Origin of the sequence: Candidatus Sodalis endolongispinus (genome assembly GCF_018777395.1) — a bacterium.
GTDB lineage: Bacteria > Pseudomonadota > Gammaproteobacteria > Enterobacterales > Enterobacteriaceae > Sodalis_B > Sodalis_B endolongispinus.
In genome coordinates this window covers 345,424-403,094 of sequence record NZ_JAFJYC010000001.1, presented here as the reverse complement: position 1 = coordinate 403,094, position 57,671 = coordinate 345,424, and the positions used below count along the sequence as shown (strand labels likewise).

Sequence of the window (57,671 nt, the reverse complement as noted above, 5' to 3'; positions counted from 1 at the left end):
TTGTGCGATTTCACTCAGGCAGGTCATTTATTAGATACCTAACTAAAAATACCATGTGTTACGCCCCCTGCCTATCCCCGCGACGCGGAAAAACGAAGTTTGTCTCACGCGCGCACCGCCGGTCTGGATGGAACCTCGTGCCTGCGCGCCTTGGCTATACTGAATGGGGGACCCCTTTGGCGTATTGCGCCTTTGACTGGCGCGGTCGGCGCGAGGCATTTTACGCCAAAGGCACCGGTGTTCTCCGCTTATCATCCGCCGGGTGCCAATGAAAAAGCGGTTTTTTTGCGTCGGGCCTTGCAAGCATTGGGTAAATTACCATTGATATAGGCACTATGGCAGCGAAGTATTGTGAGATGCAACCATGAGTCAATCCCCACTGGACCTGGAGGAGCAGCACCGTCTTGCCATTTTGGAAGAATATGGCGTTCATTCCGCTTTGGCGGAAACCAGCCTGGACCGCATCATCCATCTCACGGCCAATATCTTCAATGTGCCGATAGTGCTGATTTCACTCCTTGAGGCGGACCGGCAGCTCTTTGCCGCCAGCCTTGGCGTGAGCGTCTGCGAAACGGGACGCGAGCTTTCCTTTTGCGCCCATGCCATTCGCCAGCAGGACATCATGGTGATCCCGGACGCCAGGCTGGACGCACGCTTCGCCGATAATCCGCTGGTGACGGGCGATCCACATGTCCGCTTCTATGCCGGCATGCCGCTGCGCAGCCAAACCGGCTACGCGCTGGGCACATTATGCATTATTGACCGTACGCCGAGCGTTGAGTTGAGCGCCAGCGATCGCCGCAACTTGCGCGACCTGGCGGCGCTGGTCATGGATAAGCTGGAAATGCGCCGTCTGGAACTAGCGCGCGGCGAGTAATAACCGTTTTGAGAATATCGCCCGCACCTCGCCGGACGCCATTATCTGTGTCGATCATCATAGCCACATCACCTTTTGGAATAACGCCGCCGTCAGATTATTCGGTTACTCGCGCAGCCAAATTCTTGGTCATCCTCTCTCCTTGCTGCTGCCGGAGGCGGTGGTGTCCAGCATGACGCAGCTGGCCGCGCGTCAGGAAGCGCTGGCCGAAGGCGTCACGCTGGAACTCTCGGTGCGCACCGCAGGCGAGAGCCTGATCCCGGTGGAGCTTTCGGTTTCGCTCTGGATGGAGGGCGATGATGTCAGCTTCGGCGCCATTCTGCGCGACATTACCGAACGGCGGCAAAACGAAGAGCGGATGTTCCGCCTGGCGCACATGGACTATCTGACCGGTCTGGCGAACCGGACACAACTGAGCTTCAGCCTGGAGCAGGCGCTGCGGGATGAGAAGGCCGCCATCATTATGCTGGTGGATTTGGATGGTTTTAAGGATGTGAATGATAGCCTGGGCCACGATGGCGGTGATGCGCTGTTGGTGGATGTGGCGCTAAGACTTCAGGCGGCGGTGCGTTCGGGGGATACCGTGGCGCGCATGGGCGGCGATGAGTTTGCGCTGTCGTTGCCGGGGCTGGATGACGCCCGCCAGGCCGGCGAGATAGCCGATCAGATTATCGATGACATCTCGCGCATCACAACCGTGGACGGGCAACGGGTGACCATCAGCGCCAGTATTGGCATCGTCCTGTTTCCCCTGCATGGCGCGACAATGCAGGAATTGCTGACCAGCGCCGATCTGGCGCTGTATCAGGCCAAAGCCGAAGGTCGGCACTGCCGGCGGTTCTTTACCCCCGCCCTGCGCGAGCTATCCCAGGCCAGACGCTCCCATCAGTCGCAAATGGCGCGCGCTTTCCAGCAGGAAGAGTTCGAGCTTTATTACCGGCCGCAGGTGCGGCTGGCCGACAACGCGATTATTGGCGCGGAGGCGCTGCTGCGCTGGCACCATCCAGAAAAAGGGTTGCTCGGCCCGGCGGCGTTTCTGCCGGCGCTGTACGCCGGCCCTTGGGCCGAAAGGGTAGGGGAATGGGTCATCCGCACCGCCTGTCGCCAGGCCGCCGACTGGCGCCGCCAGGGGGCAAAAAATTTTCGTGTCGGCGTAAACTTGTTCAACGTGCAATTTCGCACCGGCGCCCTGGCGCATCAGATCCGCGGCATTTTGGCGGCAACCGGTTTGGATGCCGAAGCGCTGGAGCTAGAAATTACCGAGAACATTATCCTGCGCTACGACGAAAATATGCTGCGGCCTTTGAAAGAATTGCGTAATGAGGGCGTCGGTATCGCCTTCGACGATTACGGTACCGGTTACGCGTCGCTGAGCATGCTGAAAGATTATCCGGTGACGCGGCTAAAAATAGATCAAACGTTCGTCCGCGCCAGATGCCGCCATTCTCTACCTCGGCAGCAGTTTTAAATTGGGCGTTATCGCCGAGGGTGTGGAGACGATGGCGCAGGCGGAGATGCTGCGCAAAGGCTGCCGGGAAGCCCAAGGCTTTTTGTTTGGCCAGCCGGTTTCGGCATAGGATTTTGGCGCGCTATTGAGGACAGGCGTGCGGAGCTAGTCCCGCGTTGCGGTTGTTGCATTATGCTATAGTTTGGTTAATAACCTATTTAGGAAAACGACAGCATGATGCCAGCTTTACTCTGCGGCGAGGGATGTGTTGGTTTTTGTCATTGCGTTTCGCCGGGCCGGTCTCCCCTTAACCCCTCTGGCATGCTGCACCTTATCGCCGGGCGGTCATCATGAGCCGCAGCGAAAATTCTGTCGGCGACGCCGCTTTACGGCGGACGGCGGCGGGGCGACGTCGGCTATCGCGCCCTCTGGGCTGCCGCGCGCTACACCGTTTGCTGCTTTCCTTTGGCCGGCGGGGCGCGAATTCTCCGTCCCATCCCTCGTTGGCGCCGGCGCCGGAGCAGACCGCCGACACCCAGCTGGGACAATTGCTGACGCCGCGCAACGCCGGTCATCCCGGGCAAAGCGGCCTCCTTTCGCTGCAAGACGCCGAGGGCGCCTTTGTTGCCCGTCTGCTGCTGGCCGCAACCGCCGAGCGTACCCTTGATGTGCAATATTACATCTGGAACGGCGACATCACCGGCACCTTGCTGATGCATGCGCTCTATCAGGCGGCGGAGCGCGGGGTGCGCGTACGGCTATTGCTTGACGACAACGGTACCGCAGGAATGGATGGCATTCTGGCCGCCTACGATGCCCATCCCCGCATCGAAATCCGGCTGTTCAATCCTTTCGTGGTGCGGCGGCCGAAATTGCTGGGGTATCTAACCCATTTCCGCCGCGCCAACCGCCGGATGCACAACAAATCCATGACCGCCGATAATCAGGCCACTATCGTCGGCGGCCGCAATATCGGCGATGAATATTTTGGCGCGACCAGCGGCATCCATTTCACGGATATGGACGTCCTGGCGGTCGGCGCGGTGGTGCCTGACGTTTCGCGCGACTTCGACCGTTATTGGTCCTGCGCCTCGGCGGTGGCGCTGGACCGGGTATTACCCAGCGGCAGTATGAAGGCGCTGCAGTTTGAGGTGGAGCGGGCGCCCCTTGCTGCCCAGGCGCCCCAGGCGCGCCGTTATCTGGCGGGTCTGGCGAACTGCGAGATTTTCAAGGCATTGGCCGACGACACGCTGTCAATGCGCTGGAGCACGGTGACAATGGTGAGCGACGATCCCGATAAAGGACGGCGAGAGCTGGCCTCGCAAGAACTGATGATTTATCGGTTGAAACAGGTGATGAGCAACCCGGCGCGTCGGCTCGATTTGGTGTCGCCCTATTTTGTTCCCACCGGCGCCGGCGTGAGCTTGTTTGCGGCGATGGTGCGTCAGGGGGTGCAAGTGCGGGTATTGACCAACGCGCTGGAGGCCACCGATGTCGCGGCAGTGCACGCGGTTTACGCCCGACGCCGGCGAGCGCTGCTCAAAGCCGGCGTGGTGTTGTATGAAATGCGCCGGCAGCATGACGACGTGCGGCGGCGCAACGCCGTCCCGTTCGGCAGCTCCGGTTCCAGTTTGCATGCCAAAACCTTTGCCGTCGACGATCGTCAGGTCTTCGTCGGCTCCTTTAATTTTGACCCACGCTCGGCGCGACTGAATACGGAAATGGGGTTTGTCATTAATGACGCCGTGCTGGCGCAGGCTGTCGACCGTGCTTTCGATGAAGAGGTGCCGGACAGCGACTATGCGGTGACGCTTGATGATACGGGACGGCTTTGCTGGCTTGAGCAGAAAGACGGGCAGGAGATACGCCACTATCACGAGCCGGGTACCGGCTGGTTTAAGCGTCTGGGTATCGCTCTGGTGTCCCGGCTGCCCATCGAATGGCTGCTTTAACGCGTTAAGGCGCGCTCGTTTCACCAACCGCTCGGTCGCGCGCGACGGACATAGGCGGCGTGGTGTCAACACCCTCACCGCCGGCCGGTGGCGGGCGCAAACAATGCCTCTGCCCGTCAGCCGATGGCGGGCAAAAGCAATACCCGCCAACGGCACCCTGGCAGACGGGGTGATGTTTCGTTCCGATAAGCGGCGTTGCCGCAACGGCACCTCTGACGACTGCCGACTGCCGGTGGCGGTCCGCATTCTGGACCGTCTGGCTGCTATGCTGCGAAACGCGTCATGGCCTTGCCTGCCAGCGCCAGTCCCTGACTTCAGGCAAATCGTCGCCGTGGGTGCGCACATAGTGATAGTGCTCATCAAGCTTGCGGCGAAACAGCCCGAGCGCCGCTGCCGTGTGCTGCAGTCCCGGCACCCGCTCAATGGCCTCTATTGCTAAATGGAAACGGTCCACCTTATTGAGCACCGTCATATCGAACGGGGTAGTGGTGGTCCCTTCCTCCATAAACCCGCGCACGTGGAAATTGGCATGATTTTGGCGTTTATAAGTCAGGCGCTGGATCAAATAGGGGTAGCCGTGATAGGCGAAGACCACCGGACGATCCGGCGTGAATATTTCATCGAAAAAGGCGTCGGTGTGGCCGTGGGGATGCTGCTGTTTTGCCTGTAGACCGAGTAAATCGACCACGTTGACGACGCGGATGATAAGGTCGGGCAGATGTTGGCGCAGCAAATCGACCGCCGCCAGGGTTTCCATGGTCGGCACATCGCCGGCACAGGCCATGACCACATCAGGTCCTTTAGCGCCGCTTTCATTACCGGCCCACGCCCAGATTCCCATGCCGGCTTTACAGTGGGCTGTGGCCTCTTCCAGCGAAAGCCATTGCGGCGCCGGCTGTTTGTCCGCGACGATGACATTGATACGGTCGAAGGTATTCAGGCAGTGATCGCCGACCCACAGCAGGGTATTAGCGTCCGGCGGTAGGTAGATGCGCACGATATCCGCCTTTTTATTGGCGACCAGATCGACGAATCCCGGATCCTGATGGCTGTAACCGTTATGATCCTGGCGCCAGACGTGAGAGGACAGCAGGTAGTTCAGCGACGACACCGGCTTGCGCCAGGGCAAGGCGCGTGACACCTTCAGCCATTTGGCGTGTTGATTGAACATGGAATCGACGATATGGATGAACGCTTCATAACAGGTAAACAAGCCATGCCGGCCGGTGAGTAAGTAGCCTTCAAGCCAGCCCTGGCAAAGATGCTCGCTGAGCACCTCCATCACCCGGCCGTCTTGCGACAGCGATTCATCATAGGACTCGATGTTCTCCATCCATACCCGATCGGTGGCCTCAAAGACGCTGCTTAAGCGGTTCGAGGCGGTTTCGTCCGGGCCGAACAGGCGGAAGTGGCGGCGTTCAGCGTTAAGCGTGAAGATATCGCGCAGATAGTCGCCAAACACGGCGGTGGATTGGACCTGTGCTTCCCCGCGTTGCAGGATCGTGACCTGATAATCGGCGATAGGCGGCAGCAGTAATTCCCGGCGCAGCAGACCGCCGTTGGCGTGCGGATTGGCGCCCATCCGTCGTGTCCCCTTGGGGGCCAACTGTTGCAGCTCAGGCCGCAGCCGGCCGGCGCTGTCGAATAACGTTTCGGGTTGATAACTTTGCAGCCACTGCGCCAGGATTTGCCGATGGCCGGCATCTTCGCGGCAGCCGGCGACCGGCACATGATGGGCTCGCCAGAAACCTTCGGTTTTTTTACCGTCCACGGTTTTCGGTCCGGTCCAACCCTTGGGGCTGCGCAGCAGAATGAGCGGCCATTGGGGAACCCCCTTCGGCGCATCGCCCTGGCGGGCGGTCTGTTGGATTTCGCCAATAATATCAAACGCCTGATCCAGCGCGGCAGCCATTTTTTCATGCATCGCCATCGGTTCATCCCCGGCGACCACAATGGGCCGATAGCCGTAACCGCTAAACATGCGGTTGAGATCGTCGTCGCTACAGCGCGCCAAGATGGTGGGATTGGCGATTTTGTACCCGTTAAGGTGCAAGATCGGTAACACCGCGCCATCGCGGGCTGGATTAATGAATTTGTTACCGTGCCAGCTGGCGGCCAGCGGGCCGGTTTCCGCCTCGCCGTCGCCGATAACGCAGGCGGCAATCAGACTCGGGTTGTCAAACACCGCGCCATAGGCGTGCACCAGCGAATAACCCAGCTCTCCCCCTTCGTTAATGGATCCCGGCGTTTCCGCCGCCGCATGGCTCGGGATCCCGCCTGGAAAGGAGAATTGACGGAACAGCAGACGCATACCCTCTTCATTTTGCGCCACCGTCGGATAAATCTCGCTGTAAGTCCCTTCCAGCCAGGTGTTGGCCACCATGCCAGGCCCGCCGTGACCGGGGCCGCAAATGTAAATCACATTGGAATCGCGCGCGCGGATAATGCGGTTCAAGTGGACGTAGATAAAGTTCAATTCCGGGGTCGTGCCCCAGTGGCCCAGCAGGCGGGGCTTGATATGTTCGGGTACCAGCGTCTGGCGCAAAAGCGGGTTGTCCAGCAAATAAATTTGCCCGACCGAGAGATAGTTGGCCGCCGACCAGTAGCGGTGCATTAGCTGAAGTTCTTCGGGCGAAACAGCGGTCGCGGGCCGCGTAGCAGGGGTGTCCATCTGAGCTATACCTCCAAAGGCTGGCTATGTGGAACGCCTACCCCAATTCTAGACCGGCTTGCCCGGCCTTGCCGCCTTGGCAGGCCAGGGAACTGTTGGTGAATGTTACCGACCGCGCGGCAACGCAAGGCGCCGCAGCCGCAGGCCGTTGGCCACCACCAGCAAGCTGGTGCCCACATCGGCGAAAACCGCCATCCACATGGTGCCCGCGCCTGCCAACGTCAGTAGCAAAAACAGCGCCTTGATGCCCAACGCCAGCGCAATATTTTGTATCAGAATGCGGTGGGTGGCGCGCGACAGCCGGATAAACTGCGCAACCTTGCGCAAATCGTCATCCATCAGGGCGACATCCGCGGTTTCAATAGCGGTGTCGCTGCCCAACGCGCCCATGGCGAAACTGATATCCGCCCGGGCCAGCGCCGGCGCATCATTGATGCCATCGCCCACCATACCTACCGTGCCCTGGCCTGCCAGCTGGTTTATCTTTCGCAGTTTGTCTTCCGGCAACTGGTCGCCATAGGCTTCATCGATTCCCGCCTGCGCCGCAATAGCCCTGGCGGTTGGCGTGTTGTCGCCGCTGAGCATCAACGTGTTGACGCCGGCCTGGTGCAATTGTGCGATGGCCGCGCGGCTATGGGACTTCAGTGTGTCCGCCACCGCAAACAGCGCCTGCACTTTTCCCTCGCCCATCAGCATTACCAGGGTTTTGCCTTGCTGTTCTAGCGCGGCGGCCCGTGAGGCGAGGACGTCGGTTGACAGCCCCAGTTCATCCGCCAGCCGCCGGTTGCCGAGATACCACTGGCCCTCCGCCATCACGCCCGTGATACCGCGGCCGGGCAGGGCGGTGAAATTGGTTACAGTGACGGGAGCGTTGCCTTCCCGTTCAGCCGCCTGGGTAATGGCCTGCGAGACTGGATGATCGGAGCGAGAAGCCAGCCCGGCCGCAAGTTGATAGAGCGCCTCGGCATCACGTGCGCCGAAGGTGTGGCGATCGGTCAGGACGGGTTTCCCGTGCGTCAAGGTACCGGTTTTATCGAGCGCCAGCCAGCGCAGGCTCCGCCCTTTTTCCAGATAAATGCCGCCTTTAATTAAAATACCCTGCCGCGCCGCAGCGGCCAGACCGCTGACGATAGTCACCGGCGTGGAAATGACCAGCGCGCACGGACAGGCGATCACCAGCATCACCAGCGCTTTGTAGATCCACTCATACCAACCGCCGCCCAGCAACAACCGCGGTAAAAGCGCTACCAGCACCGCGAGAACCAGGACCAAAGGGGTATAAATACGCGCGAAGCGGTCAACAAAACGCTGGGTCGGCGCGCGATTCCCCTGCGCTTCGTTGACGGCGTGGATGATACGGGCCAGGGTGGTGTCGCCGGTGGCGGCGGTGACCCGGTAGCTAAATGAACCGGCTTGATTGAGCGTGCCGGCAAAGACCGTATCCCCCGGCCGTTTTTCCACCGGCAGGCTTTCACCGGTGATAGACGTCTGATCTACGGTAGAATTGCCTTGCTCAACCGTGCCGTCAAGGGCGACGCGTTCACCGGGTTTGACCCGCAACAGGCCTCCGACCGGCACCGTACCGACCTCTACCTCTTGCCAACTGCCGTCGGCCTGTTGCAGGCTGGCGGTCGCCGGCACGCTTTGCAGTAAACCGCCGATGGCGTTGCGGGCGCGATCGAGGGAACGGGCTTCTATCAGTTCGGCGAGGTTAAACAAGACCATCACCATCGCCGCCTCCGGCCATTGCCCGAGCAACAGCGCGCCGGTGACGGCGATGCTCATCAGCGCATTAATATTCATTGTCCCCTGCCGCAGGGCCAGCCAGCCTTTTTTGTAGGTCGTCAGGCCACAGGCGACCACCGCCAGCAATGCCAGTACGGCGCTGATTCCGTCCGGCCACGACAACCAGTGGCTGATTTCCGAGGCAAAGGCGGCGATAGCGGCCAGCACCAGCGGCCAGCGGCGTTGACGCGGCACCGCGTCGTCGGCGAGCGGCTCGTCGGCCGCCGCGATCTGCGGGGTAAAACCCAGCGACCGTATCGCTGCAAGGATGCGGTCAAGGCTGTCCGGGCGATGGACCACCGTCAGCACACGTTGCATAAGATTGAATTCCATCGCCGTTACCGCGGGCAGAGACGCGAGTTTTTTGCGGATCATCCCTTCTTCGGTGGGGCAGTCCATCTGCATGATACGGATAGGCGTGCGTACACCGCCGTCCACTTCCCGCGCCGCCGCGAGTGGTTCCGGTCGCGGCTCGCTTCGCGTGGTGCCGGCACCCTGCGCGCGCGCGCCGCAGCAGGCGTCGCCGGCGGTTTGGACGCCGTCCGCGTTCGTGGTGTTCGTGGCACCGGCGGCCAGGGGGCGTGCCGTGGTAATTTTCGCGGCGCGGCGGGGCAATTTCTCGTTGCCGTTCATGGTGGCAGTCTCCCGATGGCTTGTCGTTAGTTGTCAATTCAACACCCTGAAGCTACTATAGGGTCAAGAGGGTAGTGAGGAGATCGGAATGAAAATCGGCGAATTGGCCCGTCAGGCCGCCTGCCCGGTGGAGACGGTGCGTTATTATGAGCGGGAGCAACTGCTGCCGGCGGCACTACGCGACCTGAACAACAACTACCGCCATTATGACCAGCGCCACCTGGAGCAGTTGGTCTTTGTTCGTCGCTGCCGTTCGCTGGAGATGACCCATGACGAAATCCGCGAACTGCTGGCGGCACGCCGGGAGCCGGATGCCGGCTGTAGCGCCATCGATGGTTTGATTGAGGCGCATCTAGAGCACGTTCGCACCCGCATGATGGAACTGCAGGCGCTGGAGGCAGAGCTTAATGATTTGCGCGGCCGCTGCGATGCCGCGCGCGCGACGCGTCATTGCGGCATTTTGCATGAGCTTGATCATAAAGCGCCGCCGGCGCGGGAGCAGTCTGCGGCGCACGGCAGTCATGTCGCCGGTCGCCTACATGGCACCGACGTTAACGGTAGCGCCTGAACGGCCGCACAGCACCCGCTGCCGGACATCAGGGTTATCTGGCCTGCGGCAACCTTCTCTCCTTTTCCATTCGAGGCCATAACATGACGGATAAAAAGCCGGAAGATACGACGATTGATGAGGGATTGGCAAAGCTGCATGAAGCGAGCGAGCAATTGACGGAACAGCAACTTGACGCCCTGGCGCAAGCCGCGCAAGAGGCGGCGCAAGACAGCCGACGTGAGGCGCAGCCGGCGCCGGTTGCGAAGAAAAAACCACTCTAACTGCCAATAAGTTTGAGGCCGGTGCGATCCAGCCGTATGGCCGCGCCGGAGCGGTGATCAACCGGTGTAGTTACCGACAATGACCGATAACAACCGCCGCGCTGCGCGTCGGTTGAAGCTATTCAACAAACAGTTCTCTGCGGGATGCCCGTTCGCCTGACCGCCGGGTGGCTAGCATGGTTCGTCCCCCCCCTCACTGACACATTCCCACGCGCCTTGCCGAACGGCATTTGCTCACACTCCCTGCCGCTTGGCATTCGCTGGCACCCGCCGCCACGGTTTTTTTGCTTGGCGCCCCCTACCGAGGGATCTTTACTGGCACCCGCTGCCGCACGGCATTTTCCCGCCGGAAGTTGCTTTTGGCTTGGAAAATTGTCCGCGCTGACGATATAGCCCTACGCAGGACATGGAGATTTACCCTTTGCATCGCTTTGAAACAACTTTGACCTAGCTGGCTAATTATTGCATGTTATAAACAACTGGTTAACACGGCCAAAACATGACATCAGCACCGGTTACACGACCGGACATTCGGAGCCTGCCGCTCTCGTCCTGCCAATCGCGCTTCTGTTTACTGCGCTTCGTTACCGGTACCCTACTTTCAGAACCACAGGATCACATCTATGTTCAATTGGACTGCGACCCAGCGCAATGTGGCTTTCGCCTGCTTTGCCTGCTGGATGCCTTTGATTTCTTCATTCTGGTGTTTGTGCTGAGCGACCTCGCTGGCTGGTTCCATACCGATATCGCCAATGTTGCTATTTCCATTATGCTGACGCTGGCGGTCCGGCCCATCGGGGCGTTGCTGTTCGGCCGTCTGGCGGAGAAGTTCGGTCGCCGGCCGATATTAATGCTCAATGTTATGATGTTCTCATTATTTGAACTGCTCTCGGCCTGGTCGCCGACGCTTGGGTTGTTTATCGCCTTCAGGGTTATCTACGGCATCGCAATGGGGGGTATCTGGGGTGCTGCCTCGTCGCTGGCAATGGAAACCATCCCCGATCGTTCACGCGGGCTGATGTCCGGTATTTTCCAGGCGGGTTACCCGGGCGGCTATTTACTGGCATCGATAATTTATGGGTTGTTCTATACGTTGGTAGGTTGGCGCGGCATGTTTCTTATTGGGGCGCTGCCGATCCTGCTGTTGCCGTTTATCTACTTTAAAGTACCGGAATCGCCGGTGTGGCTGGCGGCGCGCGAGCGGAAAGAGAGCGTGGCGCTATTGCCGGTGATTAGGACACACTGGAAACTGTGCCTTTATCTGGTGATACTGATGGCCTGTTTCAACTTTTTCAGCCACGGTACGCAGGATTTGTATCCCACCTTCTTGAAGGTACAACACGGCTTTGATCCGCATACCGTCAGTCTTATCGCCATCGGTTATAACATTGCCGCTATGTTGGGCGGCATTACCTTCGGTTCATTACCGGAACGCATTGGCCGTAAAAAAGCCATGATTTGTGCCTCACTGCTGTCACTGCCGGTGCTGCCGCTGTGGGCGTTTTCCTCCGGTTCACTCACCATCGGCCTCGGCGCGTTTTTGATGCAGTTCATGGTGCAGGGTGCCTGGGGCGTCATCCCCAGCTATCTGACGGAGCTGGTGACCGCCAACTCCCGCGCGGTGCTGCCCGGGTTCGTCTACCAGTTGGGGAATTTACTGGCGTCGGTAAACGCCACGCTGCAGGCTACTATTGCCGAGTCGCACGGTAACAATTATGGCCTTGCCATGGCGCTGGTGGCGGGAACCGTGGCGATATTGATAGCGATATTGGTGTCCTTTGGCCGGGAAACGCGAGGGCTAACCATCAGCGGTAATGTCGGCGTCCGCCACGATTAGGGGGCGCCGTGTGGCGACATCCGCGTGATGGCGCGCTGCTGTCCAGGCACAGCATGCCGTGATGGCGCTCGGTCAAGGTGGTGCGGAGCTGCTGATGGTTAAAAGCTCCGTGGCCGCCGCCAGCGGGTCCTCCTCGGTGACGGCGGACACTAGGTCATGTATGTGATTGCCGATAAACGGCAAATAGCCCACTATGGACATCAAACCTATCAGAAATGACGTAGTGATTTTATTTGACGCATATAATTCGACATAACCATAGGACGCACTAAATAACGTTGCGCGGGCGGCCAGGGTGGTCACACAGGTATCGATAATGGTTCTGCGGGTGATATCGCTTGTTTGCCGCCTGCGCCAATTTAAGCGCAAGCATCTATTCCCCGACAATAAGGCGTTAAGATAACGATAGGTCAGTTCATCGGCCACTTCGCCGAGGGTGTTGACGATGGCGCGTGCGATGGCGTTTGCCGCCACGATGCTGAAAAACGGCATCAGTTGGGCCGCGCCGTAACTCATCAATATGTCCACCAGAATTTGATTTATCCCGTAAGCGCCCGCGGCGAGTAACGTCGTCTTCACGCCAAAGGGCACGCTGCTATTATCGGTTAAAGGTAAAAGAAACTGGATGATATCTCTGGTCAGGACATAGACGAATTCAGCGGGAATCAATGCCGGTGCCACTGAAGCGATTTGGTCGTTGACTATTAATTGATAGCTTGACCAGGTAACCAGCAGCATACCGGCTATGCGGCTAATCGCGCTGGTGAAGAGCATAATCAAACACCAGGCCGCCACCTTGTACAAATAATGGCATTAGCGAGGCGCAACAACCTGCCGTTTTCAGCGCCGTGAGGTATTTTTCAACGACGTGCTGGAGATAGTCATAACGAACGTATTCCCTGGCGAAGGTAGGCAGCCCCACTGAAAGGCAACAGCGCAACAGCGCCAAACGAAAATCGCGCAGATGGCGTTTTATATCGAAAGAGGCGAGTGCATTGATACCTGCCGCACTGAGCGTCGAAGAAATGAAGACATTCTCAACGCTTGGGACAAAACGCACCCGGGTTTCAGCGTCGCCTCTAGACGCTTGGCTGTTCACTGCGGCAGGCTCGGTCGTTTCCTCAAGGGCGTTGACCGCAACCGATCTCGTCGCGGTGAGCGCATCCGCTCCCCAAGCAGCCTTTGTGGTGCAAAGCCGGGCATCCTCGCTGCGTGCGTCTTCGTTTTCCACAGTTTTCGGTTGTTTGATGCCCGCCCTATTCGCTGCGGTAGTGAGGGTGATATTGGCGGCATGACGCGTTTGCGGTCCAAGTAGGGTGATGTGGTCTTCAGATGCGGTTGCGGCATTTGTGCGGCAATGGGTAATAGCAGACGATGCTATCGAAGATAATGGCATATTTCCACCTCGATAAATAAGATTTGCTGTTTTAGATTAAATGTGAATGCGGCAAGATATTATTCGACGCTATTATTCAAGCGTGATTCCGCGCCAAGTTGTATCGCCAGCCTTATTTGAGTCTGGTAACGCTTATCACAGAGTACATTTCTCAAACGGGCAATTATAGGCTTTCCCTTGAGCGCTCTTGAACCTTCAGCGATAATTACATTTTTCAATTCAGGCATGACGGATAACATTATTTTCCGGCAGGAACCTGGCGATATTATTAATTTTCGGGACGACGTTGTTGCCAGAAGTCTGCCATAATGTTCGCTGTGGGGGCGGGCCGGTTAATTATGCCTTCGACGTAACGGCAGGCAACGTCGGCGTTAAAAGGAATTCTGTCGATAATCCCTTCGGGAGTCATCAAACGCTGCTTCAGCGTCCAGTATCAACGGGTGTCGTTGTTGGCGTTGGCAGTAAGGTGGGTTTGATGCTGGCCGTTAGCCGGCGGTTGTCCGCGGCCGGGCGATGGCTTTATTGGCAGCACGGGGAAGCTGTGCTACTGTCTGGCGCGGCTGGCGTTAAAGGTCAAGCGTGGCGCTATTGCCCGTCGGTGTGATGGATTGATGACCGTTCGCGCCAGGTCAGCCAGACACGCATATCAAATTCCCATTGATGATAGTGGGGAGCCATATGACAGCATAATTGATAGAAAGATTTGTTATGCTCTTTTTCTTTTAGATGGGCCAGTTCATGTATCACGATCATTCTGAGGAACGCTTCCGGCGCGTCGCGGAATAACGCGGCGATGCGGATTTCGTTTTTACTTTTGAGCTTACCGCCTCGCGGGCGGGAGACGAAAGTATTCGTGCCCAACGTCCCTTTGATGGGATTTTGCCGGTTATAAAAATAGACTTTGGCGAGGGCGGCGGTGTTTTTCAGGTAACGCTGTTTCAGTTCTTTGACATACTGATACAGCTCTTTGTCGGTCTGAATAGTGTGGCGGTCCGGGTATCGCCTCTGGAGCCAAGGTCCGAGCCGGCCCTGCGTCATCAGGTGACGGACGCGCTCGACCAGGTCGACGGGATAACCGTTTAAATATGGCAGATCGCTCATTGCGGTTTCGTGATGCCTGCGATGAAGGCCACCGCTTAAAAAGGGCCGCTGGCGTAGCCGGTGACTTCTTTCAGCCCCATTTCGCGCCCAAGCGACGTCATAGGGTGTACCACTACCAGACCGCGCACTTTTTTCTTTAGCGCGCCCATGTCGGCCTGCTCTTTTTTACTGATTGTCCGGCTAAACGATAATGCCTGTAGCTGCTGCGCCTGTTTGCTCAGTTTTGCCACGCGCAGGTTTTTCAGCCGGTGAATTTCCGTTTCCAGCGTGGTTTTTTCCTCTCGATGCTGCGCCATAATGCCAGGATCGCCCTGTGCAATGACGCTAGCCTCTTTATGATTCAGGGCATCCAGCAGGTCGCTGAGCCGTTTGATTTCCGTCTTTTCCTGTTCTTTCATATTGTCCGATCCCTACCCGCGTTTTTACCGGTGTCATCATGGGTGATGCCCTTAGTGTATCAGGATGCGTGCCGCTTTGCTGCGGCATCTGTCGCCGGGCAGGCGCTGTCGGCTCTCCCTTGCTTTCAGTCGCCTGCCCATTGCTGTTGGTTGCTTATTGGTCGCCGCCGGTCAACCCGGTCCGGCTTCCTCAGCCTGCATCTGCCGCACCGCCAACAGCGGTTGCTGGCGCAGCCACCGGCTTGCGCTATCGTCACGGCCGCTCACCATATCGATGCTGAAGGCGGTGTCAGTCAATTCTGTCGGCAGGGCGAGGATATGCAGCGGCTCGGTAAGCAACCGATGATCCACCCGTCCGGCCAGTGTGGCGATGAGATCGGTACCGCTTACGGCCTGCGGCAGCGCCACGATATGGGAAAACGTCGCCGCAACGCGGCGTCTTAAGCCCAGGGCCGCGAGTTTCCGGTCGATAACCCCGCGCCGCGAGCCGTCGTTGCTCGGCACGAACAGAGCATGGGGCCGCTGCAGATAGGTTTGCAGCGTCAGCGGTGCCGGGGCGCCACCCGGCGGGCCGGCGGCCAGCGTGGCGCGATCGGAGATGCAGACAAAATCCTCGCTGTACAGCGGCACCGCCTGCATGCGTTTCGGCGGCGTCAAATGGCCGCCGATGGCGATGTCGACCTGTGCATTATCCAACTGGGTATAGATCCGCTCGCGATCCAGCGTACACAGGCGCAAATCGATGCCTGGTGCTAGCCGACGCAGGCGGCGAACAATATGGGGAACCGGGACAATATCGGCATAATCGCTGGCGGCCAGCGTAAAGCGCCGGCCGTTGGCCTGTTCGGGATTAAACGCGGTGTCGCGCTCCAGGGTATCGCGCAATTGGTCAAGAATGGCGGCAATGGCCGGTATCAGCGTCTGCGCTTTTTCGGTGGCTACCATGCCGCCGGCGGTGCGCACGAACAGCTCGTCCTGAAACAGCAGGCGCAGCCGGCCTAATGCATTACTCACCGACGGTTGCGCGCGGTTGAGCAGTTTGCCGGCCAGGGTGACGTTTCCCGTTTCGTACAGGGCCTCAAACACCACCAGTAAGTTAAGATCGACGGAGGAAAGATTCATAGAATCAATGATATAGATAGCGTTTATCCATTTCAAGAATTGCCACCTCGCCGGCTATTATCCCGCGATAACGCCAGGTAATGGGAGAAGCGCCATGTCAGTTGTACTTGTAACCGGTATCGAGCCTTTTGACGGCGAAAGCCTGAATCCGTCCTGGGAGGTCGCGCGCCGGCTGGACGGAGAATGTGTGGACGGCGCGACGCTGGTGTCGCGACAACTGCCGTGCGTAATCGGGCGGGTTAATCCGGCGTTATTTCAAATGCTGACGGCGCTGCGCCCGGCGCTGGTGCTTTGCCTCGGTCAGGCCGGCGGCCGTGTCGATATCACGCTGGAGCGGGTGGCGATTAATATTGTCGACGCGCGCATACCCGATAACGCCGGCCAGCAGCCGGTGGATGAACCGATTTTCCCGCAGGGACCCGCCGGCTATTTTTCTACCTTGCCCATCAAGGCCATGGTGCGCGCGCTGCGCCGGCAGGGGATCCCCGCCTCTGTTTCTCAGACCGCCGGCACCTATAATTGCAACGCGATTTTTTACGGTCTTTGCCACTATATCGCCAGCCAGCATGCCCCGATGCGCGGCGGATTTGTCCATTTACCCTATTTGCCGGAGATGGCGGCGGCGCATCCCGGCGCGCCCAGTATGGCGTTGGCGACTCAACTGGACGCCGTAAAGACGCCGCTCCGCACCGCCTTAACCACCACCAGCGATATTCGCGTGTGGGCCGGCGCGCTGCATTGACGCGGGGAATAGAGCGAAATCCCCTTCTTCATCGGGGCTTATTCCCGCTTCATGGCTAGAGACTATCCGGTATGGTTGCCGCGATAGCGCCCGCTGACCACTTCCGGCGCGGCGCCGGAAACGAAGGGAATGAACAGAAAAACCAAACAACGGTGCCCGGACGGCCTATGGCTGAATGGCGCCTGGACAGTGTGGATCCTGGCGCTGGCGGCGTATCTGACGGACAAAACGCTGTTGTGCGTCGCGGCAGCTTTCGCCGCGCTGGGTCTGTTAGGCCTGTATTTTGTCAAAACGAGGGTGGATAACCGGACTATGTTTGGAAAAAAAATGCCTGCGCAAGCACCGCTTCCGCCGGAGCCCGCGCCTGCGGGCGCTTCTCCGCGGCTGGAAAAACAGCGCGCTACTTTGATTGCCAAAAGCGCCGTGTTTGCAGGCGATATCGATATCGAGGGTGATATCCATATCTGGGGCAAAATTACCGGCAATATTCGCGTCAAAGAAGGGGCTATTCATGTGATGCATGCGGGCCAGGTCGAAGGGGAGTTGCTGGCGCCTGAGATCATTATCGATGGTAAGGTGGAAGGCACCTGTTGCGCCACGACCTTGGATATTCTGGAGCACGGCGAACTGCACGGCGTCAGCCGCTGCGCCGGCATGACCATACAGCGCGGCGGGCAATTTGTCGGCCAGTCAGAGAGCGGTGAACCGCTTTCTCTGCAAAGCGGTACCCAAGACGCATTAAGCCGCCGCCGCGGCGCCAGTCATGGTAGCAAGGGCGCCAGTTATGAGAGTAGCGGTGACCCTCGCGACGGCAGCGGCAATGACGCCAGCGGCAGCGTCAGTGATGAGCGCAGCGGCGGCACGCACGCCAGCAGCAGCGTCAGGCAAGATCGCCGCGCTCGTGAGGAGCGGCCAAAAGTCTTTCCGGCGCCGGCGACCCATGACGGGAAAGCCACGGCGGAGTAAACCGCCCCATGCTCGTAACGGCGCGGCTACGGCGGAGTAAACCATTGCCTGCCCATGATGGGGTGGTCAGTGCGGTTAGACCCCTGTGCGCCCGTAACGACGCGGCCACGGCGGAGTTGATTCGGCGTGCCCATGATGGCCCGGTCGGGGCGGATTAACGAATGCGCGCCCGGCGCTGGCGCGGAACGTTTTAGCGGTCGTGAGCGTCGTCCTGCGGCGATAAGGGGTGTGCCACCCAGCAAGGATTACCGAATGCCAGTACCGACGCTGGTATATCCCGCGTGACCACGCTACCGGCACCGATAACCGTATTGTCGCCGATGGTGACGCCCGGCAAGATAGTCACGCCGCCGCATATCCAAACGTTATTGCCGATGGTGATCGGCAGGGCATATTCTAACCCTTGATTGCGTCGCGCGACGTCATGCGGATGGCCTGCGGTATAAATCCCGACATTGTGCGCGATAAAGACATTATCGCCGATGGTGACCGATGCGCAGTCGAGGATCACCAGATTGACGTTGTCATAAAACTGTGCGCCCAGGTGAATATTGTAGCCATAGTCGCAGTTAAACGGCGGCTCTATGCATAATCCTTCGCCGCTGCTGCCCAGCAGGCTTTTCAGCAGGCGTTGACGCCGCGCGTCATCTCGTGGATCGCATTGATTATACTGCCATAGCGTCACCTTGGCCGCCTGCCGCGCCTGACTCAGTCGCGGATCGCCGCAGGGGTGGTAAAGCAATCCCGCCGCCGCTTTTTCTTTGTCATTCATTGTCGTCTTCTCTGTTTGCCGTCATGGTCGCGCCGTGGCAGGCAGCGAGGATTCTCGCATCGCCGGCGCCATGGCGATGGCGAGTGCGACCATCGACAGGACCAGGATCATCGCCGCGCGCAGGCCGAAATGCTGGCCCAGAAAGCCCAGCAACGGCGGGCCGACCAAAAACGCCACATAGCCCAACGTGGCCACGATACTGACGCGCTCCGCGGCAAAATGTTCGCTGTCGCCGGCGGCAGAGATCGTGAGCGGAAAGCCGAGAGAGGCGCCGAGCCCCCACAAGATCACCGCGCTGCCGGCTAGGATCGGGTTATCGGCGAAAATAATAAGCGCCAGTCCCGTGGCCCCCAGCACGGCGCTGCCGCGCACGACATTCACCCGGCCGTAGCGTATCTGGAACATGCCGCCGCCAAAGCGCCCGGCGGTCATTGCCAGCGCGAAGCCGGCGTAAATCAGCGAACCGGACGTGGCGTTGAAACCGTGCCCATCCACCATCAGCAGCGGCAGCCAATCGCTGGCCGAGCCTTCCGCCAGCGCCATCGCTAACACAATGACCCCTATCATCAGCAACTGACGGTTTTTCATCACTTTCAGCAGCGATCCGCTGCGCCGCTCTTCGGCCGCCGCGGCCTGGGCCTGACCCGTGCCGGCCGGGATCGCGCGCCATCCCCAGGGCACCGTCGGCAGTGCAATACCTGCAATCAGCAACAGATGCCATTGAATGGGGAAATCCACGGCGGTCAGTCCGATGCCGATCGCCGCGCCCGCCAAGGTACCCAGACTGTAACACCCGTGCAGCATCGACATGACCGGGCGGCCAAGCAACCGCTCCACGGTCGCTCCCTCAATGTTGACCGCCACTTCAGCGCTGCCCATGCCGACACCGATGAAAAACAGGCCGGCCGATACCAGTGGCGCCAGCGAGGCCGCCGCGCCGCAGGCGATGATAAGCATCGCGAGCGTTACCAGCGCCATGCCGGTAATAATGACCGGCCGGGTACCGAAACGGCGGGTCAGCCAGCCGGAGCTGAGTATGCCGCCCATCGATCCCAGAGAGAGGCCAAACAGCACCATTCCCATCTCGGCGGTGGAGGTGTGCAGGCGGTCGCGAATGGCGGGCGTGCGCGTGACCCAGGAGGCCATGCAAAGTCCGGGCATGAAGAAGAAGAGAAAGAGCGCGAGGCCGCGGCGTTGCATACTGGTCAGGCTCAAGCGTACTCCTGATGGTAAGGGATCTTGCTTCTGAGACTAGCATCCTCCATGATAATGTACAATTGTACACTTTGACGGACGGTGGTTTTCCGCCAACACGCCAGTTTTTCCGAGGGTACTTTTATGATCAGCAAGAAAAGCCGACGAACCGATCCGAGTCGGCGTGCGCGTATTATTGGTATGCAACAACTGCTGAAAGAAGCGTTTAGCCAGTTTGCCGTCGCGATGTCGGCGGATTATGCGGCGCGGCTCGGGCTGGCCCGCAGCGTTGACGAGGTGGGGGAGGCTATCGTGGATATCATCTGCGGCGACGAGGCCACGCGGGAGCGCAATTTACTGTTGAGCTATGAATTGTACCTTTACGGCAGCCGTCAACCCGAGCTGAAACCGGTGATGCAGGACTGGATGGCCCGCAGTCAGCGTGCGCTGCTGCGCTTTTTCGATCTTCCCACCGCCCGGGCGCTGGATACGCTGATTGAGGGAATGACGCTGCATCACGCGGTGGATCGCACCCCCGCCAGCCGGCAGGAAATCGCCCGGCTGGTGGAGAAAATCATCCGACATTGAGCGCCGCTTTGCTCGCCGGCCTGCATGCCGGTCTGCCCGTGGGTCTGCATGCCGCGGCCTTGAATACCGGTCTACCCGTGGGTCTGCATGCCGGTCTGCGCGCGGGGGTGATGACGGTTCGCCCGAGCCGGCAATGGTTTGCCATTGCCCCTTATTCCTCGCCCCGTCCCCGGTGACCTTTCGCCTATCCGCTGCCGCCTGAAGCCTTCCCTATGGCGCCTCCGCCTGTGGCTTTTTCTCTTTTCCTGGTTTATCGCTTATGGCCGGGATGATGTGGAAAACGCGGCGACGACGGATTTTTAAGCGTTCCGAGACGGATTTGTCCGAACTATATCGCTTGCGAGCGCCCACTAACTTCACAGAAACCGCCGTTTATACTAGCCTGTATATATATACATTGCCCATAAGGAGGTAGCGATGAATGAACGTCCTTCTGCCCTGGCGAATAACGGACATCGGGTGTTGCTGGAGACCCTCTACTATGGCGAAGCAAACGCCACCTATCTGATGCGCGCCTGCGAGGCGAGCGCCACCTGCGGTATCCGCGCCGGTGCGTTACTGGTGATCGACCCGGAGGCAAAGCCGCAGGACGGCAGTATTGTGGTCATCCAGAATGGCGAAGATCTCTCTTTGCGGCGGCTGCGGCAGCGGCCGGAAAAATATCTGGAAAATCTCGACGCGCCGGACGACATCCTGCTATGGCATGACGACGATAGTGCACCAAGCGGCATTATCTGTTGGGGGTTGTTGATCTACATAGTGAACGGCGAGTCGACCCGATAGTCAAATAATCATAATCAATTCTCTTTGCTTGCCGCGCGCCTGTTTCCTTTTCTTCCCGGAAAAGGGCGCGCCAAAGAATTCATCCGCGCTTATTGATGTTCCGCTTTTTTCACGTTCCGTACCGCTGCGTTTACAATAATCGCCGTGAGTGATTATGCGCAGTCTCATCAGCTATCCCGGCACATTGCGCCTTTTATTGTCACGGCTGCCGACGGCAGGAATTTTTATTATTCGTCGCTTTAAAACACCTATCGTTTACCGCTTCGGCTTCGCTTCACAAGTCTAATATTCCATGTTTATACTGTATGTAAACACAGTAAAGAAACATTCGGAGTCATGAAGTATGCTCTTTTTTCGCGCAGATGATGCCGCCGGCGTTATGCCACGTTCCCTGTTTGTCGAACGCGTACCGGCCGGTTTCCCAAGTCCGGCGCAGGATTATATTGAGAACCGCATTGATCTCAACCAATTCTGCGTCAGCCATCCGGCTGCCACCTATTTCGTCCGCGTCACCGGCGATTAGATGATAGAAGGGTTTATTAATGAAGGGGATATGCTGGTGGTGGATTGTGCTATTACCGCGCGCCACGGGCAAATTGTCATCGCGGCGGTAGGGGGCGAGTTTACCGTAAAACAGCTGCAGCTTACTCCGACGCCGCGTTTAATCCCGATGAATCCCGCTTATCGGCCAATACCGATCCGAGATGATGACAATATCGAAATCTTCGGCGTCGTGACCTTTATTATTCATTCGGCGCCCTGATCATGTTTGCTCTGGCGGATGTCAATTCCTTCTATGCGTCCTGTGAAACGGTGTTCCGGCCCGATTTGCGCGGGACGCCGGTGGTGGTGTTAAGCAATAATGACGGCTGCGTGATCGCCCGATCCGCCGAAGCCAAACGGCTCGGTATCAAAATGGGCGCGCCGTATTTCAAGATGCGCGAATTATGCCAGCGCTACCGCATTGCCGTGTTCTCCAGCAACTATGCGCTGTATGCCGATATGTCGCACAGGGTGATGTCCATCCTGGAAGAGATGGCGCCAGCGGTGGAGATTTACTCTATTGATGAAGCCTTCATGAACCTGACCGGCGTCGATCGCTGCGTTGATCTCACGGCCTTCGGCCACAGCGTCAAGAGTCGGGTCCACAAATGGACCAATCTCCATGTCGGCATCGGTATCGCGCCGACGAAAACGCTGGCGAAGCTTGCCAACCACGCCGCTAAGACCTGGCGTAAAACCGGTGGCGTGGTAGATCTTTCCTCGCGCGAGCGCCAGCGTAAACTGATGGCGCTGCTGCCGGTGGATGAGGTGTGGGGGGTGTGCCGGCGCATCGGTAAATCGCTGAACGCGCTGGGCATCGACACCGCGCTGCAGCTGGCAGAGAGCCACAGCGCTTTTATCCGCAAACACTTTAACGTGGTGCTGGAGCGCACCGTGCGCGAACTGCGCAGCGAGTCTTGCCTGGCGCTGGAGGAGTTTGCGCCGGTCAAGCAGCAGATCATCAATTCCCGCTCCTTCGGCGAGCGGGTGAGCGACTATGGCGCGCTGCGTGAAGCGGTTTGCGCCTACGCCGAGCGCGCCGCGGAAAAGTTGCGCACCGAGCGGCAATATTGCCGTATGGTGGCGGTATTCATTAAAACCAGCCCCCAAGCGCCGGGAGAGGTGTATTACGGCAATCAGGCCAGCGGCAAACTGTCCGTTCCCACCAGTGATACCCGCGATATCGTCAACCTGGCTACCGACTGCCTGGATCGTATTTTCGTACCGGGGATGCGCTATCATAAGGCCGGCGTGATGCTGGGCGATTTTTATAGCAAGAACGTGGGGCAATTACCCTTGTTCGATGATCATCAGCCCCGCGTCAATAGCGAAGCGCTGATGGCGGCGCTGGACGAAATCAATCACTCCGGCAAGGATAAAGTGTGGTTTGCCGGGCAGGGGATACAGCGCGGTTGGCAAATGAAGCGGCAGATGCTGTCGCCGGCCTATACGACGCGTGTTGCGGATCTGCCGGTGGTGAAAGCCAACTGAACCGGGCAGCGGGCGCCGTCAGCCTGTGCGTTCGACGACCACTTTTACGGCGGCGGGAACGAGAAGGTTATTGCCGTCGCCGCCTGCGGCTGGCGAAGATCGCAGGTCGGGCGGGCAGCCTCGTTTCAGGGCGCATCCACCACCAAAATGCCGAGCTGGTCTACTAAGCCCGCTAGCTGCCAGCTCTCCAGCTTGACCCCCTCCAGGTTCACCCGGCACAGATCCAGGTCGCCCGGACAGGTGTTGGTCAGATCGCAATAGGTAAAATCGGCCGCCTGCCAGTCTATCTGCTGCAGCTCGCCCCCCGACAGGTCAGCGCCGCGAAAATTCGCGCCGGTCAGTACCGCGCCGCGCCAGCGGTTGTCCATCAATTCGCATTTTTCCAGCGTCACCCGGCTGAAATTACAGTAGCTCAGATTGCTTTTGGTGATGTAGGCGCGGCAGAAAAAACGGCGCCGGCTGAGGGTGGTCATAAAACTGGCATCGCGAAAATCTGCGCCCTGCACTTTACACTCGCGGATTTCCAGGCCAAGCGCGTCAGCATAACGGAAATCCGCCTGCGATAAATCGCAGCCGACAAAGCTGGCATCACGCAGCAGCGCGCGGCTGAAGTTGCAGCCGCTGTGGTGGTCATCATCGTAAAAACAGCAGTTCAAAAATTGGCTGTCGGTCGAATCGGCGCGGGAAAAATCACAGCCCGAAAAGCGCCTGTCGCGCACGATCTGGCCGGTGAACTGGTCGCGGGGAATGGCGACGGCTGACAAGGTGATAGTGTTCATTGACCTTCTCTATCGGGGAACGATGACCGGCGGCCAGTGTAACATAACCGCCGCTGCCCGCAGAGCGGTTGTAGCGCCGTGGCCGCTCAAGCGCCGGCCAGCACCTTTGGCAAAGGGCATGGCCGGCGGCCGTTACTTGGTGTCTCCCTCCGCATGCAGCGCCAGCCGTTTGTTGCCCAGGCGCAGCCAGAGCAAACGTAGCGCCCCCAGCACCAGCCAGGCGGAGCCGAGCATGATGGCGGTGCGATCCAGGCTTATCAGCAACCACCAAGAAGATAGGGCGCCGAGCGCGGGGGCCACCAGATAACGCAACGTATCCCAGACGCCGCGGCGCTTCAACCGCAGATAGTAATGACCAATGACCGCTAAATTGACTAGCGTAAACGCCAGGAAGGCACCGAAGTTAATAAACGAGGTAGAGGTGGTCACGTTCATCATCAGCGCCAGCAGCGCGACGGTCGCGCACAGCACAATGGCGTTTACCGGCGTGGTAAAACGGCCCAGCCGTCCGAGCAGGCGGGGCAGTACGCCATCGCAGCCCAGGCTATAAATCATTCGGCTGGCGCTGGCCTGGGCGGAGATGCCGGAGGCGAACTGGCCGAATACCAGTCCTATCATAAATAACGTGACGAACACATCACCGTCGATATTGCCGGCAATTTCAAACGCCGCCGAGTCGGTGTTATGAAACGTCGCGCCGGGATGGGCCAACTGCACGCACCAGGCGACGAGGATAAAGAGGATGCCGCCGCTGAGCGTGATAAGCATAATCGCGCGCGGTATGCTGCGCTGAGGATTGAGGGTCTCGCCGGCCAGTGTGGTAATGGCATCGAACCCCAGGAAGGAGTAACAGGCCACGGCGGCGCCGGCGACCAAGATTGGCAACAGCTGATCGCGCTGATCGAGAAACGGCGCCAGACTCCAGAAGGGGCGCGAGGCGTCGCCATAGAGGTAATGTACCGCAAGCGTTGCGAAGGCCACCACAATCAACAACTGGACCGTCATCAGCAGCAAATAACGGCGGGCGAAGAGAGCTGCGAACGCGATCATCGCCGCCGTAGCGCCCGTCGGGACGTTCCCTGAATGCGTCCTGATAGCATCATCCGGCCTACGCGCAAAACGTGCGCACTGGAGCGGACCGGACACGCCGGTCCTGAACAGCGTCGTCTGGCGGTGCCCGGGTCCATACGGGGTCATATTGCCGTGAGAAACCCCAATCAATGCACAACCTATCGTCGCTAGTCCGCAGCCGATTTCGGCCGCGGATTAGCTGTGGACAATCAGCAAATCGATTCGCCTGGCGTCGCACAGAACCTGTTGCGCCAGCGCCGCCGGTGACCTCCCTTAACCGGTTTCCGGCGCTGGAAAGGGCGTGACAGCCGGATGTCGACGCGCCCTACTCGGGCCGGCGGCGTGGAGCGGGCGGGCAAAAGTGAACATGTTTCACCGGCGGCGATGTAATAAAAATGAGTGTTTGATCACAGTCATCAATAATGGAATCTCGGTAGCCATTAGCGATGTCGCCAAGGCGGCTGGCGTATCGACGGCGACGATTTCACGCTATTTAAACGGCAAGTTTGGCTCGATGAGCGCGGCGACGCGGGAGCGTATCAGCCGGGTTATCGCCAAGATGAACTACAAACCGAACGATGTTGCGCGCTCTTTACGCAGCACGCAGAGCAAGACGATCGCCGTGATTATGGCGGATATCTTCAATCCTTATTCAATGGATATATTAAAAGGTATTGAAGGGGTATGTACCCCGTTTGGCTATACACTGTTTTTATGCGACGCCAAAGACAATGCCCAAAACGAATGATCTTGCCCCGCCATCTCCGTACAGCTTTTGTATCTTAAGTTAACGAAGCCCGCTGCCGCCGGTATTCTCTCGGAGAGTGATATCCCAGCGCGCTGTGCGGATGGTTTTCATTGTAATGCGTGAACGCTGCTGCAAGGTTTCGCAGGGCTGTTCTCGCATCCGGTTTTGGCATGAACTCGATATAGTCTTCCTTCATCGTCTTCACGAACCGTTCGGCCATTCTCTGCGGGCTGCTCACCGCTGTTGTGCAGGGCTCCAGATCCAGTTCTCTGGCGAACCTCTGCGTTTCATGCGCGGTATACGCTGAACCGTTGTCCGTCAACCACTGCACCGCTGTATCGGGTAACCTGTCGCCGAAGCGCTTTTCTACCGACCTCAGCATCACATCCTGCACGGTCGAACTGTCGTAGCCTCCAGTGCTCGCAGCCCAGTCTATGGCCTCTCTGTCGCAGCAGTCCAGTGCGAACGTGACCCGCAGTTTTTCACCGTTGTCGCAGCCGAACTCGAAGCCATCTGAACACCAGCGAATATCGCTTTCTGCCACCGCGATCCTGCCCTTATGCTCACGCCTCGGCCGCTCTGGTTTTCAATGTAATAACAGCAGGTTATGCTCACACATGATCCTGTAAAGTCGTTTCGCATTTACCGGCGTCAGTCCCTCTGCGCGACGTTGTTTACGCAGGATTCCCCACACCCGCCGATAGCCGTAGCTGGGCATATCGCTGATGATGTCGAGGATGTCCGACAGTATTTCAGCGTCTGCTTCGTCATTACGCCGGTTACAGCGCCTGTCCTGCCAGTCGGCAGAACGCTTAATCCGCAGTGACAGCGGCGCACGCGACCCGCTCATGGCGCGGCTGACCTGTGCTATTCCCCGGCCTTTGGCAACAAGGGCGCGTGCGCTATCCATTTTCGTGACTGGCCGTACTCCACGGCTTCTTTTAGGATCTCAACCTCCATCGTCTTCTTACCCAGAAGGCGCTGGAGCTCCCGGACCTGCTTCAATGCAGCTGCAAGCTCAGAGGCAGGAACAACGTCCTCCCCGGCAGCCACGGCGGTGAGGCTGCCTTCCTGATATTGCTTTTCCACTTAAACAGCAGGCTGGGCTGGATACCGTGCAGTCGTGCGAGATGGGAGACATTCATGCCGGGCTCCATCGTCTGCTGAATAATGGCCATTTTTTCCTGAGTAGTTTTACGTTTACGGACTTCTTGACCTAAAGGGATCCCGGTCATATCAAAATTGGCGTTAGTGTTAGACATATATTCAAGCCTATCTCTTATCTGGAGATACAGCTACTGTCTGGTGTTTCAGGGGGATAAATCAGGTCACCTGTTTGGTCCCTGAGGACCAGGTTTCAGAAATCGACGAAATTGATGCCGGCCATCTTCTGACCTTCCGTCGCACCGGCAGAGATGTGGGATCCTTTTGGCGATTTTTGAAAGCTTTCTGCGGCTATGTTTGGCGTGAAAAGCCCGATGTCGTTCATCTCCATAGCACGTTTGCGGGGGTGTTGGGGCGTCTGGCCCTTATCGCCTTGAGGCCTTTGCGGAAACCTAAAGTCGTTTATTGCCCGCATGCGTTTGCTTTTTTAATGGATAACTCTCCGACCAAACGCAAGTTATATGTTTGGGTAGAGAAATTGTTGCTGCCGATGACCGACAAGATAATCTGCGTAAGTGACTATGAAAAAACCAGTGCGGTCCAGCTGAAATTGTCTGCGGCGAAGATGGTGGTTGTGCATAATGGTGTGCCGGACCGCGGTCATCCTCCTGAAGCATTGCGCGCCCATGATGAACTCAACCTGCTTTTTGTAGGCCGGCTCGATTTTCAAAAAGTCTATGACATCATCATTGATGCGATGCGCCAACTTCAGGGAAATCCTATTCATTTAACCATCGTAGGTGATAGCGGTAATGGACAGCAGGAGAAGATTGCACTGCCTAATATTACCTATACCGGGTGGCTGCGGTCCCGGGAACTGGAGAAGTATTTTTTAGCGGCGGACGCGTTAGTGATCCCCAGTCGCTGGGAAGGTTTCGCGATGGTACCGTTAGAAGCCATGAGCTATGGCTTGGCTATCGTGGCGAGTGATTCCACTTCTTTGCCTGAGGTGGTCATCGACGGTAAAACGGGACGATTATTCAAAAATGGCAATGCCAATGATTTGAAAGATAAAATCCTAGCATTATAGCTTGCCGAGTTCAGAGAAATGGGAAGTGCGGGTTATAAATTATACAAAAGCAGCTTTACGTCTGAGCTAATGATTTCAAAGACATTTCAGGTATACGACGCGCTGTGGAAAAAATGTTAAAAGTTAAAAAAAGCAATTGTGAAGTAAGTTAAAACACTCCTCACTTTTAAATTTTGGTAATTCTAATGCATCAGGTACCAGCTATGAACAGCATAATTTCTCATCGAACATCGACAAATGCGTCACTCATTTCGGTGATCCAACGTTTTTCTGACATTTTTATCATGTTTTTCGCGCTATTTGCGATTTGTCAGGTTAACGGCACTCAAATGACCAATATGCATTTCTTTATCGTATTGGTGGCGCTGGTTGTTTTCTAAATGATAGGAGGAATCACCGATTTCTATCGTTCCTGGCGCGGTGTGAAGATAAGAACTGAACTGCTGCTTATACTGCAAAACTGGACGCTGAGTTTGATTATCACCGCAGGGATTATCTCCTTTGTCGAGGTGATCAATATTACTTTTATGTTGTATGCTGAATGGTACTTGTTGGCGTCACTCGGGCTGGTTTTTTGCCGACTATTGATTCGCCATATCATCGGCATGGTGCGTCATCGCGGCTATAATACGCGTAACGTCGCGATTGTGGGCGATTCACCCGTAGGGGTTGAGCTGGCGACCAGCCTGCTGGATGCCCCATGGCTGGGTTTCAATATTGTGGGTATCTACAGCGATAATCCAGTGGAAATCGATCAGCGCCTCAACTATATCAACGAGTATCGCCAGGTTATTGAGGATGCCAAAACGGGAAAAATCGAGCGTATCTATATTGCGATGCCGATGACAGAAGAGGCAAAAATTAAAGATCTTGTCGATGAGCTTTGTGATACCACGTGTTCAATCATGTTGATTCCCGACATTTTTACCTTCAGCATCCTACGTTCACGCTCAGAGGATATCAACGTACTGCCGGTATTATCCATTGCCGACACGCCCTTGAACGGTATCAACATAGTGCTTAAGCGTATCGAAGATATCATCTTGTCTCTGATGATATTAACGTTTATCACACCGGTGCTGTTGGTGATTTCTCTAATGGTGAAGTTCACCTCTCCTGGCCCAATTATTTTTAGACAAAAACGGTATGGCATTGATGGTAAACCCATTCTTGTGTGTAAATTTCGTTCGATGAATGTAATGGATGATGGCGATACCATTGTCCAGGCCAAGCGGGGAGACTCACGTTTGACGCCTATCGGAGGCTTTTTACGCCGTACATCCCTTGACGAGATACCGCAATTTATCAACGTGCTGAAAGGTGATATGTCCATTGTAGGACCCAGGCCGCATGCCGTTGCTCATAATGAGCAATATCGCAGCCTGATTAAAGGCTACATGCTGCGTCATAAAGTAAAACCGGTTGGGCCCAGGTCAATGGTTGGCGAGGGGAAACGGATTCAATAGAAAAAATTCAGCGCCGTGTCGACTTTGATTTGGAATATATTCGTGAATGGAGCATTTGGATGGATCTGAAGATTATCTTTTTCACCATTTTTAAAGGATTTATCGGTAAAAGTGCCTATTGAGCATCGATTCCGCGCGAGGGCGTTTGTCAGTAAAATCGCGCTTTGAGTTAAAAGGGCTTATGAAATTTTTCCCGAATATAGCCAAAAAAAATCTTCGTCGTCTAACAAACGACGAGCTTTTTTAATCCGAAGCGTTGCGGGATTTATCCAATCCATTTTCAACAAACTCGCCGCCGCCGATGGTGCGCAATATGTTGGTCGCTGCCCCGACCTAGAAACGCTGCGTCAGAACTTGCCCAGCCACGATGGGCAAAGAATTGTTTTGTCCGGCCGTGAATCAGCCCCACCCGGACAAAAATCAGTTGGCGTTGGCGAGCTTTTCGCGTTAAGGAACAGTGAGCTCAAGGACGATGATGGCATCGTCTTTCTTGTTAATGCCGATTGGTGCTGGTGCTGGCAGCGTCAGATGCAGCACAATATCGATGCGAAATGGTTTGGCGTTTATAACGATGGACGGGTGTGTGGAGATGCCTTTTCTCGTGCGCTGGATTTTGTTGTGGCTCAAGAAGGAGCTCTATTATTGCCTTTGGGCATCATTAACCTCGGCACTCTGCGAAAGACTATAAAATGGTTTGACGGCATCAAGAAATTCGCTATCCGCGGTCAGGGCAAGAATACGGTTCTAACCTTTGATAATATCGATCCTCCAATACGCTCAAATAAAAAGAATTGGGTGTCTGAGCCATTTCTTTTTACTTTTCGTGGGGCAAATGCTAACCAATATATAGATTCGTTGGTCCTAGAGAACTTTTGTATTGATTATGCGCGGCAGCGTAATCAGGGCGGGACTAGCCTCGAGGCGCTTGGTGAATTTCATCCCACGCTACATTCTACCGGAACCATTGCGTTATACTTAAACTACTGTCTGAACCCTGTTATTAGGAATGTGTCGTTCTCAAATGTTTACGGCAGCGGTGTTTACTTACGGCGCAGTTATTATCCTCTTTGTGAGAAACTCTCATTCTACAACGTATCAGCTAATCAAATTGTTGCAAGGGATAAGCGGATGGACCGAGATAATAGTGTTGGTGCTATATTCTATTGGTCTTGTTTCGGTGGTTTGATACATAGCTGTATCGCCTGTAATACCCGTAAATATACGGTGGATTTTCTTTCGCCGGATAATAAGCAGCAAATCAATGGTACTTTGTGCGGGTACATCGGCTTTTGGAGCGAATATGGTTTTCAGAGCAAAAACCGAGATAACGAAGGGCCGCCGTTGATTGATTGTGCCACGCATATCGACCAAGATGCCGATACCGCTTCTCGCGGCATTCAGATCAGTAATTGCATTGTCAGTGGCTATGTTATCGGTATCAAAGGCGAAACGCAAACAGACATTTATGTGTTGAACAACATGGTTCTTAACTGTTATTTTCCCATTACATGTAGTGGTGTTAGAGGCGTTGTGCAGCGAAACTATACTAATATGTTGCATTGTGAGGATATTAGATGCCCGCAAGGAGAACAGTTTTGCCGGCGTGATATCCCGCGCCAAGCTGGGTGAGGAGCCCAATCGCGCGGCCAACCTGGCCCCACAATTTAAGCCGTTACCCGGTGAGCGGCTCTATTATTTGTTGCCTGATGCCGGTGGCAAAGAAGGTATTGTCATGACAACGCAAGGATGGAGGGAATTCGGCGCTATCAGCGCCGATGCCTAATTCTACCATGTGATCCCCACGCCCCGCATACGCGCTAACCGGCGTGAGGGCCCAGGGGGAAACGGCATTTGCTTTTCTAGCGGCGAGGGTTATTTTGATGCGTTTGTTGAGCGGTAGCTCAACATAGCGATAACACAGCCATCCGCTTAACACGGCGGAAAGAAGCAGAAAAAGGCAAAATAGCAGCGGATAGCGGGTGAGATGCAATTTATGGGCAATCATTGCGCATGGGCTGAGGATAAAACCATGCACCAGATAGAGCGAATAAGAGGCATCCCCCATGGTTTCAAGTAGATTAAGCAGCCTACTGCGAAACTGCTGAATAAACTGTTCGAAGCTTACCAAACCAAGGAAAACCAGCAAAATGGGTAATCCTGCGTAAAGCGTGCGGTTAAGAGGGGTATTGATACTGCCGTTGATGTTTTCCCATATTAACATACCAATCCCCGCCACTAACACAATTAACGCCAGCGGCGCGGAAATTATTTTTTTCTCAAAATTTCATAAGCAAGAATTCCCAGTACAAATTCAACCAGGATGATGTCGGTAATAAATTTGAAATAAGCGGCACTGGGGTGCAGAGTAAGCCCAATGGCAGCCAGAACTAAGATAATGGCCACGACGATAGTTTTTTATTGGGCCTGGATAAAAATAGCCCAAAGCCAAAAATAAAATAAAAACTCATAACTTAGCGTCCAGCCATTATTGACAAGAAAGCGCGTGCCGTCGGGAAGGAGAAAAAACGACGCGATAACGCTCGTCGTTCCGCTCGAGCTGTTAACAACGCTTGGCTTGATGATGAAAATGGCCAGCGCGGCGACTGTCATTAGCCAGTAAAGTGGAAGGATCCGTGTGCATCGTGCAAAAATAAATCGACGAAAAGTCACCTCTCTTTGCTCGGTGGTATTGCACATGATATAAGCTGAAATGATAAAGAAAAGGTCTACGACATAATAGCCTATATGAAACCAAGATAAAGACGGCACGTCATACTGTCGCCATTTGATGATGACATGATGCATAACTACCATCAGTGCGGCTATCGCGCGCAAATATTGTACGGATTTGATCATCTTTCGTTCTCATGAAGCATGTGTGATGGTCGTGTGCTTAAGGCTATGGAAAATACTGCATGCATAATATCCATTGGTAAAGGACAGACGTTGGTTTTGAGTAGTATAATATTATGCTCTTGGCGAAAATTTATTATGCATCCTCATCCCTTTAGGTAAGCTGCTCTGAAAATCATAAACTTGCCCTATCTGAACCCCGCTTAAGATTTTACATTCTATCAAAGTGGGAAAATTAGGCAATCTGATTCATTAATTTTTCCTCGATTGCTGCACAATGAGCGCTGACCCGGTAATACTATCTTAAAGACGCCTTTTGTTCTTAAGTGACTAGGATTGCTGTGCATTACGAATTGAATCTAATGATGAGATTTTTCTTAAAAATTGCTATTTTGCCAAAGAAAGGTTGCGACGAGTTACAGCAGAAAGTATACCGATAATTATTCGCAATAATGATAGGATTATGCTCAACATGTTATGATATTTTATGCTCGTTGTTAATGAACAAAACCTAATGCTATAAACCCCCACAGTGGTTTGCTTGTTACGTCTTGGCCGTGATTTTAGGATTTGGAGTTGATGATTTGCAACGATAATATCGTATTATTGTTTATGGTCAGTCTAGCTATTATGCAGAAGATTAGCTTTTAGGTACCTGATTGCCTGGTTTTTTGTTGAAGATGACCGCGTCAGATTTTCCGAGATTGGTAGCATCATTAACGCTGAAATACTTAAAAATGGATAGTTCTTAGCAGCGGCTTATCCTAAAAGCTAACGTCGTGTAATTGCCGGGCGCGCCCGCGATTCAGCCTGGTGCCGATGTGGAAAAAGCGTTTGCGGTATTCAAAAAACAGCAACAGTTTTCCGCGATCGGCAAAGGGAATCGGTATCTTACAAATTGTTAAACCTACGCTATAAAGTACCTAATAAGTTGATTCGGGCGCGTGAAGAGCGCCACGCGCGCGGCTAAATTGAAGAAAGTGTTGCCAAAGTGGCGCAACGTATGCTTGTAGCACAGCAATCGGATGGCTACCTCAGGGAAGACAACATTTTTTAGCATAATCTTGCGCACTTACTAGAAGGACTTGATCGAGTGAAAACATGACTGACGCGCTATTTGCCTTGCGATAGACTCGGTTGTACAGGCTACGCCGACGGCGGCTGTGTCGTCGCGCCGGGCATTGCCGGCAGCCGTTTCATCACCTACGATTATGTTCATAACTGTTTAGTTACCGGTCGGTAGCGGCCCAAAGAGGTCCGCGTGCGTTTGCCCGACCCGAATTCCCCCATTGCGCGTTACTCACGTTAAGGTTGGTAAAATGAAAAATCTGAAGGCCGTTATCCCTGTCGCCGGGCTGGGTATGCACTTGTTGCCCGCGACTAAGGCTGATTTATCCCCCTGAAACACCAGACAGTAGCTGTATCTCCAGATAAGAGATAGGCTTGAATATATGTCTAACACTAACGCCAATTTTGATATGACCGGGATCCTGTTAGGTCAAGAAGTCCGTAAACGTAAAACTCCTCAGGAAAAAATGGCCATTATTCAGCAGAGGATGGAGCCCGGCATGAATGTCTCCCATCTCGCACGACTGCACGGTATCCAGCCCAGCCTGCTGTTTAAGTGGAAAAAGCAATATCAGGAAGGCAGCCTCACCGCCGTGGCTGCCGGGGAGGACGTTGTTCCTGCCTCTGAGCTTGCAGCTGCATTGAAGCAGGTCCGGGAGCTCCAGCGCCTTCTGGGTAAGAAGACGATGGAGGTTGAGATCCTAAAAGAAGCCGTGGAGTACGGCCAGTCACGAAAATGGATAGCGCACGCGCCCTTGTTGCCAAAGGCCGGGGAATAGCACAGGTCAGCCGCGCCATGAGCGGGTCGCGTGCGCCGCTGTCACTGCGGATTAAGCGTTCTGCCGACTGGCAGGACAGGCGCTGTAACCGGCGTAATGACGAAGCAGACGCTGAAATACTGTCGGACATCCTCGACATCATCAGCGATATGCCCAGCTACGGCTATCGGCGGGTGTGGGGCATCCTGCGTAAACAACGTCGCGCAGAGGGACTGCCGCCGGTAAATGCGAAACGACTTTACAGGATCATGTGTGAGCATAACCTGCTGTTATTACATTGAAAACCAGAGCGGCCGAGGCGTGAGCATAAGGGCAGGATCGCGGTGGCAGAAAGCGATATGCGCTGGTGTTCAGATGGCTTCGAGTTCGGCTGCGACAACGGTGAAAAACTGCGGGTCACGTTCGCACTGGACTGCTGCGACAGAGAGGCCATAGACTGGGCTGCGAGCACTGTAGGCTACGACAGTTCGACCGTGCAGGATGTGATGCTGATGTCGGTAGAAAAGCGCTTCGGCGACAGGTTACCCGATACAGCGGTGCAGTGGTTGACGGACAACGGTTCAGCGTATACCGCGCATGAAACGCAGAGGTTCGCCAGAGAACTGGATCTGGAGCCCTGCACAACAGCGGTGAGCAGCCCTGCGAAACCTTGCAGCAGCGTTCACGCATTACAATGAAAACCATCCGCACAGCGCGCTGGGATATCACTCTCCGAGAGAATACCGGCGGCAGCGGGCTTCGTTAACTTAAGATACAAAAGCTGTACGGAGATGGCGGGGCAAGATCACTCCGCACCGGGATCCATGGCTTTGATACATTGCCTGGCGAAGACTAAGGCCTGCTTTTTGTCCAACGCCTTGGCTATTGACGGTATCAGGTCTTCCAGCAAAGCTTTTTGTAACCCCCGACGGGTGGATCCGGTTCGGGTGACCTGTCCCATCAGCCCCAGTATCGCGTTACCGCTCAAGCGGGCGGATAAGCCGGCAAGTGAACCTCTACCGGGTAAAAAAGAGAGAACCTCAAGAGAATATCTGAGAACCGCCAGCGCCCGGCGCCGGCGGATGAGGTCACCCGCACAATCGTAACAGGGCACCAGCGATGTAAGCGCAAGTTGTGCTTTGGGGATTGTTTTAGCGGCATATCGCTGTTCCCTACGCTCATCGTAATAGGATTGTTGCAAGTCCGTGCTGACAGTGTCGAAAAAAACATCCCCAGATGCTGCGGTTAATTTAAGCGGCTTTGTCTGCGCAACGAGAGAGGGAAATTGCCGGGTTGCATCAAGCGTGAACGCCTGGGGGAATATTCCGCTATCGCGGGACTTATGCTTGTCGCCCCTGATGATGTACAACCTATTTTTGCTAATCATCAAAGCATCATAGCGTTTTTTACGCGGCGACCTGGCGACAAACACCTCGACACCCGGAGTTTTGCGTGGAGTGTGTGTGGCAATACAGTGCGGCGCATTAACGGGATAACCCTGATAGCGGTTTTTACCGACACATAATCGGGCTTGGGCTTTGAAAATAGCGTCCTGCTGAAGAAAATCGACTGCTTCGGGCGCGAATCGAGTCCCTTGGTTCACCCACATGACATTGAGCAGGTGCTCATAGGCGCAGGAGAGTGGCGGGTTGTGAGGGTGAAACCGATAATGGATATCTGGCATCTTCCGCCATTCGCCGGGGCTCGCCTTACCTTGCTGGCAGATGTCGTGTAGGCAGAGGTATTTCACCAAGGTCAGATAAGTGCTCATAGAGTTGCTTGCTTCTTGACAGCCTAGCGCCGGCCATTGTCGGGCCAATGGCTCGCGGCGTGGCCAAAGGAGTTTGATTGGTAGATCATGCGGTAAAAAACCCTCACCGCTGACAGCAACGCCGAGATGATTAAGGTGATGTGACATTATCTGTTCAGGCGTTTTATCTTCCGCGCTGGCCCATGGCATCCACTGCCGCTTCACCAATCTGTTGATATGGTCATACAGCAATGCCGGTAGCCGAAAATCGGTGACGAAGAGAGGCGGCAGGGCTTTTGCGACCAACCCGATAAACAACATGTTAGCGGGCGCAATGCGGTCTTTTTCAGCCAGACTGTCGGTGTGGAAAGTGCGTCTGGCCGTATGGAGCATAGCCGTGTAGACAAGGTTCAGTTCGCAGTCATCATAGGCATGAGAAGCGTATTGCCCGGTATTGACCCGTCGATAATGTGGCGCTACAACAATCTGAAGCGCAGCGGCATTAGCGGTTTGACGCTGGCAAGTTGGAAGACGTCTCAAACGGTATTTGAGGCTATGACCCCACGCCAAATTTACCCGCACTAACATTGGCGACCGACTTTCGTCATACAACGCGTCGACATCATCGAGCAGCAGACTTTTTAGCGCAATGCTCAACAGATGACGGCCAAACCAATCTATTGGCGTTTTGCTGTAGCCCTCGGGCGGCAAAAATTCATGTTCGTCGGCCTTGTAGAAGCCGGTATAGGCCAGCAATCGTTGCGTCATGAGCGGTTCCCAGGCGTTAACGCCCGGCCAATAATCGATAGCAGCTATGATGAAGGTAGGCATCGCGGCCGCTTTATCGCTTGTTGCCCCAAGCCAAACGGGAAGATGATAATCTCGCCATGGCACAAACCCCTGTTCGGGCTAGGGCAACAGCAAAGGGGGAGGAAAGGTCGGCGCGGGCGATAAAACTACCGTCGACAGCGGCGAGACAACCTGCGCTGAAACCGGCGCTTTCGTCGAGGATACCTGCACCGCCGGTGGCGGGGGTGTCGCCATCACCGGGCCGGGCGGTGTGCCCAATGAGATAGCCGCAGCCGGAACGTCAGCTACCGCCGGAGGAAGGGTCCCTATTAAAGCCGCAATGGCCACCGGGGGGGGAGTCTCTGCCGACGCTGGCACGCTAAGGCGAGTCCGTAGGGGCTCACGGGCTGCGATATCCCACTGATAGGAGGTCTGTTCGTTTGCAATTACCGTTGCCGGGGCCGCTAACGGTTCTCTTTTCTCGCCCCCCGTTTTGCCTTTTTGCCGCCCTGCGGCAATGCTCGCGTGGCTATGGTTGGAATAAGCTTCGGGATGTGGATTGGCCGCCGGCCGCTGTACACTTCCGTCGCTAACGTTGCAGCGGTGCAGGCAGAGAGACTACGGTGCAACCTGTATCGCCCGCGCGGCTTGAGCGAATGAGCATCAGGTGGTCCCTTTTCCGATGTTAGCCCATGCACCAGCGTAAGAAATGGCATCAGCGACAAGGCCATATAAACCGGATTTTGTCGTCGAATTCGACGGAGGGCGCAGGAGCAGACACCTATTTCTTTAGCAACAGCAAACGGCGGTGCTGAGGGGATAGCGGCTGAGCTATCGTTCAAATTATGGATACGGTGCACGGTTTTCTTTTTATCACGATAAGACAGACTGTGGAGCTGAAATAGGACAACGTTTTTCGCATAATCGCAGGATGACATAGGCATAAGCGTGTTCTCCTTGCAGGTAAGGTAATGTTTCGTAATAGCCATTTATTTCGTCTAGGGTTAACTAAAACGTCCTTTTCCTGTTTCATCTTTGTTGAATGAAGAAAAAACGTGAGGTATCAGCAAGCTGAATTGACTGAAAATAAACTGGGTATGTCAGGGCGGTGAATGGGCAGAATCGATAATTATCACTCGGTTATTCATATGAACTCCGCGGTCGATGATAGCAAGCTTGCGAGGTGATATAAGTGGTTTAATAACGTAAACATCTCTTATAAAGCTGACATCCATGGTTGTAAAATCATTCCAGGTTTTTTCTCTTATCATTAGGGTCATTGTTTAACTATTCGATATATTCCATTGCCATCTTGTCGTGAATATTTTTCATGGAATATTCTTTATTATTTTTTATCTCTATAGCAGTAAACGTTTCAATGCCTTGGAGCGGCGGTCAACTCAACATTAATCTCGTGCCGGCGACTCATCTTGCGGGGGCTATCCCACACCCTTGCGACTAAAGCTGATGCCTTAAACGTTAAGCAACGCCCTCATAGGGTCATCTTATGCTTTGTTATGGTGCATCGCCTTGTTACATAAGGGACAGCAGAGTGACTACCGTGATCCTCTGAAAAGTCTTATTCAGCCATAAATTATTCTTATTTAACTATTTACCCTCCATTTTGATGTAGTTTTTAAACCAGCTGAGCGTGTTGGTATGCTATTTGCACTACATATCTCATCGATTCTGGCACAGCTGCGACGGAGGCAGAAATGAATTTAAGACGACTCAAGTATTTTGTAAAAATCGTCGACATCGGTAGCCTGACACAGGCGGCGGAAGTTCTGCATATTGCGCAACCGGCGTTAAGTCAGCAAGTTGCCGCTCTGGAGAGCGAGCTTGATCAGAAACTGCTGGTACGTACCAAGCGCGGCGTAACACCGAACGAAGCGGGAAAAGTCCTCTATTCCCATGCCCGCACCGTCCTTCAGCAATGTGAGTTGGCGCAAAGGGCGGTAGGCAATGTCGGGCAGATCTTAAGCGGCCAGATATCGATCGGACTGGCACCGGGCACCTCCTCAAGTCCTCTAATCCGCCCCTTATTACAGGCAGTGCGCGAGCAATATCCGCAAATGACGGTATACCTGCATGAAAATAGCTCCGCCGCATTGAATGAGAAATTCAGCCGCGGCCAGCTAGATATGGCGATACATTATGATCCGGCGGTATTTAGCGGTGTGACAAGTGTTCCTCTCATGAAAGAAGAACTTTTCCTGGTCGGCACTCGCGATAATCCGGGCGCGAGTATTGAGCTAAGCGATGTAGCGGTGCGAGAGCTTTTCCTGCCGCGTGATTTCTCCGCTGTCCGAAAAAGAGTGGATGAAGCATTTTCCCTGCGTCGGCTGAGTGCGAAAATCATTGGTGAAATTGACTCGATTGCGACATTGACGGCGGCGGTCGCCAGCGGCATGGGCAATGCGGTACTGCCGGAGTCGACAGCTGCGGCGGTGGTCAGCACGGCGAGTGCCTGGATGGCGCGTATCATCAGCCCCGGTATGCCTTTGCCGCTGACGCTGACTACCTCGTCCCGTTTGCCGCTTTCTCCTGCGGCCTCGGCGGTCAAAACCCTGATGACGACCATGGCTGCGCAGCCAACGTTGGAGAAACAGGCACTGCTGCTTGCCAGCTGAACATTATCCTGACGCGCCTATTTCGCAAAAATGACGGTCACCTAAAGGGGGCCGTTTTTTTATTGCCTTATTTTTCATAAAGTTAGATGTAAAAATTTTTATGCAACACTTAATATTCTCTTGATATTAAATAAAGATATCAATTATTATGCATTCGGAATAAAGCTGTATGGCTGAGCTTTGGCCCGTCAGGGCAAATCCGTTACTTTACCTATTCAGGAGCCACAATGAACAGCTTACTTTCACAATTACTGATCCGCCTGGCACAAAAGGAAGCTGCGGAAAAGGAACTGCACGCGCTGGTGCAATCCCTTGAAATTCTGGTTGCAGCCTTAATATCTTCACTTACTCCCGATAAACTGAATGAGCTGGTCGGCTCAATCGATGTGGCGATGAAGAATCTACCGTGCAATCTTGAGACAGGGCACAGCTCGGATATTGAACTGCTTAATAATAATATCACTCGCATCACGGCGGCCGCGCGCCGACACTAACCGAGGATGACCCTGGTCGGGCGTTTTCCTGCGGCTTAGGGTCATCCTCAACATGGAACATTCGCTATTAGTTTTATCATTTAGTGCCTCAATTCAATCTGATAATGCTACACCGTCCTAACGCCTGAGTTAATGACTCTTGACATTTATTTGCTATGGGTCAATTATAATGTTCTCCTGTTTGTGCCAGAGCCTGGCCCAATGATAAGCTTATAATGTTTGACGGTTTTATCTCTGTTTGCAGCCCACACCACCCTGCATTATGCTACAATACTTAGTTGCCTGCCCATGCATTCGTATATCTGTCTAAAATATCCTCTTTTTGTAGTTGAAAGTGATTAATTTCGTTTTTACGCGAGCATTCCTGGCACCAATGAATATACTAGTTCCGAGCATAATATTTTGGTCATCAAGACCGTGTGGTTTTTCATTAGCAGGTTAATAATCATGAAAACACTAGGGTTAGTTCTTGAGACAATTCTCGAAGAGATCTGCACGGGGAAAAAGGTGTTCACACCCGAGGCGGGCACTCAAGAAGCAATGGAGAAATTCCAACAGATCGCTAAGGTCATCAGCTATGCCGACAGCGAAGAGCTCGTTGAACAATGCCAGTTCGGGATTGAAGAATTTTCAGAGCGATTGACGTTTTCCAAAGTGATGGTTACCGGCGGCGTGACTGAAAAAGGACAGGCGTTTTTACGCAAGCGCTTTGCCAGCCGGCAGCAAAAAGTCGGGTAAGCGCTTGCGCTCCACCTCGCCGCTGTTATCCCAGGGTATCCCCTGGGCATTCTCATGCGTGGTCACTCTTGCTGGACCGGGAGCTTCTTCACGTGATAAGTAGCGCTCTGCTGTACAATTAACGTACAAACTGCCAAACGCTCGAAGGTAGCTTGTCGTAAAGTTTACCCATTGTCAACTCTGCCAAGCGATGATCGGCGGCGCCATAAAACTCCACTAATTCTCCTGCGGTTAACCGATCCTTCATATGCTCGATCACCTTTTCCAGCGTATCGATATTACTGCAGCGCCGGAGTCGCATCAAAAAATCGACTTTACCCTTAAACATGTGATTATTCCTATACCTCTAGCTCAACAACCTTTTTAATAATAACCGCCTGATAATAGACCATTATCTGTCAGCACAATCCAACGCTAAACAATGCAGCAACATGCTAATCATCCTGCTATCAATTGCTGAGGGTAATAACGGCGGTTGCCGTAATTTTGAATGTTAAACCCCGCGTTAACCTCTCAACGGCTTGTGTAAATAGACATTACGTAAGACACATTTGTTCATGGGGAATGTCCGGTCTCTCCAACCGGGCGCATCATAACAGTTAGGCCAGCAAAAAAACAATCACCCGTGAAAAATATCATCGTTATTTGAATGATTGATGCCCCGCGCATATGCTGCTGAAAAAATTATTCGGGGGTAAAATTATGATAAGAATTTAATAAAAAATAATAAGATTTTTGCTTTATCGTGCTTGAGTGACCAAAAAAGGAGAAAAAATCTCGGAGAAGACGCAAGGGCGGTATCGATCTTTCCGCAAGCCCTCGCTATTGTCCTGCGCGGCGTGGATAAAATAAGCGGCTGTTTATACGGTCCTATTCGTCTTGCAATCTTTAACACTGGCGAGCATGGTGGCGACGGGCCTGATAACGCAAGGATCGCTTTCTTGGAGAAGGGTAATCGGCGGTATTTTACGCAGGGAAATACCGCAACAGCCGCGTTTTGAACATAATCTTAGTCAAGGTAAAGGATAAGGACGGTCGACTCGTCGCCATCGCCGTGCATAGGATCACACGTTTTGGCGCTCTACGGTTTCCTCACCCCAAAATAACTGATTTTTATCGGTGCGCGCAAAAGCGATTTGCAGCGCCTCATCGCTACCTTCCTCCCAGATTTTCTGCGCCAGCGCCTCATCGTCATGCGCAACTTCAAAGATAGCTTGCGCGATCTCAATGGACGTTTGGCGTACCTCTGCCCATGCTTCTACATTAGATGCCATTGTGTCTCCTCCCTCAAATGTTGCTGGATTAGCGTTAGTAGACCGTCACTTGACTCACAGTACTGTAGACGAAACACGCGTTGTAGGCCAATACGTGTCAGGCACCCGCCTTAGAAAGCTTGGGTGGGGCTGAGGCCTAGCCCTTCATTTTTCAAAGTAATGCCCGCGACATATTGCCCCTGATAGCGGGCAATGGTGAGTTCTTCGCTGGACGGCTGTCGCGAACCGTCTCCACCCGCCAACGTCGAAGCACCATAAGGCGTCCCGCCGCGCACCTGGCTGATATCGAATAGCTCTTTCGCCGCGTAACCAATGGGCACCAAGATAAAGCCATGATGCGCCAGAGTTGTCCAAGTGGAGGTGATGGTATGTTCATGGCCCCCACCGGTGCCAGTAGAGGTAAATACGCTGCCTATCTTGCCGTACAATGCTCCTGACGCCCACAAAGCCCCTGTCTGGTCGAGGAAAGTGCGCATTTGCCCACACATATTACCAAATCGCGTGGGGGTACCAAAAATGATGGCATCATAGTCAGACAGCTCTTGCGGCTTTGCTTCGGGCGCCTGCTGAGCCGTTTTACCGCCGGCTTTGGCAAAGAGTTCGGGCGACATGGTTTCTGGAACCCGCTTGATTGTCACCTCTGCACCGCTGACGTTGCGCGCGCCTTCCGCTACTGCTTCAGCCAGTGTCTCGATATGACCGTACATGGAATAATAGAGCACGAGTATTTTCGCCATAGAAATTCCTTAAGCTCCGTGTGCGGCCTTGCCTGGGCGACAAGGACCGGGGAAGAATAATTTAAAGATAACCGTAAAACCTACGGATGCAAATCAACTCCCCGACACACGCGAAAAAGCAGCTGCGCTTTTCGGGCAAGACAAATGCGCACCCCGCCAAAATAGAGCTAAATTCATTATAAATGATAATAGATATTACGAATGACCATATCATTATTGTGGGGGAATATGGCTTAACGAACTGAATTTTAACAGTCTATCTGTTCATTCTCACGAGGATAGACAAAATTGCCAAGCATGTGTTTCATAGTGTTAATAGTTTCAAATCTGACGAGTCAGGCGGCTATACTTTTATCATGACGTTGGGAAAACACATTATCCTAACGTCGTCCAGGAAACGCACTATCATCGCGTTTCCAATTGCAAATGATCTCTCTAACATCCTAATGGAGGTTAACATGGCCCAACATAGCGGTGGATCAGGTAACTTTGCGGAAGATCGTGAAAGAGCATCACAAGCAGGCCAAAAAGGTGGTCAGCACAGCGGGGGGAATTTCAAAAATGATCCTCAACGTGCATCTAGAGCCGGGGAAAAGGGCGGCCGTAGTAGGAATAGTGCTTAAGTCCCTTATGACGGCGGCCTCAAGGCAATTGAGCGGTTATGGATTGTCTTGGGGGCATGATGACGGTCGCAATTGGCATTTTTATGTCACCTCAAAGACGGTTTACTGAGAGTTAAGAGAAAAATATGCGTTGCAATTGGGAGTTTCTGGCCCAAGCTGAACGAAGCAGTAAGGTTTATTAGTAAAGCTAAGCAGTAACAGTAAGTTGAAGTAGTAAAGGTAAGAGTAAGTATCGAGAGTAAGTCGTAAACCACTGTCAGCGCGGGTAGTTAAAGCGTTGGCGACAAAGTGTCATCATGCGATCCATGCGATCACCGGCCGCTGGAGACGAGTGTTACCAGCGGCCAATTCTTCATGCGGTCAAATAACTGACCGAGTGTTCCTGGCTTTCGCTTTTGGCATCAATAATAACGCTCCACAAACCGCTATAAGGCACCCAAAGATAGGCCGTATCCGTATCGCTCACTCCGAGGATTTCGCCAAATCCGACCGTCATATGCCCATTATGTGGCTGGCTCTCACACATCAAATGGATGTTGCATTTCTCAGAACAATGCACAACCACCGTATCGCCGCCAAACAATTTTAGCCGGGTACGTATAACGGACATTATCAGACTCCCCCTGAGGTAATCGTTTGCGCATGGATAAATGCCTCTCCTTAACTGAGAGCTTTATCCCGTCGTGATTTATCCCCCTGAAACACCAGACAGTAGATGTATCTCCAGATAAGAGATAGGCTTGAATATATGTCTAACACTAACGCCAATTTTGATATGACCGGGATCCTGTTAGGTCAAGAAGTCCGTAAACGTAAAACTCCTCAGGAAAAAATGGCCATTATTCAGCAGAGGATGGAGCCCGGCATGAATGTCTCCCATCTCGCACGACTGCACGGTATCCAGCCCAGCCTGCTGTTTAAGTGGAAAAAGCAATATCAGGAAGGCAGCCTCACCGCCGTGGCTGCCGGGAGGACGTTGTTCCTGCCTCTGAGCTTGCAGCTGCATTGAAGCAGGTCCGGGAGCTCCAGCGCCTTCTGGGTAAGAAGACGATGGAGGTTGAGATCCTAAAAGAAGCCGTGGAGTACGGCCAGTCACGAAAATGGATAGCGCACGCGCCCTTGTTGCCAAAGGCCGGGGAATAGCACAGGTCAGCCGCGCCATGAGCGTGTCGCGTGCGCCGCTGTCACTGCGGATTAAGCGTTCTGCCGACTGGCAGGACAGGCGCTGTAACCGGCGTAATGACGAAGCAGACGCTGAAATACTGTCGGACATCCTCGACATCATCAGCGATATGCCCAGCTACGGCTATCGGCGGGTGTGGGGCATCCTGTGTAAACAACGTCGCGCAGAGGGACTGACGCCGGTAAATGCGAAACGACTTTACAGGATCATGTGTGAGCATAACCTGCTGTTATTACATTGAAAACCAGAGCGGCCGAGGCGTGAGCATAAGGGCAGGATCGCGGTGGCAGAAAGCGATATGCGCTGGTGTTCAGATGGCTTCGAGTTCGGCTGCGACAACGGTGAAAAACTGCGGGTCACGTTCGCACTGGACTGCTGCGACAGAGAGGCCATAGACTGGTCTGCGAGCACTGTAGGCTACGACAGTTCGACCGTGCAGGATGTGATGCTGATGTCGGTAGAAAAGCGCTTCGGCGACAGGTTACCCGATACAGCGGTGCAGTGGTTGACGGACAACGGTTCAGCGTATACCGCGCATGAAACGCAGAGGTTCGCCAGAGAACTGGATCTGGAGCCCTGCACAACAGCGGTGAGCAGCCCGCAGAGCAATGGCATGGCCGAACGGTTCGTGAAGACGATGAAGGAAGACTATATCGAGTTCATGCCAAAACCGGATGCGAGAACAGCCCTGCGAAACCTTGCAGCAGCGTTCACGCATTACAATGAAAACCATCCGCACAGCGCGCTGGGATATCACTCTCCGAGAGAATACCGGCGGCAGCGGGCTTCGTTAACTTAAGATACAAAAGCTGTACGGAGATGGCGGGGCAAGATCATTTGCAGCGAAAGGGATGACTTCTGCAAATCAATCATCACATCGTTTAATTGTAAATCGGTCTCACCGCTCGAATACGCTTGTGAATCACGGTTCGCCTGGATTTGAGTGTCGCTGATTTTATCCAGCGCCGCGCCGAGCTGCTGTGCGAACCCCGCCGATTTGCCCGCCGCGTCGTGACTTATCATGCTATCCGCCGCGCGCGCGGTGGCAGTAAGTTGCGCCACTACCGCCTCAATACCCTGAACCGAAATTCCGTTTGTTTCCTTTTGTGATGTTGGCGCCACCCTAGCAGAAATCGCCGGGGGTTAAGCGAGCAATTAACGCTAAAAAACCCGGCTATTTAGGCCATTGATTTGCCTGCTCCAGTAAATAACACCCCTCATATTTGATGTTGTTCACCGAAAACCCCACGCGTACGCGCCAGGGAGAGAGTTTTGTTATCAGCAACGCAGCCCGTTACGTTCCATTGTTGGCAGGAATAAGGTATGAGCACGGTTAAAAATGGTTCCGTCACACAAGGTAATAACCCTTTCGTTCCCTATCTGGAGCGGTTGCGTGTTCATCCCAAATTGACCGCCGCGGTGGCGGTGGCGGCGGCCATCGCCCTGATTGTCGTGCTGGTGCTGTGGGCCAGAAGTCCTGACTATCGGGTACTGTATAGCAACTTAAGCGATCGCGACGGCGGCGATATCGTCACGCAGCTGACGCAAATGAACATCCATTATCGCTTTTCGGAACAAGGTACGGCGTTGCTGATCCCGGCGGACAAGGTGCATGAAACGCGGCTGAAACTCGCGGGTCATGGCCTGCCGAAGGGCGGCGCGGTGGGGTTTGAATTGCTGGATCAGGAAAAATTCGGCATCAGCCAGTTCAGCGAGCAGATCAATTACCAGCGCGGTCTGGAAGGCGAGCTGGCGCGTACTATGGAAACCCTCGTCCCGGTGGTGTCCGCGCGGGTGCATCTGGCGCTGCCCAAGTCGTCGCTATTTATTCGTGAACAAAAAAATCCCTCCGCTTCGGTGACCCTGACGCTGCAACCCGGCCGGGTGCTGGATGATGGTCAGGTCAGCGCAATCGTCTATATGGTCGCCAGCAGCGTGGCCGGGATGCCGCCGGCCAATGTGACGGTGCTGGATCAGCAGGGGCATTTACTGACCCAGGCCGATGCCAACGGACGTGAACTGAACGCAACCCAGCTCAAATTCAGCAACGAATTGGAAAACAGCTTTCAGCGCCGCATCGAAAATATTCTGGCGCCGGTGGTCGGCAGCGGCAATGTTCACGCGCAAGTTACGGCGCAGATTGACTTCGACAGTCAAGAGCAAACCGAAGAACGTTACGCCCCTAACGGTAGTGGCGATAATGCCGCCATTCGCTCACGCCAGGCGTCTGAGATCGAGCAGTTGGGCGGCGGCGCACAGGGCGGCGTACCGGGCGCGCTTTCCAATCAACCCGCTCCGGCCAATAGCGCCCCTATTGATAGAACGCCCGCCAACCGCGCCCCGGCCAAAACCGCGACGCGGCCGACGCCAAACGCCAACACCAACGCCGCGTCGTGGCGGGCGCCGATGTCGTCGTCCAATACCCGCAAGGATGAAACCGTTAACTACGAACTCGACCGCACGTTACGCCATGTCCGGCGCAACGTAGGCCAGCTCCAGCGGCTCTCGGTGGCGGTCGTGGTGAACTATCAGGTGGCCGGCGAGGATGCCGCCGGTAAACCGCTGCCGGCCGAAACGCTTAGGCAAATTGAAGCCATCACCCGCTAGGCGATGGGTTATTCCAGCGAGCGCGGCGACACGCTGAGCGTCATTAACACGCCATTCATGCAAAACAACGACGGCGAACCGGCATTGCCGTTCTGGCAACAGCCTATGCTGCTCAACGCGCTGCTGAGCGCCGGACGCTGGCTGATTGTTCTGCTGGCGGCCTGGTGGCTTTGGCGCAAAGTGGTGAAATCGCTGGTGGCGAATAAAACCCCCGTGCCGCCCGCCGCGGTTGCTCAGCAGGCGGCGGCTGCGGCGGAAGAAGATGTGGTGGTTAAGCTGAGCAAAGAGCAGAAGGAGGCGCAGCAGCGCGCCGCCCACAGCGCGATCACACCGAAGCCCGGGCTGAGCGGGTACGCACATTGGCGGACAGCGACCCGCGCATCGTGGCCCTGGTAGTGCGTCAATGGATAGCGAACGAAATAGGACTATGACCGGTATCGAGAAAAGCGCCATCTTGCTGTTGACCCTCGGCGAAGATCGCGCGGCGGAGGTGTTTAAGCATCTCGCCGTGCGCGAAGTGCAACAATTGAGCAGTGCGATGGTCGGGTTGCGGCAAATTTCCCAGGCGCAATTAAATGAGGTGCTGAAGAAGTTTGAGGTCGCGGCGGACCAATTCAGCGCGTTGAGCGTCAATACCGGCGATTATTTGCGCTCGGTGCTGGTGAAGGCGCTTGGCGAAGAGCGCGCCTCCAGCCTGCTGGAAGATATTTTTGAAACCCGTGAAACCACCACCGGTATGGAAACGCTCAACTTTATGGAGCCGCAGAGCGCCGCCGATTTGATTCGCGATGAACATCCGCAAATTATCGCCACCATTCTGGTCCATCTGCGGCGCAGTCAGGCCGCCGATATTCTAGTGTTGTTCGACGAAAAATTGCGTAACGATGTGATGCTGCGTATCGCCATGTTTGGCGGCGTACAGCCCGCCGCGCTGGCGGAATTGACCGAGGTGCTCAACGGCCTGCTGGACGGTCAGAATCTCAAACGCAGCAAGATGGGCGGTATTCGTACCGCCGCCGAGATTATCAATTTGATGAAAACACAGCAGGAAGAGGCGGTTATCAATGCCATGCGCGATTTCGACCGCGAACTGGCGCAGAAGATCATCGACGAGATGTTCCTGTTCGAGAATTTGGTGCAGGTGGACGACCGCAGTATCCAGCGCCTGCTGCAGGAAGTGGAAAGCAAGTCGCTGATAATCGCTCTCAAAACCGCCGCCGAACCCCTGCGCGAGCGGTTCTTGTCCAATATGTCCCAGCGGGCGGCGGATATTCTGCGGGCCGACCTCGCCAACCGCGGGCCGATCCGCATGTCGTTGGTGGAAAACGAACAGAAAGCCATTTTGCAGATCGTCCGCCGCCTGGCCGAAAGCGGCGAGATCGTGATAAGCGGCGCCGAGGATTTCTATGTCTGATAGCCATGATGCCGCCTGGCGTCCCTGGTCGCTGACGGATTTCGCGCCGCCGCCGGGAGCGCGCCCCGCGCCGGCCAACGACACGAGCGAGCAGCACCATCAGCAGCTCGCGCTGGCGCGGATGCGGGAAAAAGTGCTGCAGGACGCCCGGGAGGCGGGTTTCGCGCAAGGGCAGCGCCAAGGTTTTGAGCAAGGGCAACAAGAAGGTTTTCAGGCGGGTCTGCAGGAAGGCCGCGCTCAAGGACTGCGTGAACAGCAGCCGGCGATTGCCCGGTGGCAAAATCTCGCCAGTGAATTTCAACATAGTCTGGACGCCATGGATACAATCATCGCCGACCTTCTGGCACAGTTAGCCATGAATGCCGCCCGGCAGGTACTGGGCGCACTGCCCGCGCAATGGGACGACATCATGGCCGCTCCGATACAGCATTTGTTGCAGCAAGAACCGGCCTTTAGCGGTCCGTTGCAATTGCGGGTCCATCCCGCCATGCTGCCGTTGGTGGAACAACATCTGGCCGTCACGATCGATCAATTGGGCTGGCGCCTGCAGGCCGATCCCTAGTTGCACCCGGGCGGTTGCACGTTGAGCGCCGCTGACGGCTCGCTGGACGCGTCGCTGGCCACCCGCTGGCAGGCGCTTTGCCGGTTGGCAGCGCCGGAGGTGCTCTAGATGACCGCGCGGCTTAAACGCTGGCTCGGCGCGCTGGATGCGCTGGAACAGCGGCTGGCGCCGGTCCCGCTGGTACGGCGCTGCGGCCGGCTGACGCGGGCGACGGGTCTGGTTATGGAGGCCAGCGGTCTCCAGTTACCGCTGGGCGCCGCCTGCCGGGTGGTGCGGCACGGTGGCGATGACGCCGCCGAAGTAGAGTGCGAGGTGGTGGGCTTCAACGGCAACAGACTGTTTTTGATGCCGCTCGAAGACGTGGAAGGCATTGTGCCGGGCGCCGAGGTGGTTGCCGCCGGGCAGGAGGCGGATCACGGCAAGCAGCTTCCCCTCGGGCAGGCGCTGCTGGGACGGGTGCTGGACAGTCGCGCCAGACCGCTCGATGGCTTGCCCGCCCCCGGCGCCTTGGTGCGGGCGCCGCTTATCACCAAGCCTTATAACCCTCTGCAGCGTACGCCCATCACCGAGGTGTTGGATGTCGGCGTTCGCGCCATCAATGGCATGCTGACCATCGGTCGGGGACAGCGTATCGGGATGTTCGCCGGTTCCGGGGTCGGTAAAAGCGTGCTGCTCGGCATGATGGCCCGCTATACCCGCGCCGATGTCATCGTGGTTGGGCTTATCGGCGAGCGCGGCCGGGAAGTCAAAGACTTTATCGAGAATATCCTCGGCAGCGAGGGACTGGCGCAATCGGTAGTGATTGCGGCGCCGGCGGATGTTTCGCCACTGCTGCGCATGCAGGGCGCCGCGTACGTCACCCGTATCGCCGAGGATTTCCGCGATCGCGGCCAGCACGTGCTGCTGATTATGGACTCGCTGACCCGCTATGCCATGGCGCAGCGGGAAATCGCGCGGGCCATCGGCGAGCGCCGCCCGCCACCAAAGGCTATCCCCCGTCGGTGTTCGCGCGCCTGCCGGCGCTGGTGGAGCGCGCCGGCAACGGCATCAGCGGCTGCGTCTCCATCACCGCTTTTTATACCGTGCTGACCGAAGGTGCCGATCAGCAAGATCCCATTGCCGATGCCGCGCGCGCGATACTGGATGGCCACATTGTCTTGTCGCGGGATTTGGCTGAAAGCGGCCACTATCCCGCGATCGATATCGAGGCGTCTATCAGCCGGGTAATGACCGCGCTGGTGACGGCGGAACAGGAACGTGATGTCCGCCAGTTAAAACAGCTGTTGTCACGCTACCAACGCAGCCGCGATCTGATAAGCGTCGGCGCCTATGCGCCCGGCAGCGATCCACTGCTAGATCAAGCGATCGCCCTATATCCCGCTATCGAAGGTTTTTTGCAGCAGGGCATGCATGAAGCGTGCGGTTATGATGAGGCGCGACGGCAACTACAGGCCCTGTTCGCCCCGGCTGGAGAGGGGGCATGATTTCCAGCCTGGCCCTCACGCGCCCCCGTGCATACCCGGTAAAGTTGTCTCAAGCGCCTGCGGTTTCGCCCGTCGGCGACGTGGATACCGTCATTCTACCGGCCACGGCCCTGCGCGCTGCCCCATTTACGCACGGCGCTGGCGGAAAGCGGCATACAGCTCGGCCAAAGCAGCATCGGCGGCCAGGCCTACTCCGGCGGCCAGAACGGCGACGGCAACGCGGCCGCGGGTGTTTACCCCGGTTAACGATAGTGCGCCACAGGGCCAACCCCTCCAGAGCGTTACCGCCGTCAGCCACGGCCGCATTAACACCTATATCTGACCGGCGCGGGGAAATAAGCATAAATTACATCTTCTATTCAGGCCATTGATGGCGAGAAATAGCGGCATAATTGGCGGCAATTAACCGATGGGCATCAGCTACGCCTGATGCCCATCGTCATGCTCAAGGAATTGTTACCCCATGTCTGAATCTGCGCGTCCCATCACCCGCACGTCCGCCCCCTGGATCGCGCTGCTGGTCATCGTCCTCATTGCCGCCAGCGGCGCGGCGGGTTATTTCTGGTGGCAATTGCGTGCCGCCGCGAAGACGCCGGCGACAACGTCTCTGGCGCCACCGCCAGCGCCGGTCTTTATGGTGCTGGAAACCTTTACCGTTAACGTCGCCAATCCCGACAACGACTTGGACCGGGTACTGTATGTCGGCCTGACCCTGCGTCTGCCCAATGAACAGACGCGCAAAACCTTCAATGATTATCTGCCGCTGGTGCGCAGCCGCCTGTTGCTGTTGTTGTCGCGCCAGCAGGCCGGCGAACTGGCCAGCCAGCAGGGCAAGCAGGGACTCATTGATAAGATAAAACAAACCTTGGCCGACCCGTTGGTCGCAGGTCAACCGCGGCAAGTGGTGGACGACGTGCTGTTTACCGCTTTCATTCTGCGCTGACCACTATGGCCGACAGCGTCCTCTCGCAGGCGGAAATCGATGCGTTGCTCAACGGCGACGATATCGTCGAGCAGCCGGCCAGCCCCGGCGCCGAACCGGAGATCAAGCCATACGATCCATACACCCAGCGACGGGTGGTGCGCGAGCGATTGCAGGCGCTGGAAATTATCAACGAGCGTTTCGCCCGCCATTTCCGCATGGGGCTGTTTAATTTGTTGCGCCGCAGCCCGGACATTACCGTCGGCGCCATCCAGATCCAGCCTTACCATGAGTTTGCCCGCAATTTACCGGTGCCGACCAACCTGAATCTTATTCATCTCAAACCGTTGCGCGGTACGGCGCTGTTTGTATTTTCACCCAGTCTGGTGTTTATCGCGGTGGATAACCTGTTTGGCGGCGACGGACGCTTCCCCATTCGGGTTGAAGGACGGGAGTTTACCCATACCGAACAGCGGATTATCCGCCGTATGCTGCGTCTGGCGCTGGAAGGGTATCAGGAGGCACGGCAGGCCATTTACCAACTCACTATCGAATATGTCCGCGCCGAGATGCAGGTGAAGTTCACCAATATTACCTACTCGTCTAACGATATCGTGGTGACCACCCCGTTCCACGTGGAAATTGGATCACTGGTAGGGGAATTCTATATCTGTATTCCGTTTTCCATGATCGAGCCGCTGCGGGAATTGCTGGCCAATCCGCCGCTGGAAAACTCCCGTCTGGAAGATCAAAGCTGGCGCGAAAACCTGGTGCGGCAGGTCCAGCACTCGGAATTGGAGCTGGTGGCCAATTTTACCGACGTGTCGCTACGGTTATCGGAAATTTTGCGATTGGCGACGGGGGATGTGTTGCCCATCGAAAAGCCCGAGCATATCACCGCCTATGTCGATGGCGTGCCGGTGCTCAACGGCCAGTACGGCACGTTGGGCGGCCAATATGCGTTATGCGTCGACCAACTGATTAATCCTGTATTGAACTCCCAGAATGAGGAATCGCCCAATGACTGAGCCGACCAAACCGTCTGCCGATGAGAACCCTGCCGCGGACGATCTGTGGGCTGAAGCGCTTGCGCAGCAGGATGGCGATCGGGAACGGGCGGCGTCCACCGACGGCATTTTCTCCCCGCTGGCGGGAAAAGGCGGCAACGGACCGCTACAGGATATCGACCTGATTATGGATATCCCGGTCAAGATGACCGTGGAGCTTGGGCGCACCAAAATGACCATCAAAGAGCTGTTGCGTCTGGCGCAAGGGTCGGTGGTCCCGCTGGACGGCCTGGCGGGCGAACCGCTGGATATTCTTATCAACGGTTATCTTATCGCGCCGGGGGAGGTGGTAGTAGTGGCGGACAAATACGGCGTTCGCATCACCGACATTATCACCCCGTCCGAGCGGATGCGCAGGTTGAGCCGCTAAATGACCGCTTCGCCGTTACGCAACAGTCCGTCACTGACTACCGCCGCAGCGCCTGCACCCGGCCAATCTGCGCTGACAGAGCAGCCCGTAACCCGCGTACGCGACGCGGCTATATCGTCCATGGACGCCACCCCGGGCTGACGGAGTCGCCCATAATCAGCGCTGGCGACGCCGCTATACCGCCCGCGCACGCCCACCCCGGGCTGCCGGGTCAGACTCGCCCCGCCGTCACGGGAGGGGAATACGCCGCGCCCGCGCCGGCCTTTAGCGCCAGCGGCGCGCTTACCCAGGTCGGCTGTGCGCTGCTCGGTATTTTGCTGCTGATAATAATCGGCGGCTGGCTGCTGAAAACGCTGCGGCTGACGCCCGCCGGCCGCAGCGGTAATCGGCTGGCAATCCGGGCCAGCTGTAGCGTCGGGCCGCGGGAAAAAGTTCTCATCATGCAGGTGGACGACACCTGGCTGGTGCTGGGCGTTACGCCGCAGCATATCACCACGCTGCATAGCTTGCCCGCCCCGGCGCAGACTGAGCACGATGCATGCGGCCCCGCGCCGGCGCAGACTGAGCACGATGCATGCGGCCCCGCGCCGGAGGATTTTCGCCAGCGTCTACTGCGGCTGTCTCGTCAGCGGAGCGGTAACGCATGATTCGCCAACGCAGAAAATCAAGCGGGTTCCGCCCCGCGTACGCCGCAGCGCTTATGCTGCTGTTCGCCCCGGCCTTGCTGCGCGCAATTACCCGGCATTATCAGCCAGCCGCTGCCCGGCGGCGGTCAGAACTGGTCGTTGCCGGTACAGACGCTGGTGTTTTTGACCTCGCTGACCTTCATCCCGGCGGCGTTATTGATGATGACCAGTTTCACCCGCATCACTATCGTGCTGGGGCTCTTGCGCTGCGCCATTGGTACACCGTCGGCGCCCCCCAATCAGGTGCTGCTGGGTTTGGCGCTGTTTTTAACTTTTTTTGTCATGTCGCCGGTGCTGGATTCCATTTACACCGAGGCATATCTGCCGCTAAGCGAAAATAAAATTTCGATGCAGACCGCGCTGGAGCGGGGATCGCAGTCGTTGCGCGCCTTTATGCTGCGCCAGACGCGGGAGGCGGATCTGGGTCTGTTCGCCCGCCTGGCCAACGTGCCACCTCTGGAGGGGCCGGAGGCGGTGCCGATGCGCATCCTACTGCCGGCCTATGTCACCAGCGAGCTGAAAACGGCTTTCCAGATAGGGTTTACGCTGTTTATTCCTTTTTTGATTATCGATCTGGTGGTGGCCTCGGTACTGATGGCCTTGGAGATGATGATGGTACCGCCGGCGACCATCTCGATACCGTTCAAACTGATGCTCTTCGTGCTGGTGGATGGCTGGCAGCTGCTGCTCAGCTCTCTGGCGCAAAGTTTTTATAGCTAGTTTTTTTACAGGCGGTACCAATGACACCGGAATCGGTAATGGCCCTCGGCCATGAAGGTATGCTCATCGCGCTGGCGCTGGCGGCGCCGTTACTGCTGGCGGCCTTGTTCAGCGGGCTTGTCATCAGCCTGCTCCAGGCCGCCACCCAGGTCAATGAGATGACGCTCTCGTTTATCCCGAAAATTCTGGCGGTGGTGGCCACCATCACCCTCGCCGGTCCCTGGATGTTAAATCTGATTTTGGACTACATGCGCACTCTGTTGACCAATCTGCCGCTCATGGAGGGGCTGACTATGCTGCAATGGGATAGCGGTCAGCTCGCGGCGCTGCTGCCGCAACTGTTTTGGCCGCTGCTGCGGATTCTGGCGCTCATTAGTACCGCCCCGTTGTTCAGCGAAAAATCGATTCTCGTACCGGTAAAACTCGGGCTGGGGGTCTTGATAGCCTTGCTGATTGCGCCCTCGCTGCCCACCGTCGACATGCCGCTGTTTTCGCTCCCCGGTTTTTGGCTGGCGGTCAAACAAATCCTGATAGGCACCGCCCTCGGCCTGACGATGCAGCTGACCTTCGCCGCCGTACGCATGGCCGGCGAGGTCATCGGGCTGCAAATGGGGCTGTCTTTTGCGACCTTTTTTGATCCCGCCAGCGGGTTGAATACCCCGCTGTTGGCGCGCCTGCTCAATCTGCTCGCCCTGCTGGTGTTTATCAGCCTGAACGGCCACTTGTGGCTATTGTCGCTGCTGGCGGACAGTTTTCATACTTTGCCGCTGGACAGTCAGCAGCTGGATCCCGGCGCCTTTATGGCGCTGGCCCGCGCCGGCGGCATTATTTTCTTGAATGGCATGATGCTGTCGCTGCCGCTTATCTGCATGCTGATGACGCTCAATATCGCCCTGGGATTACTGAACCGCATCACGCCGCAGTTAACGGTGTTCGTTATCGGCTTTCCACTGACCCTGACGGTGGGCATTCTGACCTTTAGCCTGCTGCTGCCGCTGCTGGCGCCATCCTGGGAAAAAATGATGGGAGAAGTGTTCGATCTGCTGTCGGAGATCCTCCGCGGGATGTCCCGCTGAGGATCCCGCCGATTACTGGCTGAACAGCGACATGGATTGCATAGCGGTAAAGGTACTGTAAGCGGCCTGCAATGCAACCTGTTGCTGGCTGTAATCGGAGATCTCCTGATACCAGTCCAAATCCACCAGCGCGCTGATATTATCGCTGATAAGCGTGCTGCGGCTGGTGCCGAGGCTGTCCAGCTCATTAAGCTTGCTGCCCACCGAACTTTGTACCGACAGGACAGTATCCAGCGAATTAGACAAACAGCGGCTGGCTTTACCGATGGCGGCGGTATAGTCATCGGTCACGGTGCTGTCGGCATCCTCGAGGGGGGTGTTCAGCGCCTTAAGCGCGATATCCAGCGTATTGAAAATATTGCTTTCGCTGTCGCCGCCGTCCGGCTCGGGGGTATAACCTGCCGTCAGGCTCATGAACACCGCCGAACCGGTATCGCCGACGGTCAGGCTGCGGCTGGCGTCGACCTGCTGCGTCATCGCCTGGCCTCCGCCGCTATAACTGATACTGCCGTCCTCGGCCTCGACGAACGGCGCACTGTTGGTTTTATAACCGGAGAACAGATAGTTGCCATTACCGTCCTGACTATTGGCCAGATTCAGCAACTGATCTTTATAAGACTGCAACTGCGTCGCCAGCGACTGCCGATCCTTATCGCTAAGCGTACCGTCGCCCGCCTGCACCAACAGCGTCTGAGCGCTTTGAATGACGTCGGTCACCTGTTCCAGCACCGTGGTTTCCGAGGACAGACTGTTGGTGGCGCTGGTGCGCGCCGCGCTGTATTGGCTGTTGAGGGCCTGGCTTTGGCTGAGTTTGACTGCCTGGGAGGCGGCAATCGGGTCGTCGGATGGTACATTAACCCGCTTACCGGTTGCCAATTGTTGACCGGTATTTTCCCATTTGCTGTAAGACTCGCTGATAGCGTCTAAATTACGCTGGTAAATCATACTGGTGCTCAGGCGCATGGTGGTGTCCCCTTACGACATGACAAAAGAGCAGCGATGGCGTTAGCCAAGCGCCGATAATAAGGCATAGAAAATGGTTCCGGCAGTGGTCATGACCTTGGAATTGGCCTGGTAGTACTGCTGATAACGCTGCAGATCCACGTATTCCTCATCCAGATTGACGCCGGAAATCGACTGCTGCTTCTCGGTCAGCTGGCTTACCATGCTGGCCTGCGTTGTGGCGGTGATTTTGGCATTGCTGGTCTCGGTGCCGACTTTACTGACCAGCTATGCATAGGCGGTCGACAGCGTCGCGCTACCGCCCACCAGTTTGGTGTTTTGCAGCGCCAGCAGCGCCTCGGCATTGCGATTATCGCCGTCGCCGCTCTCGTCGTCCGCCTGAACCGCGGCAATAAGACCGTGGTCGGTGATGGCGACGCTGAGGCCCTGAATAACATTTGAGACCGTTTTTAACTGATAGCTGTCATTGACGCTCGGGGTGCCGCTCACCGACATACTCAGCCACTCGAAGCTCAGGACGGTGGCACCCCCCGCGTCGGTGCTGGTGGTATAATCCACGCTGGCGCCGTCGCTGTTGCGGGTTATTTGCCAGCCGTCGGCGGTGTATTTGGCCGTGTAATCGGAGGCTTTGTCCGCCGTGCCGTCGCTAAAAGCCACGCTCAGCGCGGCGCTGCCGGTATTACGGGTGTTGCTGACGACCGTCGGGCTGCCGAGGGTGAAGAATTCGCCGCCGGCATCGCCATTGAGATCCACCCCGGCCTGATGTTGCTGATTAAAACTGTCGGCGAACGCCAGCGCAATTTGCCCCAGCTGATTGCGGGCGTCGGCCAGCGCACCGTCACGAAAGCTCAGCATACCGCCCAGACTGCCGCCCGAGAGGGTGGCGGGGTTTATCTCGCTCAGGGTGCCATTGCCGCGATCGTATGCCAGCGCCATCTGCGACGCATCCGCCGCGGACGGTACCACCGCTAATGAATAGGCGCTGCTGCCCTGCACCAGGGTCAGGCCGCTACCGATAGTCAGGCTAAGGGTGCTGTCGTCCTGCACCGTCACATTGACGCCGACCAGCCCATTGAGCGAGTTGACCAATTGGTCGCGTTGATCCAGTAGCGCATTGGACTCTGAACCGGTGCCCTGACGGGCTATCTGGGCATTAAGATTGGCAATCTGTTTCGCGTAAGTGTTGATTTGATCGGCGGTGGCGGAGAGCTGGCTGTCGATGGCGCTGTCCATATCACGCAGCGTGTTGTCCAGACTGCTGAACTGGCTGACCAGATTCTGTCCGCTGCCGATCACCGTCTGGCGCGACGCGCTATCGCTGGCGGCCGAGGACAACGCCTGCAGGGAGGCGAAAAAAGTGCTCATCTGGGTGGACAAGTCCGTATCCGAATCGGAAAGCAGATTATCGATTTGGCTGATGTTATCCGAATAGGTGCTGGCCGCGGCGGCAGAGGTAGAGGCGGCGCGTAGCTGTCCTACCACCAGCGAGTCATAGGCGCGGCTGATACCGGTG

Annotated in this window: 43 protein-coding genes and 15 pseudogenes (2 of these 58 only partly in view); 35 read left to right on the top strand and 23 right to left on the bottom strand. The window is 55.8% G+C overall.

All coding sequences use genetic code 11. The features are described 5' to 3' along the window. Positions 1-14: the start of a hypothetical protein gene (locus tag JZM24_RS19580; RefSeq protein WP_376775504.1), read on the bottom strand. The gene continues 130 nt to the left of window position 1, outside the view; 14 of the gene's 144 nt are visible here — the first part of the coding sequence; its start codon is at positions 12-14; the stop codon falls past the left edge of the window. 350 nt (positions 15-364) lie between these two features. On the opposite strand from JZM24_RS19580, the pseudogene JZM24_RS02070 reads away from it, so the two are divergent. Continuing rightward, a pseudogene (locus JZM24_RS02070) lies at positions 365-2,454 on the top strand (putative bifunctional diguanylate cyclase/phosphodiesterase). Between the two features lie 220 nt (positions 2,455-2,674). Next, the gene (locus JZM24_RS02065) at positions 2,675-4,276 is read left to right on the top strand and encodes a phospholipase D family protein (RefSeq protein ID WP_215668404.1); all 1,602 of its coding nucleotides are present in this window, start codon (positions 2,675-2,677) and stop codon (positions 4,274-4,276) included. 280 nt (positions 4,277-4,556) lie between these two features. On the opposite strand, the gene JZM24_RS02060 is transcribed toward JZM24_RS02065, so the two are convergent. Continuing rightward, a complete protein-coding gene (locus JZM24_RS02060) occupies positions 4,557-6,947 on the bottom strand; it encodes a phosphoketolase family protein (RefSeq protein WP_215668403.1) in 2,391 nt (796 codons plus the stop codon). Positions 6,948-7,052: 105 nt separating this feature from the next. Beyond that, the gene (locus JZM24_RS02055) at positions 7,053-9,365 is read right to left on the bottom strand and encodes a heavy metal translocating P-type ATPase (protein WP_215668402.1); all 2,313 of its coding nucleotides are present in this window, start codon (positions 9,363-9,365) and stop codon (positions 7,053-7,055) included. A gap of 88 nt (positions 9,366-9,453) precedes the next feature. Here JZM24_RS02055 and cadR point away from each other — a divergent pair, with 88 nt between their 5' ends. The 3 genes and pseudogenes from cadR (at position 9,454) to JZM24_RS02040 (ending at position 12,033) form a co-directional block, all read left to right on the top strand. Beyond that, positions 9,454-9,933 (top strand): Cd(II)/Pb(II)-responsive transcriptional regulator, encoded by a 480-nt coding sequence (gene cadR / locus JZM24_RS02050; RefSeq protein ID WP_215668401.1) that lies wholly within the window; start codon positions 9,454-9,456, stop codon positions 9,931-9,933. Between the two features lie 83 nt (positions 9,934-10,016). Beyond that, positions 10,017-10,196 carry a hypothetical protein gene (locus tag JZM24_RS02045; RefSeq protein WP_215668400.1) on the top strand — a complete coding sequence of 60 codons (180 nt, stop codon included), beginning with the start codon at positions 10,017-10,019 and terminating at the stop codon, positions 10,194-10,196. 623 nt (positions 10,197-10,819) lie between these two features. Next, positions 10,820-12,033: pseudogene (locus JZM24_RS02040) on the top strand (MFS transporter). Between the two features lie 72 nt (positions 12,034-12,105). Here JZM24_RS02040 and JZM24_RS02035 read toward each other — a convergent pair. From JZM24_RS02035 to JZM24_RS02015, 5 genes are all read right to left on the bottom strand, one after another. Further along, positions 12,106-12,807: a hypothetical protein gene (locus JZM24_RS02035; protein ID WP_215668399.1), complete on the bottom strand. Its 702-nt coding sequence runs from the start codon at positions 12,805-12,807 to the stop codon at positions 12,106-12,108. Beyond that, a complete protein-coding gene (locus tag JZM24_RS02030) occupies positions 12,785-13,429 on the bottom strand; it encodes a hypothetical protein (RefSeq protein WP_215668398.1) in 645 nt (214 codons plus the stop codon). The genes JZM24_RS02035 and JZM24_RS02030 overlap by 23 nt, the downstream gene beginning before the upstream one ends. A 585-nt stretch (positions 13,430-14,014) precedes the next feature. Then, positions 14,015-14,530, bottom strand: a complete 516-nt coding sequence (locus JZM24_RS02025; protein WP_215668397.1) for a YgjP-like metallopeptidase domain-containing protein — start codon at positions 14,528-14,530, stop codon at positions 14,015-14,017. 35 nt (positions 14,531-14,565) lie between these two features. Continuing rightward, positions 14,566-14,928: a YibL family ribosome-associated protein gene (locus JZM24_RS02020; RefSeq protein WP_215668396.1), complete on the bottom strand. Its 363-nt coding sequence runs from the start codon at positions 14,926-14,928 to the stop codon at positions 14,566-14,568. Between the two features lie 171 nt (positions 14,929-15,099). Next, entirely contained in the window at positions 15,100-16,086 is a 987-nt protein-coding gene (locus JZM24_RS02015; RefSeq protein ID WP_215668395.1) for a LysR family transcriptional regulator, read from the bottom strand. Between the two features lie 58 nt (positions 16,087-16,144). Here JZM24_RS02015 and pcp point away from each other — a divergent pair, with 58 nt between their 5' ends. Beyond that, the gene (gene pcp, locus JZM24_RS02010) at positions 16,145-16,792 is read left to right on the top strand and encodes a pyroglutamyl-peptidase I (RefSeq protein ID WP_215668394.1); all 648 of its coding nucleotides are present in this window, start codon (positions 16,145-16,147) and stop codon (positions 16,790-16,792) included. 129 nt (positions 16,793-16,921) lie between these two features. Next, entirely contained in the window at positions 16,922-17,758 is an 837-nt protein-coding gene (locus JZM24_RS02005) for a bactofilin family protein (RefSeq protein ID WP_246579851.1), read from the top strand. 190 nt (positions 17,759-17,948) lie between these two features. Here JZM24_RS02005 and JZM24_RS02000 read toward each other — a convergent pair whose 3' ends face one another. Together JZM24_RS02000 and JZM24_RS01995 are read right to left on the bottom strand one after the other, a co-directional pair. Next, complete coding sequence (locus JZM24_RS02000; RefSeq protein WP_215668393.1) at positions 17,949-18,530, bottom strand: sugar O-acetyltransferase; 582 nt, start codon at positions 18,528-18,530, stop codon at positions 17,949-17,951. Between the two features lie 21 nt (positions 18,531-18,551). Beyond that, complete coding sequence (locus JZM24_RS01995; RefSeq protein ID WP_215669967.1) at positions 18,552-19,730, bottom strand: MFS transporter; 1,179 nt, start codon at positions 19,728-19,730, stop codon at positions 18,552-18,554. Positions 19,731-19,868: 138 nt separating this feature from the next. On the opposite strand from JZM24_RS01995, the gene JZM24_RS01990 reads away from it, so the two are divergent. The 5 genes and pseudogenes from JZM24_RS01990 to umuC all read left to right on the top strand — a co-directional run bounded on the left by JZM24_RS01990 (position 19,869) and on the right by umuC (position 23,129). Next, complete coding sequence (locus JZM24_RS01990; protein ID WP_220098806.1) at positions 19,869-20,312, top strand: TetR/AcrR family transcriptional regulator; 444 nt, start codon at positions 19,869-19,871, stop codon at positions 20,310-20,312. Continuing rightward, entirely contained in the window at positions 20,309-20,488 is a 180-nt protein-coding gene (locus JZM24_RS01985) for a hypothetical protein (protein WP_215668392.1), read from the top strand. Before JZM24_RS01990 ends, JZM24_RS01985 begins: the two co-directional genes overlap by 4 nt. Before the next feature lie 241 nt (positions 20,489-20,729). Then, on the top strand, positions 20,730-21,095 hold the full coding sequence (locus JZM24_RS01980; RefSeq protein WP_215668391.1) for a S24 family peptidase: 366 nt from the start codon (positions 20,730-20,732) through the stop codon (positions 21,093-21,095). Positions 21,096-21,438: 343 nt separating this feature from the next. Then, positions 21,439-21,858 (top strand): annotated as a pseudogene (gene umuD / locus JZM24_RS01975) (translesion error-prone DNA polymerase V autoproteolytic subunit). A 2-nt stretch (positions 21,859-21,860) separates the two neighbouring features. Continuing rightward, the gene (umuC, locus tag JZM24_RS01970) at positions 21,861-23,129 is read left to right on the top strand and encodes a translesion error-prone DNA polymerase V subunit UmuC (RefSeq protein ID WP_215668390.1); all 1,269 of its coding nucleotides are present in this window, start codon (positions 21,861-21,863) and stop codon (positions 23,127-23,129) included. Between the two features lie 125 nt (positions 23,130-23,254). Here umuC and JZM24_RS01965 read toward each other — a convergent pair whose 3' ends face one another. Together JZM24_RS01965 and JZM24_RS01960 are read right to left on the bottom strand one after the other, a co-directional pair. Further along, positions 23,255-23,908: a Qnr family pentapeptide repeat protein gene (locus JZM24_RS01965; protein WP_215668389.1), complete on the bottom strand. Its 654-nt coding sequence runs from the start codon at positions 23,906-23,908 to the stop codon at positions 23,255-23,257. Between the two features lie 132 nt (positions 23,909-24,040). Further along, complete coding sequence (locus JZM24_RS01960; RefSeq protein ID WP_215668388.1) at positions 24,041-24,958, bottom strand: APC family permease; 918 nt, start codon at positions 24,956-24,958, stop codon at positions 24,041-24,043. A gap of 424 nt (positions 24,959-25,382) precedes the next feature. Here JZM24_RS01960 and JZM24_RS01955 point away from each other — a divergent pair, with 424 nt between their 5' ends. Continuing rightward, a complete protein-coding gene (locus JZM24_RS01955) occupies positions 25,383-25,727 on the top strand; it encodes a LacI family DNA-binding transcriptional regulator (RefSeq protein ID WP_215668387.1) in 345 nt (114 codons plus the stop codon). 34 nt (positions 25,728-25,761) lie between these two features. On the opposite strand, the pseudogene JZM24_RS01950 reads toward JZM24_RS01955, so the two are convergent. Continuing rightward, positions 25,762-26,962, bottom strand: a pseudogene (locus tag JZM24_RS01950) (IS3 family transposase). Between the two features lie 101 nt (positions 26,963-27,063). Here JZM24_RS01950 and JZM24_RS01945 point away from each other — a divergent pair. The 3 genes and pseudogenes from JZM24_RS01945 to JZM24_RS01935 all read left to right on the top strand — a co-directional run bounded on the left by JZM24_RS01945 (position 27,064) and on the right by JZM24_RS01935 (position 31,016). After that, on the top strand, positions 27,064-27,921 hold the full coding sequence (locus JZM24_RS01945) for a glycosyltransferase (RefSeq protein ID WP_215668386.1): 858 nt from the start codon (positions 27,064-27,066) through the stop codon (positions 27,919-27,921). Positions 27,922-28,124: 203 nt separating this feature from the next. Next, a pseudogene (gene wcaJ / locus JZM24_RS01940) lies at positions 28,125-29,509 on the top strand (undecaprenyl-phosphate glucose phosphotransferase). A gap of 262 nt (positions 29,510-29,771) precedes the next feature. Next, the gene (locus JZM24_RS01935; RefSeq protein WP_215668385.1) at positions 29,772-31,016 is read left to right on the top strand and encodes a hypothetical protein; all 1,245 of its coding nucleotides are present in this window, start codon (positions 29,772-29,774) and stop codon (positions 31,014-31,016) included. Between the two features lie 43 nt (positions 31,017-31,059). On the opposite strand, the gene JZM24_RS01930 is transcribed toward JZM24_RS01935, so the two are convergent. After that, the gene (locus tag JZM24_RS01930) at positions 31,060-31,641 is read right to left on the bottom strand and encodes an acyltransferase family protein (protein WP_376775531.1); all 582 of its coding nucleotides are present in this window, start codon (positions 31,639-31,641) and stop codon (positions 31,060-31,062) included. Positions 31,642-31,802: 161 nt separating this feature from the next. Then, entirely contained in the window at positions 31,803-32,243 is a 441-nt protein-coding gene (locus JZM24_RS01925) for an acyltransferase family protein (protein WP_215668383.1), read from the bottom strand. A 1,316-nt stretch (positions 32,244-33,559) separates the two neighbouring features. Between JZM24_RS01925 and JZM24_RS18260 the strand changes: the two are divergent. Both JZM24_RS18260 and JZM24_RS01920 read left to right on the top strand, forming a co-directional pair. Then, a pseudogene (locus tag JZM24_RS18260) lies at positions 33,560-33,628 on the top strand (hypothetical protein); the annotation flags it as partial. A 90-nt stretch (positions 33,629-33,718) separates the two neighbouring features. Further along, positions 33,719-34,837: pseudogene (locus JZM24_RS01920) on the top strand (IS3 family transposase). Between the two features lie 34 nt (positions 34,838-34,871). On the opposite strand, the gene JZM24_RS01915 reads toward JZM24_RS01920, so the two are convergent. After that, on the bottom strand, positions 34,872-36,647 hold the full coding sequence (locus JZM24_RS01915) for a hypothetical protein (protein ID WP_215668382.1): 1,776 nt from the start codon (positions 36,645-36,647) through the stop codon (positions 34,872-34,874). Between the two features lie 1,673 nt (positions 36,648-38,320). Between JZM24_RS01915 and nac the strand changes: the two genes are divergently transcribed. The 3 genes from nac (at position 38,321) to JZM24_RS01900 (ending at position 40,470) form a co-directional block, all read left to right on the top strand. Then, positions 38,321-39,238, top strand: coding sequence for a nitrogen assimilation transcriptional regulator NAC (gene nac / locus JZM24_RS01910; RefSeq protein WP_215668381.1), 918 nt, complete (start codon positions 38,321-38,323; stop codon positions 39,236-39,238). Between the two features lie 227 nt (positions 39,239-39,465). Next, positions 39,466-39,732: an anti-adapter protein IraP gene (locus tag JZM24_RS01905; protein WP_215668380.1), complete on the top strand. Its 267-nt coding sequence runs from the start codon at positions 39,466-39,468 to the stop codon at positions 39,730-39,732. Positions 39,733-40,179: 447 nt separating this feature from the next. After that, positions 40,180-40,470 carry a hypothetical protein gene (locus JZM24_RS01900; protein ID WP_215668379.1) on the top strand — a complete coding sequence of 97 codons (291 nt, stop codon included), beginning with the start codon at positions 40,180-40,182 and terminating at the stop codon, positions 40,468-40,470. 118 nt (positions 40,471-40,588) lie between these two features. Here the strand turns inward: JZM24_RS01900 and JZM24_RS01895 are convergent, their stop codons facing one another. From JZM24_RS01895 to wrbA, 3 genes are all read right to left on the bottom strand, one after another. After that, a complete protein-coding gene (locus JZM24_RS01895; RefSeq protein WP_215668378.1) occupies positions 40,589-40,798 on the bottom strand; it encodes an HHA domain-containing protein in 210 nt (69 codons plus the stop codon). A 736-nt stretch (positions 40,799-41,534) separates the two neighbouring features. Continuing rightward, a complete protein-coding gene (locus tag JZM24_RS01890) occupies positions 41,535-41,744 on the bottom strand; it encodes a YccJ family protein (RefSeq protein ID WP_215668377.1) in 210 nt (69 codons plus the stop codon). Between the two features lie 110 nt (positions 41,745-41,854). Continuing rightward, complete coding sequence (gene wrbA / locus JZM24_RS01885) at positions 41,855-42,481, bottom strand: NAD(P)H:quinone oxidoreductase (RefSeq protein ID WP_215668376.1); 627 nt, start codon at positions 42,479-42,481, stop codon at positions 41,855-41,857. Between the two features lie 458 nt (positions 42,482-42,939). On the opposite strand from wrbA, the gene JZM24_RS01880 reads away from it, so the two are divergent. Beyond that, positions 42,940-43,104: a con-10 family general stress protein gene (locus JZM24_RS01880; protein ID WP_215668375.1), complete on the top strand. Its 165-nt coding sequence runs from the start codon at positions 42,940-42,942 to the stop codon at positions 43,102-43,104. A gap of 352 nt (positions 43,105-43,456) precedes the next feature. Here JZM24_RS01880 and JZM24_RS01875 read toward each other — a convergent pair whose 3' ends face one another. After that, complete coding sequence (locus tag JZM24_RS01875; protein WP_215668374.1) at positions 43,457-43,714, bottom strand: DUF1883 domain-containing protein; 258 nt, start codon at positions 43,712-43,714, stop codon at positions 43,457-43,459. A 165-nt stretch (positions 43,715-43,879) separates the two neighbouring features. Between JZM24_RS01875 and JZM24_RS01870 the strand changes: the two are divergent. Further along, positions 43,880-45,086: pseudogene (locus JZM24_RS01870) on the top strand (IS3 family transposase). Here the strand turns inward: JZM24_RS01870 and fliE are convergent. Next, positions 45,083-45,349: a flagellar hook-basal body complex protein FliE gene (gene fliE, locus JZM24_RS01865; RefSeq protein WP_215668373.1), complete on the bottom strand. Its 267-nt coding sequence runs from the start codon at positions 45,347-45,349 to the stop codon at positions 45,083-45,085. The pseudogene JZM24_RS01870 and the gene fliE sit on opposite strands and share 4 nt — an antisense overlap. A gap of 261 nt (positions 45,350-45,610) precedes the next feature. Here fliE and fliF point away from each other — a divergent pair. The 12 genes and pseudogenes from fliF to fliR all read left to right on the top strand — a co-directional run bounded on the left by fliF (position 45,611) and on the right by fliR (position 55,195). Further along, positions 45,611-47,325, top strand: a pseudogene (gene fliF / locus JZM24_RS01860) (flagellar basal-body MS-ring/collar protein FliF). After that, complete coding sequence (gene fliG, locus JZM24_RS01855) at positions 47,322-48,308, top strand: flagellar motor switch protein FliG (protein ID WP_215669965.1); 987 nt, start codon at positions 47,322-47,324, stop codon at positions 48,306-48,308. Before fliF ends, fliG begins: the two are co-directional and overlap by 4 nt. After that, a pseudogene (locus JZM24_RS01850) lies at positions 48,301-48,978 on the top strand (flagellar assembly protein FliH). The gene fliG and the pseudogene JZM24_RS01850 overlap by 8 nt, the downstream one beginning before the upstream one ends. Beyond that, positions 48,902-50,354, top strand: a pseudogene (gene fliI / locus JZM24_RS01845) (flagellar protein export ATPase FliI). The pseudogenes JZM24_RS01850 and fliI overlap by 77 nt, the downstream one beginning before the upstream one ends. A gap of 114 nt (positions 50,355-50,468) precedes the next feature. After that, positions 50,469-50,558 (top strand): annotated as a pseudogene (locus tag JZM24_RS18255) (hypothetical protein); the annotation flags it as partial. Between the two features lie 259 nt (positions 50,559-50,817). Continuing rightward, complete coding sequence (gene fliL, locus JZM24_RS01835) at positions 50,818-51,297, top strand: flagellar basal body-associated protein FliL (RefSeq protein ID WP_215668371.1); 480 nt, start codon at positions 50,818-50,820, stop codon at positions 51,295-51,297. Between the two features lie 5 nt (positions 51,298-51,302). Beyond that, positions 51,303-52,304: a flagellar motor switch protein FliM gene (fliM, locus tag JZM24_RS01830; protein WP_215668370.1), complete on the top strand. Its 1,002-nt coding sequence runs from the start codon at positions 51,303-51,305 to the stop codon at positions 52,302-52,304. After that, entirely contained in the window at positions 52,297-52,713 is a 417-nt protein-coding gene (fliN, locus tag JZM24_RS01825; protein ID WP_215668369.1) for a flagellar motor switch protein FliN, read from the top strand. The genes fliM and fliN overlap by 8 nt, the downstream gene beginning before the upstream one ends. 314 nt (positions 52,714-53,027) lie before the next feature. Beyond that, entirely contained in the window at positions 53,028-53,360 is a 333-nt protein-coding gene (gene fliO / locus JZM24_RS01820; RefSeq protein WP_215668368.1) for a flagellar biosynthetic protein FliO, read from the top strand. A 53-nt stretch (positions 53,361-53,413) separates the two neighbouring features. Beyond that, positions 53,414-54,119: pseudogene (gene fliP, locus JZM24_RS01815) on the top strand (flagellar type III secretion system pore protein FliP). A gap of 20 nt (positions 54,120-54,139) precedes the next feature. Next, positions 54,140-54,382, top strand: a pseudogene (fliQ, locus tag JZM24_RS18250) (flagellar biosynthesis protein FliQ); the annotation flags it as partial. Between the two features lie 30 nt (positions 54,383-54,412). After that, positions 54,413-55,195 (top strand): flagellar biosynthetic protein FliR, encoded by a 783-nt coding sequence (fliR, locus tag JZM24_RS01810; protein ID WP_246579975.1) that lies wholly within the window; start codon positions 54,413-54,415, stop codon positions 55,193-55,195. Between the two features lie 12 nt (positions 55,196-55,207). On the opposite strand, the gene flgL is transcribed toward fliR, so the two are convergent. Continuing rightward, positions 55,208-56,158 (bottom strand): flagellar hook-associated protein FlgL, encoded by a 951-nt coding sequence (flgL, locus tag JZM24_RS01805; protein ID WP_215668366.1) that lies wholly within the window; start codon positions 56,156-56,158, stop codon positions 55,208-55,210. A gap of 42 nt (positions 56,159-56,200) precedes the next feature. Next, positions 56,201-57,671: pseudogene (flgK, locus tag JZM24_RS01800) on the bottom strand (flagellar hook-associated protein FlgK) (it continues 170 nt past the right edge of the window).

What these genes read in the sequence shown, in the direction of transcription:
- JZM24_RS02065 (WP_215668404.1), top strand. Translation starts at nt 2,675, where the DNA reads ATGAGCCGCAGCGAAAATTCTGTCGGCGACGCCGCTTTACGGCGGACG.
- JZM24_RS02060 (WP_215668403.1), bottom strand. Translation starts at nt 6,947, where the DNA reads ATGGACACCCCTGCTACGCGGCCCGCGACCGCTGTTTCGCCCGAAGAA.
- JZM24_RS02055 (WP_215668402.1), bottom strand. Translation starts at nt 9,365, where the DNA reads ATGAACGGCAACGAGAAATTGCCCCGCCGCGCCGCGAAAATTACCACG.
- cadR (WP_215668401.1), top strand. Translation starts at nt 9,454, where the DNA reads ATGAAAATCGGCGAATTGGCCCGTCAGGCCGCCTGCCCGGTGGAGACG.
- JZM24_RS02045 (WP_215668400.1), top strand. Translation starts at nt 10,017, where the DNA reads ATGACGGATAAAAAGCCGGAAGATACGACGATTGATGAGGGATTGGCA.
- JZM24_RS02035 (WP_215668399.1), bottom strand. Translation starts at nt 12,807, where the DNA reads ATGCTCTTCACCAGCGCGATTAGCCGCATAGCCGGTATGCTGCTGGTT.
- JZM24_RS02030 (WP_215668398.1), bottom strand. Translation starts at nt 13,429, where the DNA reads ATGCCATTATCTTCGATAGCATCGTCTGCTATTACCCATTGCCGCACA.
- JZM24_RS02025 (WP_215668397.1), bottom strand. Translation starts at nt 14,530, where the DNA reads ATGAGCGATCTGCCATATTTAAACGGTTATCCCGTCGACCTGGTCGAG.
- JZM24_RS02020 (WP_215668396.1), bottom strand. Translation starts at nt 14,928, where the DNA reads ATGAAAGAACAGGAAAAGACGGAAATCAAACGGCTCAGCGACCTGCTG.
- pcp (WP_215668394.1), top strand. Translation starts at nt 16,145, where the DNA reads ATGTCAGTTGTACTTGTAACCGGTATCGAGCCTTTTGACGGCGAAAGC.
- JZM24_RS02005 (WP_246579851.1), top strand. Translation starts at nt 16,922, where the DNA reads ATGAACAGAAAAACCAAACAACGGTGCCCGGACGGCCTATGGCTGAAT.
- JZM24_RS02000 (WP_215668393.1), bottom strand. Translation starts at nt 18,530, where the DNA reads ATGAATGACAAAGAAAAAGCGGCGGCGGGATTGCTTTACCACCCCTGC.
- JZM24_RS01995 (WP_215669967.1), bottom strand. Translation starts at nt 19,730, where the DNA reads ATGCAACGCCGCGGCCTCGCGCTCTTTCTCTTCTTCTTCATGCCCGGA.
- JZM24_RS01990 (WP_220098806.1), top strand. Translation starts at nt 19,869, where the DNA reads ATGATCAGCAAGAAAAGCCGACGAACCGATCCGAGTCGGCGTGCGCGT.
- JZM24_RS01980 (WP_215668391.1), top strand. Translation starts at nt 20,730, where the DNA reads ATGAATGAACGTCCTTCTGCCCTGGCGAATAACGGACATCGGGTGTTG.
- umuC (WP_215668390.1), top strand. Translation starts at nt 21,861, where the DNA reads ATGTTTGCTCTGGCGGATGTCAATTCCTTCTATGCGTCCTGTGAAACG.
- JZM24_RS01965 (WP_215668389.1), bottom strand. Translation starts at nt 23,908, where the DNA reads ATGAACACTATCACCTTGTCAGCCGTCGCCATTCCCCGCGACCAGTTC.
- JZM24_RS01960 (WP_215668388.1), bottom strand. Translation starts at nt 24,958, where the DNA reads ATGATCGCGTTCGCAGCTCTCTTCGCCCGCCGTTATTTGCTGCTGATG.
- JZM24_RS01925 (WP_215668383.1), bottom strand. Translation starts at nt 32,243, where the DNA reads ATGATCAAATCCGTACAATATTTGCGCGCGATAGCCGCACTGATGGTA.
- JZM24_RS01915 (WP_215668382.1), bottom strand. Translation starts at nt 36,647, where the DNA reads ATGCCTACCTTCATCATAGCTGCTATCGATTATTGGCCGGGCGTTAAC.
- nac (WP_215668381.1), top strand. Translation starts at nt 38,321, where the DNA reads ATGAATTTAAGACGACTCAAGTATTTTGTAAAAATCGTCGACATCGGT.
- JZM24_RS01905 (WP_215668380.1), top strand. Translation starts at nt 39,466, where the DNA reads ATGAACAGCTTACTTTCACAATTACTGATCCGCCTGGCACAAAAGGAA.
- JZM24_RS01900 (WP_215668379.1), top strand. Translation starts at nt 40,180, where the DNA reads ATGAAAACACTAGGGTTAGTTCTTGAGACAATTCTCGAAGAGATCTGC.
- JZM24_RS01895 (WP_215668378.1), bottom strand. Translation starts at nt 40,798, where the DNA reads ATGTTTAAGGGTAAAGTCGATTTTTTGATGCGACTCCGGCGCTGCAGT.
- JZM24_RS01890 (WP_215668377.1), bottom strand. Translation starts at nt 41,744, where the DNA reads ATGGCATCTAATGTAGAAGCATGGGCAGAGGTACGCCAAACGTCCATT.
- wrbA (WP_215668376.1), bottom strand. Translation starts at nt 42,481, where the DNA reads ATGGCGAAAATACTCGTGCTCTATTATTCCATGTACGGTCATATCGAG.
- JZM24_RS01880 (WP_215668375.1), top strand. Translation starts at nt 42,940, where the DNA reads ATGGCCCAACATAGCGGTGGATCAGGTAACTTTGCGGAAGATCGTGAA.
- JZM24_RS01875 (WP_215668374.1), bottom strand. Translation starts at nt 43,714, where the DNA reads ATGTCCGTTATACGTACCCGGCTAAAATTGTTTGGCGGCGATACGGTG.
- fliG (WP_215669965.1), top strand. Translation starts at nt 47,322, where the DNA reads ATGACCGGTATCGAGAAAAGCGCCATCTTGCTGTTGACCCTCGGCGAA.
- fliL (WP_215668371.1), top strand. Translation starts at nt 50,818, where the DNA reads ATGTCTGAATCTGCGCGTCCCATCACCCGCACGTCCGCCCCCTGGATC.
- fliM (WP_215668370.1), top strand. Translation starts at nt 51,303, where the DNA reads ATGGCCGACAGCGTCCTCTCGCAGGCGGAAATCGATGCGTTGCTCAAC.
- fliN (WP_215668369.1), top strand. Translation starts at nt 52,297, where the DNA reads ATGACTGAGCCGACCAAACCGTCTGCCGATGAGAACCCTGCCGCGGAC.
- fliR (WP_246579975.1), top strand. Translation starts at nt 54,413, where the DNA reads ATGCTGCAATGGGATAGCGGTCAGCTCGCGGCGCTGCTGCCGCAACTG.
- flgL (WP_215668366.1), bottom strand. Translation starts at nt 56,158, where the DNA reads ATGCGCCTGAGCACCAGTATGATTTACCAGCGTAATTTAGACGCTATC.